This window comes from Streptomyces sp. NPDC048462 (genome assembly GCF_043200175.1).
In the GTDB taxonomy this organism is placed as follows: Bacteria; Actinomycetota; Actinomycetes; order Streptomycetales; family Streptomycetaceae; genus Streptomyces.
Map to the genome: position 1 here is coordinate 1 of NZ_JBICXG010000041.1, position 54,511 is coordinate 54,511.

The following is a 54,511-nucleotide window of genomic DNA, read 5'->3' on the forward strand; positions in this document are numbered from 1 at the left end:
CCCGCGGGCCGGCGCCCGCGCGCGTGGGGGGTCGATGGCGGGGGCGCCGCGGCCGCCGTCTTCGTGGGGGGGGGGGGGGGGCGCGGGGGGGGGGGCCCCCCCCCCCCACGGCCGTACGACGGGGCTTCGCCGTCCCGGTCAGCCGTTGACGGTGAACCAGGTGGCGCGGGACTTCTTCCACTCGTCGTGGTCGAGGTCCTTGGCCTCCGTACCGTCGCCGTACAGGTCGGCCGAGCCCGCGTCCGTGAGCAGCTGGGCGCGCGCGCCGGGCGTGTTCAGGTCGGGGACAGTGACGACGGCCTCCCAGCCGCCCGGGTCGGCGGTCGGCAGGTCGAGCCGCTTCTGGGGGGCGCGTCCCGCGATGCCGTCCCAGGAGTAGAGGGCGTACGGGTCGGAGTTGTCGTCCGCCGCCCAGGAACCGGCCACGATCAGGTACTGGTCGGCGGAGTTCTTACGGATGTCACGGATGCTGAGCCCGCCGAGGTCCAGCTCGATCGGGGTACCGATCGTCGCCTTCGCGCCGGAGCCGGCCACCTTGTCGAAGTTGGTGACGGGCACGATCAGCGCCTTGCCGCCGCCCTTCGGCGGGACGAGCGGGGCGCGGAAGCCGATGTAGGCGGTGGTCGTGGAGCCGGGGGCGAACTCCAGGCCCTCGACGTTGAAGCCGTCGATCTGCTTGGGGACCTCGCCGTCCTCGGTGCCCGCCGCGAAGCCGTAGCGGTTGCCGTTCGCCTTGTCCCAGGCGACCAGGTCGTCGCGGAGCTTCTTGTACTTGCCGCCCACCGTCAGCTGGGTGGAGGCGCCGGAGCCGCTCACCGTGGTCGTGAAGACGGTGTTGCGGTCCGACTTGTACTCGCCGTCCTTGTTGTTGCCCAGCGAACCGGTCCAGTAGATGGTGTTCCCGACCCGGGCCGCGCCCTCGATGTCGACCTCCTTGGAGACACCCAGCTTCGAGGCGACGTCCCAGCTGCGGACGGGGGCGCCGGAGGCCGAACCGTCGTAGAGGCGGAGTGTGTTGGTCTCGTCGTCGGCCACCACTAGGTACCCGCCGCCGACGTCGACCGCCGCCGAGGCGTCCGAGGAGCCGGTGAGGTAGCGGGTGTCGGCGGCGTTCTGCACGGCGGCGGACGCGGCGTAGTGCAGGGACTTGGTGGCGGTCTTCCCGCCGAGGCCGGTGACCTTGATCGTGAGGTCGGTGTAGCCCCGGGCGTGTGCGGCGACCCGGAGCTGCCGGGTGGCGCCCGTACCGCTCACCGACACATCGCCGGTCGCGGCGACGGACGACTTGGAGCTGGCCGACGCCGCCACGCCGAGGGCGGACACATCCGCGCCGCTCTGCCCGACGGTGACCGTGACCACCGGGTCGGCACTCGCGCCGACGGCGCCGGAGAGGTAGCCGGCCGACAGCGTGATCGTCGGCGTCCCGTAGCTCGCGGCGTGCGCGGGCTCGGCGAGGCCGAGGGCGGCCAGCGCCAGCGCACCTCCCGCGGCGACGACGGTCCGGCGGTGAGGGAGGACAAGCTGATGCAGCACGGTGTGCCTCTCGTCGGCGTGGTGTCGGGGATCAGGTTCCGCACCCTGCACCAACGCGCGGCGCACACCAGGGGTACGGCGGGCGAACAACGACGAACGGCCCCCGGCGCCACTGGGATTCCAGCGGTACCGGGGGCCGTTCAGGTCGTACGGGTGGGACTCAGACGTTGAAGCCCAGCGCGCGCAGCTGCTCGCGGCCGTCGTCCGTGATCTTGTCCGGGCCCCACGGCGGCATCCAGACCCAGTTGATCCGGAGCTCGTTGACGATGCCGTCGGTGGCGGACTTCGCCTGGTCCTCGATGACATCGGTCAGCGGGCAGGCCGCCGACGTCAGGGTCATGTCGAGGGTGGCGATGTTCGCGTCGTCCACGTGGATGCCGTAGATCAGGCCCAGGTTGACGACGTCGATGCCCAGCTCGGGGTCGACGACGTCGTACAGGGCCTCGCGGACCTCCTCCTCGGAGGCAGGCTTGGTGGTGAGAGTCTCGTTGTCGCTCATGCCGTCTTCCCTTCGGACAGCGCCTTCGCCGTCGCGTCCTTCCACGCCATCCAGCTCAGCAGCGCGCATTTGACCCGGGCCGGGTACTTGGAGACACCGGCGAACGCGACCGCGTCCTCCAGTACCTCCTCCATCGCGTCGTCCGGCTCCAGCTGTCCCTTGGACTGCATCAGCTCCAGGAACGCGGCCTGGATCTTCTGCGCCTCGCCCAGTTCCTTGCCTACCAGCAGCTCGTTCAGCACGGAGGCGCTGGCCTGGCTGATGGAGCAGCCCTGGCCCTCGTAACTCACATCGGCGATGGTCTCGCCGTCGTACCGTACGCGCAGCGTGATCTCGTCACCGCACGTCGGATTGACGTGATGCACCTCGGCGTCGCCGTCCCGCAGGCCACGCCCGTGGGGGTGCTTGTAGTGGTCCAGGATCACTTCCTGGTACATGGAATCAAGCTTCACCAGTCAACCCTCGCCGCTGTCTAACCGAAAAAGTTCCGGACGTGTTCCAGGCCGTCCACCAGGGCGTCGACCTCGGCGGGCGTGGAGTACAGATAGAACGACGCTCGCGTCGTCGCAGGAATTCCGTACCGCAGGCAGACCGGCCGTGCGCAGTGGTGTCCGACCCGGACCGCGATGCCCTGCTCGTCGAGCACCTGGCCCACGTCGTGCGGGTGGATGTCGCCGAGCGTGAAGGAGATCGTGGCCCCCCGGTCCTCGGCGGTGGCCGGACCGATGATCCGGAGGTCCGGGACCTCCAGGAGCCGCTTCACCGCGTACTCGGTGATCGCCTGCTCGTGGCGGTGGATGTTCTCCATGCCGATCGCCGAGAGGTAGTCCACGGCCGCGCCGAGGCCGACGGCCTGGGCGATCGGGGGCGTACCGGCCTCGAACTTGTGCGGCGCCGGGGCGTAGGTCGAGGAGTGCATCGACACGGTCTCGATCATCTCGCCGCCGCCGAGGAACGGCGGCAGGTCCTCCAGGAGCTCCTGCCGTCCCCAGAGCACGCCGATACCGGTCGGGCCTACCATCTTGTGGCCGGTGAAGGCCACGAAGTCGGCCTGCAGCGCCTGCACGTCGAGCACCATGTGCGGGGCGGCCTGCGAGGCGTCGATGCAGACCAGCGCGCCGACTTCCTGGGCGCGCCGGACGATCTGCTCGACCGGGTTGATCGTGCCCATGATGTTCGAGACCAGCGTGAAGGAGACGATCTTCGTCTTCTCGGTGATGATCTCGTTGATGTTGGACAGGTCGAGCCGGCCGTCGTCGGTGATGCCGAACCACTTCAGCTTCGCGCCGGTGCGCTGCGAGAGCAGCTGCCACGGCACGATGTTGGAGTGGTGCTCCATCTCCGTGGTGACGATCTCGGTCTCGTGGTCGACCCGGTAGGGCTCATCCGCCCAGCCGAGCATGTTGGCCACGAGGTTGAGCGACTCCGAGGCGTTCTTGGTGAAGATCACCTCGTTGCGGCTGGGTGCGTTGATGAACGCGGCGACCTTGTCACGGGCGCCTTCGTACAGCGCCGTGGCCTCTTCCGCGATCGTGTACACGCCGCGGTGCACATTGGCGTTGTGCCGCTCGTAGTACTCGTTGAGGGCATCGAGCACCTGGCGCGGCTTCTGCGAGGTCGCCGCGCTGTCCAGGTACACGATCTTCTTGCCGTCGTGGACCGTGCGGTCCAGGATCGGGAAGTCCTTGCGGATCGCCTCGGTGTCGAGGAGGCCGGAGAGCCCCTGTCGGGCGTCAGTCACGCGGAAGCGCCACCCTTCGTGTAGGCCTCGTAGCCCTCGTTCTCCAGCTTGTCGGCCAGCTCGGCGCCACCGGACGCGGCGATGCGGCCGTTGGCGAAGACGTGCACGAAGTCGGGCTTGATGTACTTGAGGATGCGCGTGTAGTGCGTGATCAGCAGCGTGCCGACCTCGCCGGACTCACGGACCCGGTTGACGCCCTCGGAAACGGTCTTCAGCGCGTCGACGTCCAGACCGGAGTCGGTCTCGTCGAGGATCGCGACCTTCGGCTTGAGGAGCTCCAGCTGAAGGATCTCGTGGCGCTTCTTCTCGCCGCCGGAGAAGCCCTCGTTGACGTTGCGCTCGGCGAAGGCGGGGTCCATCTGGAGCTCGGACATCGCCTCCTTGACCTCCTTCACCCAGGTACGCAGCTTGGGCGCCTCGCCGCGGACGGCGGTGGCGGAGGTGCGCAGGAAGTTGGAGACCGAGACACCGGGGATCTCGACCGGGTACTGCATGGCGAGGAACAGACCGGCGCGGGCGCGCTCGTCGACGGACATCTCCAGGACGTTCTCGCCGTCCAGGGTCACCGTGCCGCTGGTGACCGTGTACTTGGGGTGGCCTGCGAGGGAGTAGGCGAGGGTGGACTTGCCGGACCCGTTGGGGCCCATGATGGCGTGGGTCTCGCCCTGCTTCACGGTCAGGTCGACGCCCTTGAGGATCTCCTTCGTGGCGTTGTCGGCCTCGACGGTGACGTGCAGGTCGCGGATTTCAAGCGTTGCCATGGGTGACTCAGGTCTCCTGTGTGACGGAGACGAGCACATCGTCCCCTTGGATCTTGACGGGGTATACGGGGACGGGGCGCGTCGCGGGAAGGCCGGACGGCTTGCCGGTGCGCAGGTCGAAGCTCGATCCGTGCAGCCAGCACTCGATCATGCAGTCCTCGACCTCGCCCTCGGACAGCGAGACGTTCGCGTGCGAGCAGATGTCGTTGATCGCGAACACCTCGCCCTCGGTGCGGACGACGGACACCGGCGTGCCGTCGAGCTCCACCCGCTTGGGGGTGTCGTCCTCCAGCTCGCTCAGCGCACAGGCTTTGACGAAGGCCATCAGACCGACGCCTTCAGCTCGGTCTCGATCTTGGCGAGCAGACGGGCCTCGACGTCCGGCAGGCCGATCTGCTGCACCAGCTCGGCGAAGAAGCCGCGCACGACGAGGCGGCGGGCCTCCTCGGCGGGGATGCCTCGGGACTGGAGGTAGAACAGCTGCTCGTCGTCGAAGCGGCCGGTCGCGGAGGCGTGGCCGGCGCCGACGATCTCGCCGGTCTCGATCTCCAGGTTCGGCACCGAGTCGACCCGCGCACCGTCGGTGAGAACCAGGTTGCGGTTCATCTCGTAGGTGTCGGTGCCCTCGGCGGCGGCCTGGATCAGGACGTCACCGATCCACACGGCGTGCGCGCCGTCGCCCTGCAGCGCGCCCTTGTAGGCCACGTTGGACTTGCAGTGCGGGGTGTTGTGGTCGACCAGGAGGCGGTGCTCCTGGTGCTGGCCCTTGTCGGTGAAGTACAGGCCGAACAGCTCGGCCTCACCGCCGGGGCCCGCGTACGCGATCCGCGGGTGGATGCGGACGACGTCGCCGCCGAAGGTGACGACGATGGACTTGAACGAGGCGTCCCGGCCGACCAGCGCGTTGTGCTGGCCGACGTGGACGGCGCTCTCGTCCCAGTCCTGGACGGAGACGACGGTCAGCTTCGCACCGTCGCCCAGGACGTAGTCGACGTTGGCGGCGAGCACCGCGTCACCGGTGTGGTCGATGACGACGACGGCCTCGGCGAAGGCGCCCAGCTCGATGACCTGGTGGCCGTAGGCCACCCCGCCCTCGCCGTGCACCGTGATCCGGATCGGCTCGGTGAGCACGGCTTCCTTGTCGACGGAGACGACGGAGGCCTGCTCGAAGGACGAGTAGGCCTGTGCGGCCACCCGGTCCACCGGCGTACCGGCCTTGCCCAGGCGGGCGTCGTCGCGGCCGACGGTCTCGACCGTGACACCCGAGGGGGCCTCGATCGCGACCTTCACGCCGTCGCCGGTGGCGACGGCCGTGCCGTCGTGCAGTCCGCGCAGCCGCTCCAGCGGCGTGAACCGCCACTCCTCCTCGCGGCCGTGCGGGACCGGGAAGTCCGCGACGTCGAAGGACGGGGGCGCGCTCATGCGCGTGGCGACGGTCGACTCGGCGGCCACCGCGATGGAGCCGACGGTGCTGGAACCCGCCGGAGGGGGTCCCCCCGCTCGAGCGGAGCCGAGAGTGGGGGAGTTCTGAGCCTCAGCCATGGCTGTCGTAGTGCTCGCTTTCTCAGTCAGACAGGTGTCAGGGGGATTCGGTCGTCGGCGTACTAGCCGACGGAACCCTCCATCTGCAGCTCGATCAGCCGGTTGAGCTCAAGGGCGTACTCCATCGGGAGCTCCTTCGCGATCGGCTCCACGAAGCCGCGCACGATCATCGCCATCGCCTCGAACTCGGTCATGCCCCGGCTCATCAGGTAGAAGAGCTGGTCCTCGGAGACCTTGGAGACGGTCGCCTCGTGCCCCATCGACACGTCGTCCTCGCGGACGTCGACGTAGGGGTAGGTGTCGGAGCGCGAGATCGTGTCGACCAGCAGCGCGTCACAGAGCACGTTGGACTTCGCGCCCGGCGCGCCCTCGCCGATCTCGATGAGACCTCGGTAGGAGGTGCGGCCGCCGCCTCGTGCCACCGACTTGGAGACGATGTTGGACGAGGTGTTCGGGGCCATGTGGACCATCTTGGCGCCGGCGTCCTGGTGCTGGCCCTCGCCCGCGAAGGCGATGGACAGGGTCTCGCCCTTGGCGTGCTCGCCCATCAGGTAGATGGCCGGGTACTTCATGGTGACCTTGGAGCCGATGTTGCCGTCGACCCACTCCATGGTCGCGCCCTCGTAGGCGACGGCGCGCTTGGTCACCAGGTTGTAGACGTTGTTCGACCAGTTCTGGATCGTCGTGTAGCGGCAGCGGCCGCCCTTCTTCACGATGATCTCGACGACCGCGGAGTGCAGCGAGTCCGAGGAGTAGATCGGCGCGGTGCAGCCCTCGACGTAGTGGACGTAGGCGTCCTCGTCGACGATGATCAGCGTCCGCTCGAACTGGCCCATGTTCTCCGTGTTGATACGGAAGTAGGCCTGGAGCGGGATCTCGACGTGCACGCCCTTCGGCACGTAGATGAACGAGCCGCCGGACCACACGGCCGAGTTCAGCGAGGCGAACTTGTTGTCACCGACGGGGATGACGGTGCCGAAGTACTCCTTGAAGAGCTCCGGGTGCTCCTTCAGCGCGGTGTCGGTGTCCATGAAGATGACACCCTGCGCCTCCAGCTCCTCGTTGATCTGGTGGTAGACGACCTCGGACTCGTACTGCGCGGCGACACCGGCGACCAGGCGCTGCTTCTCCGCCTCCGGGATGCCGAGCTTGTCGTAGGTGTTCTTGATGTCCTCGGGCAGGTCCTCCCAGGACTCCGCCTGCTTCTCCGTGGAACGCACGAAGTACTTGATGTTGTCGAAGTCGATGCCCGACAGGTCCGAGCCCCAGTTCGGCATGGGCTTCTTGCCGAAGAGCTTGAGGCCCTTGAGACGCAGCTTCAGCATCCACTCGGGCTCGTTCTTCTTGTCCGAGATGTCGCGGACGACAGCCTCGGAGAGGCCGCGCTTGGCCGCCGCGCCTGCCGCGTCGGAGTCGGCCCAGCCGAATTCGTACGTGCCCAGGCCATCGAGCTCAGGGTGGGCAGTCTCCGTAGGGAGCGTCATGCGGGGTTCCTCCCGGACTTGCTGGTGGATGCTGAATCAGTGGATTGCGGGGTGGTGTGAGCGCTGCGCGGGATGTAGGTCGTACACACCCCGTCGCCGTGGGCGATCGTGGCCAGACGCTGCACATGGGTCCCCAGGAGGCTGGAGAAGATCTCCGTCTCCGCCTCGCACAGCTGCGGGTACTGCTCGGCGACGTGTGCGACCGGGCAGTGGTGCTGGCACAACTGCTCACCCTGCTGCGGGTCCGGCGCGCTGCGCGCCGTAGCAGCGTACCCGTCGGCGGACAAGGCCTTGGCCAGCGCGTCCGTACGGGTTTCGGGATCGGCGGCCTCGATCGCCGCGCGGTACGCGGCGGACTGGCCGGCCACCCTGGCACGGGCGAAGGCCATGACCGCGTCCTCCCCCGCGCTCTCGGCGATCCAGCGCAGGGCGTCCGCCGCGAGCTGGTCGTAGGACTGGTCGAAGGCGTCCCGGCCGCAGTCGGTCAGGGCGAACACCTTGGCCGGGCGGCCACGGGTCCGCGTCCCGTACACCCGCTGCTCGCGGGCCTCGACGACATCGTCGGAGACGAGGGCGTCGAGCTGGCGGCGGACGGCTGCCTGGGTGAGCCCCAGGCGCTTCGCGAGATCGGCGGCGGTGGACGGGCCGTGGTCCAGGACGGAGCGCGCGATCCGGTTGCGCGTCGAACGCTCACCGGTCGCGAGTTCCTCCTGCGGAGCCTCGCCAACGTATTTCACAACGCCATTGTTGCGTAATTCCCTCGGCCCTGACAACCACGGTCCGAAACGATCTACCGTGGAATCGATCACTTAGGGTTACCTAATCAGGCCCCCGGCCCTGATCCCCCGAGACGGCTGCCTAGACTCACTTCCTATGAATAGCCCCCCCGTTTCGCCCCTCTCCGGCCCGGCTGTCCAGGTCCGTGGCCTGGTGAAGCGGTACGGCGCGAAGACCGCGGTGGACGGCCTCGACCTGTGTATGGCGGCCGGTGCGGTCACCGCGGTCCTCGGCCCCAACGGCGCCGGCAAGACCACCACGATCGAGACATGCGAGGGATACCGCCGTCCGGACGAAGGCACGGTCCGGGTCCTCGGCCTGGACCCCGTCACCGACGCGGCGCGGCTGCGCCCCCGCATCGGCGTGATGCTCCAGTCCGGCGGCGTCTACTCCGGCGCCCGCGCCGACGAGATGCTCCGGCACATGGCGAAACTGCACGCCCACCCGCTCGACGTGGACGCCCTGATCGAACGGCTGGGCCTCGGCGGCTGCGGCCGCACCACCTACCGCCGGCTCTCCGGCGGCCAGCAGCAGCGGCTCGCCCTGGCGACGGCCGTCGTCGGCCGCCCCGAGCTGGTCTTCCTGGACGAGCCGACCGCGGGCCTCGACCCGCAGGCCCGCCGCTCCACCTGGGAACTCGTCCGGGAGCTGCGCGGCGACGGCGTGTCGGTCGTGCTCACCACCCACTTCATGGACGAGGCCGAGGAGCTCGCCGACGACGTCGCGATCATCGACGCGGGCCGGATCGTCGCCCAGGGCAGCCCGGAGATGCTCTGCCGGGGCGGCGCCGAGAACACCCTGCGCTTCACCGGCCGCCCCGGCCTCGACCTCGGCTCCCTGCTCAAGGCGCTGCCCGACGGCAGCGAGGCGGCCGAGCTCAGCACCGGCACGTACCGCATCACCGGCGACGTCGACCCGCAGCTGCTGGCCACCGTCACCTCCTGGTGCGCGCAGAACGGTGTGATGCCCTCCGGCATCGCCGTCGAGCGCCACACCCTGGAGGACGTCTTCCTGGAACTGACCGGCAAGGAGCTGCGCGCATGAGCGCCGGTACGTACACCCCCCGGCCGGGCGCCGCCCCGCTGCCCCGGATGATCGCCGCGCAGACCGCGCTGGAGACCCGGATGCTGCTGCGCAACGGCGAGCAGCTGCTGCTGACGGTGGTCATCCCGACGCTGCTGCTCGTGCTGTTCAGCGCGGTCGACATCGTGGACACCGGCTCGGGCGAGCCGGTCGACTTCCTGACGCCCGGCATCCTCGCGCTCGCCGTGATGTCCACCGCCTTCACCGGCCAGGCCATCGCCACCGGGTTCGAGCGGCGCTACGGGGTGCTCAAGCGGCTCGGCGCCTCCCCGCTCCCCCGCTGGGGGCTGATGACCGCCAAGACGCTGGCCGTGCTGGTCACCGAGGTGCTCCAGGTGGTGCTGCTGACGGTGATCGCCTTCGCGCTGGGCTGGTCGCCGCACGGCAACCCGTTCGCCGTCCTGCTGCTGCTCGTGCTCGGCACCGCCGCGTTCTCCGGTCTCGGGCTGCTGATGGCCGGGACGCTGAAGGCGGAGGCGACCCTCGCGGCGGCCAACCTGGTCTTCCTGCTGCTGCTGGTCGGCGGCGGGGTCATCGTGCCCCTCGACAAGTTCCCGGACGCGGTCCAGTCGGTGCTGGGGCTGCTGCCGATCGCGGCCCTGTCCGACGGTCTGCGCGACGTCCTGCAGCACGGTGCGGCGGTGCCGTGGGGCGACCTGGCCATCCTGGCCGTCTGGGCGGTGCTGGGGCTGGGCGCGGCGGCGCGGTTCTTCCGCTGGGAGTGAGCCGGCGGGCGCGCTCCGTAGGCGTATGAGACAACTCGTCCCCCTCGTGAAAGCTTGCACAAGCGGCCGCCTACGATGGTGCGCGTGCCCAAGCTGACCCGAGCCGAAGTCGCTCAAGCCGTGCGGAACCCGCTTCAGTACATCGCCGAACGCTGGACGCCCACTCCCCGGACGGTGCGCCGTGCCGCGATGTCGGCCGTCGTACTGGCCGTGGTGATCATCGTGGCCGGCGGTGCGGTGCGGCTGACCGGTTCCGGTCTCGGCTGCCCGACCTGGCCCAAGTGCTCCGACGAGTCGCTGACGGCCACGAGCGAGATGGGCCTGCACGGCGCCATCGAATTCGGCAACCGGATGCTCACCTACGTCCTGTGCGCCGTGGTCGGCTGGGCGATCATCACCGCCCGGTCCGCGAAGCCCTGGCGACGCAGCCTCACCCGGCTCGGCTGGGCGCAGTTCTGGGTGGTGATGGGCAACGCCGTGCTCGGCGGCGTCGTCGTGCTGGTGGGCCTCAACCCGTACACCGTCGCGGCGCACTTCCTGCTGGCCACCGCGCTGCTCACGGTCGCCCTGGTGACCTGGCAGCGGACCCGGGAGGGCGACTCGGCGCCCCGTCCGCTGGTCGGCAAGGCCGTCTCGCAGCTGACCTGGCTGCTGGTCGTCGCGGCCGGGCTGCTGATCGCCGTCGGCACGGTGGTCACCGGGGCCGGCCGGCACGCCGGGGACTCCAGCGACGTCCACCGCATCCCGATCGACTGGAAGATGATCGCGCAGCTGCACGCCGATCTCGCCTGGGTCGTGGTGGCGCTGACCGTCGCGCTCTGGTTCGTCCTGAAGGCCGTCGACGCCCCCGTCGGACCGCTGCACCGCGCCCGCGACCTCTTCCTGATCCTGATGGCGCAGGGCGTGATCGGGTACGTCCAGTACTTCACCGACACGCCGGAGATCCTGGTCGGGCTGCACATGTTCGGCTCGTGCCTGGTGTGGATCGGCGTGGTGCGCGTCCTGCTGTCGCAGCGCGAGCGGCCGGTTGACGTCGCACAGGTGCCCGGCCCGGCCGCCGAACGGCCGGAGCCCGCGACGGCCTGAGCCCATCGCCGCAACAACGCGAACGGCCCGGTCCGCACCCCCCGCTCGGGGGTGCGGACCGGGCCGTTCTCCGGTCCCGTGCGGCCTGACCCGCACGGGACCGGGGGCGGTCGCTACCCGTTGACCGAGCGCGACACGTTGTATCCCTCCACCACGAGCCGGGGCCGGGCCCGGCCCTTGGTGTCGTGGCTCCACTCCGCCTCGACCTCGCGCTGCTCGCCGGGCAGCAGCCAGAGGTAGTTGTCGTCGAAGTAGGCCGGCAGCACCCGCTCGTCGGTGCGCCGGTCGCGCAGCGAGAGCCGCACCATGGCGGCGACGGTGGCGCCGTCGTTGCGGAGAGTCGCCTTCAGTTTTCCGCCGGAATCCCGGCCGTGCCCGGAGACGTCCGACACCGAGCGCACCGTGACCCGGGTACGGGCCAGCTTGTTGAGTGCGGACAGGTCGGTGGTGGCGCGGTAGCGCCAGTAGGTGTTGCGCGACAGCAGGGTGCCGTGCGCGTCGCGGAGTTCGAGCCGCAGCAGGTGGAGTGCGGGCAGCGAGTCCCCGAACGGCACCACGTCCCCGGTCGCGGCGGCCGACGGGGCGAGGTCGACGGTGCTGTGCACCGGCTTGCCGAGGCGCTGTCCCCGCAGGTCGTACAGGGTCGCGGTGACGGTCGCCCGCTCGATGGCCCGGGTGGTGTGGTTGACCGCGCCGGTGCGCCGGTCGACCGGGTTGATCTGGACGTGCACGGGCTCGGTGCCCTTGCGGACGCCGTGGTAGAAGCCGTTGACGTCCAGGTCGTAGTCGTACGTCTGCCAGACGGTGCTGTGCCACGCGGGGTGCGACATCCACAGCAGCAGCCCGGAGGCGTTGTCCCACAGGCGCGTGTTCCACGCCTCGAACATCGCCCGGCCGTTCTCGTAGTTGATCAGCTGCGCCTTGCGGGTGAAGTCCGCCAGGCCCGTCGCCGTCCCGAGCCGCTCCTCGATCGCCGCCTGGTAGCCCTGCGGCTGCTGGTTGCCCTTGCGGGCCCAGTCGTGGGCGCCCCACACATCGCCGATGGGCCACGCCGGCTCGTCGCCGACGAGGTTCCTCATCGACTCCTCGACGGGCAGGACGGGCATCCCGATCTCGGTGTGGAACCCGAAGTCACCGGTACGGAAGTAGGAGGCGGGGTCCACCCAGTTGTACGGGCCCCGGCCCTTGACCACGCCGTCCGCCGAGCTGCCCATGTAGAGGATGCCGGGTGCCTCGGCGGCCACCAGTTCCCGTACGCCGGTGTCGATGTCGGCGGGCGGGGTGCCCTCGTTGGAGCCGCACCACACGACGATGGACGCGTGGTGGCGGTAGGCGCGGACGGTGTCCAGCGCGTTGCGCAGGTACTCGGCGTGGTCCGGCGGGTCCATCGACCAGCCGTTCCAGAAGTCGTTCCAGACCAGCAGGCCGTTCTCGTCGCAGGCCGCGAAGAACTCCTCGCGGTTGCTGCTGCCCACCCAGTTGCGGATCATCGTGAAGTTCATGTCACGGTGCATCCGCACGGTGTCCTCGGTGCGGCCGTCCAGGGCGCGGCGCAGCAGTTCGTCGTAGCCCCAGTTCCCGCCCCGGCAGAACACCCGGGTGCCGTTGACGGTGATCTGGAGCTGGCGTACCGGCGGCTGCTCGACGCTCTTGGCGTCGGTCCACTCCTTGCCGTCCGCCGAGACCTGGATGACGAACTTCTTCGCGTACGCGCTCTCCCAGTCGAGCACCACCTTGTGCACCGAGAGGTCCGAGCCGAGGTCGGCCTGGATCCACTCGCCGTCGGCGAACTCGGAGGACCAGCGGGTCGTGCGGTCGCCGTCGAAGACGCTGGAGGCGGGACCGGTGCCGTCCGAGGTGGAGGCCTCGGCCTTCGCTCCCCTGGCCAGGTCCTTGTCCGGGTCGGCGTCACCGTACACCGACATGGACCACAGGGACATGCCCCAGTCGGTCGCGCGCTCGGTACCGACCAGCCGTACGTAACGTGCCTGGTGTGCCTCGAACTCCACGGTCTGGCCGCCGTGGCCGCCGGCGAAGTCGACCGGCATGCCGTAGCTGTAGCCGAACTCCCTGATGCCGAAGCGCAGCCCGCGCCGGTCGGTCACCGTGCCGCCGGTCTCGGCCTTCAGCGCGAGGTCGTACAGGTCGGGCCTGCCGTAGCCGTTGGGCCACCAGAGCTTCGGCCGGCGCACCCGCAGGGCCGGGAACTCCTTCGGGGCGAGCACCGCGTCGACGCTCTTCCCGGCGGGCACGGTCACGGTCTTCGCGACCCGGACGTCCCCGAACGCGGCGCGCACGGTGACCCGCTTCGTGTCGGGGCCGGTGTTGCTGACCGGGACGGTGAGGGTGACCTCGGCGATGTCGAGCGCGGGCAGGCCGGGCAGCGTGGTGGTGATCTGCGGGTCGCCCAGCAGCGCGGTGCCGGTGGAGCGCAGCCGCACGTGGTTCCAGATGCCGGCGGCCCGGTCGCGGACCGGCGGCATCCAGTCCCAGCCGGAGACGGAGAGGTAGGTCGGCCCGTTGCGCATCATCATGGTGGCGCCGGCGTCGAGCCAGGACTCACCGCCTGGGCCCTTGTCCGCGGGGCTGCCCGGCAGCGGCATCGGGCTGATCCGCACGGCCAGGACGTTGTCCTGGCGGCCGTCCTGGTGGAGCGCGCCGGTGACGTCGAAGGACTCGCGGGCGAAGGGCCGGCTCATCGTGCCGATCCGGGTGCCGTTCAGCCAGATCTGCGCGGCGTGGTTGATGCCGTCGAACTCCAGCCGGACCCGGCGGCCGCGTCCGGTGTCCAGGCCGCGCGGCAGCCGGAACACCCTGCGGTACCACCAGGAGTGCCGGGACAGCGCCTCGGGGACCTTGAGGTTGTTGAGGCCGGTCACCGGGTCGGGCAGATGGCCCTGCTCGACGAGGGAGGCCAGCACGGTGCCGGGGACGGTGGCCGGGAGCCAGTGGGCGGTGTCCACGCCGGAGCCGGAGACCACCTTGCCGTCGTCGGCCGGTGCGAAGTCGTCCATGGTCAGCGCCCAGCCCGATTCGAGCGGCACGGTGCCGTCGGCCGCGACCGCCAGGGCGGGCGCGGGGGTGCGGGGCATCGACCAGTCGGTCCAGCTCTCGGCTGCGGGCCGCCCGGCCGAGGTGCGGCCGTGGACGCGGAAGCCGTTGAGGCCGAGGGGGTTGTCGTTGGAGCGCCTGGTGACGGTCAGCCGGACCCAGCGGGCGGTGGCCGGCTTGTCGAGCGTGATGGTCATGGCGCCGCCCCGGCCGTCGGTGGCCCGGTGCACGGTGGTCCACTTCCGCTCGTCCTCGGACACCTCAAGGGTGAACGCGACCGCGCAGCTGGAAAGGATCTCGCTGCCGTCCGTGCCGTCACGGGGGTTGCCGCCCGTGCCGGGGACGAAGGGCGGGTCGGAGACGGCGGCCTCGAAGACCAGCTCCACCGACTCCACGGTGCACCGGCCCTGGAGGTCCACGGCGATCCACTGCGGGTCGCCCGGCCCGGCCCGCCAGCCGGTCCCCCGGACCCCGGGCACGGCGAGGCCGTCCACGGCGAACTCCGCCGGGGTGGCCGCGTACGCGGTGGAGGAGACCTTGACCGGGCGCGCGGCGGCGAGTTCGGCCGCCGCCGCACCGGGCCGGCCCTTGCCGTCGGCGGCGGCGAGGGTGGCGGGCAGTGCGGCGCTGATGCCGAAGGCGGCCAGCAGCGTGGTGTTGGTGGCCAGGAAGCGGCGCCGGGAGACCTGGGAGCTGCTTACCGGCCCGGCGGGACCGCTCCCACCCGTTCCGTCGTTGTCCGCTGCCGACCTGAGGTCGCTGTCCAGCGGTGTGTCAGCGGGTTGTTCCGGCACTCCGGCCTCCTGGCTGAGGGAAAAGGAGAAAAGCACGAGGATGACAACGTTGTCAGACTTCAGGGGCAGGCCCTGAGGTCAAGAGGGAAGGGGGTGGGCCCGTCGGCCCGCCGGCGCCGGCCGGCCCGGTGGGGGCCGGCGGCTGCCGGACGATGAAGCTGTGGCACGGCGATTCGCGGGTGGGGACCGGGGTTTTGAGGGACCGTCCGGTACCGGCTGCGCCGTGTGCCTCATTAAAGATCGATTGCCGGGCGCTTGTAAAGAGATGGCAACGTGCGGATTACGGCGTCGTGTACAGGGGTCGGCCGGCCGCCCATTCCTCCTCCCCCGCGTCCAGCAGCGCGGCAAGACGGGCCCGGTCCGGCAGCGGGCCGTGGTCACCGGTGACCCGCAGCGCGGCGCCGGCGGTGAGGTGGCCGAGGCGCAGCGCCCGTACGGTGTCCTCGCCGCGCAGCAGCCCGGCGAGGAACCCGGCGGCGAACGCGTCGCCCGCGCCCACCGGTTCGACGACCGCGACCCTGGGCGCGGGCACGGTGTGCGCGCGGTCGCCCTCGAAGGCGGTGGCGGCCCGCCCGCCGTCCTTGACCACCAGGACGCGCGGCTGGGGCAGCAGTTCGCGTACGGCGGCCGCGTCGGTCAGCCCGGCACCCCACAGGGCCTGCGCCTCGTCGAGGCCGACGAAGGTGATGTCCGCCTGCCGGGCGAAGCCGAGCAGCACCCCGGGCGCCGTGCCGTCCGGCCACAGGGCGGGCCGGTGGTTGACGTCGAAGCTGACCGGGCGGGGCCGCTGCGCGGCGGGGACCTCCAGCAGCGCGGCGACCAGCTGCCGGCAGCCCGGGGAGAGCGCCGGGGTGATGCCGCTGAGGTGGACCAGCCCGGCGGTGCGCACCGCGTCGTCGTCCAGCACGTCCTCGGTCAGGGCCGAGGCCGCCGAGCCGCCGCGGTAGTAGTGGACCCGGGTCGCCTCGGTGCCCGGGTCCTTGACCAGGAGTCCGGTCGGGCGGTGCGGGTCGGTGCGCACCCCGCTGACGTCCACCCCTGCCGAGGCGACCTCGGCGCGGATCCGGCGGCCGAAGGGGTCGTCGCCCAGGGCGGAGACCCAGCGGGCGGGCACCGCGTGGTCGGCGAGGTAGACGGCAACGTTGGACTCGGCGCCCGCGATGCGCACGCCGAGCCGCTCGGCGCCCTCCAGCGGGGCGGCGGGGTCCGGGACCAGCGCGGCCATCGTCTCCCCGACGCAGGCCACCGGGGAGCGGGCGGGCTGTCCGGGCCAGGTACGGGACACGGCGCTCATGCGGGGCTCTCCTGCCGGTAGGCGGCGGTGGGCGGTCCCGGGACGTCGACCCGTACGGAGAACACCGCGCCGTCCAGCGGACCGGGCGCGGCGAGACCGTGCCGGGCGCTGGTGACGTACAGGGTGTCGCCGTCGAGGCAGACCCCGGCGGGCTGGGCGGCGGGGAGCCGGAGCTGCCGGTCGGGGGCACCGTCGGGGCGCAGCCGGTGGACGGTTCCGGTGCCCCAGACCGCGGTCCACAGGCCGCCCTCGGCGTCGACCGCCATGCCGTCCGGGCTGCCCCCGTCGAACACGGCGAAGGTCTCCGGCGCGCCCGGCGTCCCGCTGTCCGGGTCGACGGGGTAGCGGCGGATGACGCCCTTCGCGCTGTCCGCGAGGTACATCGCGCAGCCGTCCGCGGTGAACGCCGGGCCGTTGGGCACGGTGAGCCCGTCCAGCACCCGGTCGACCGTGCCGTCGTGGCCGACCCGGTAGAGGGAGCCGGCGCCCTCCACCGCGTCGTAGGCCATGCTCCCGGCCCAGAACCGGCCGTGCGGATCGGCGGTGGCGTCGTTCATCCGCATGGCGTGCGCCGCCCCCTCCTCGGGGCGGGCCGGCCACTCGGCGGAGCCGTCCGGGGCGATCAGGCAGATGCCGGTGCCGGCGGCGGCGATCCAGTGGCCGGGGCGTCCATGGACGGGGGCCACGGCACCGAGCGGTTCGTCGAGCCGGGCCAGCTGGGCCAGGGGTGCGGTGCGGTCGTCGGGGCCGGTCAGCAGCCTGCCGGTCAGGATGTCGACGAGGACGATGCGGCCGTCGACCGCCCGGATGCCCTCACCGAGCCCGAGCCGGTCGGGCCAGAGGGCGGCCGGTGCGGCGGCGCTCACCTTCCGGCGTCCGGCGCGCGGCGGACCGCGTCGAGGAAGGCGCGGGTGCGCTCGCGCAGCGCGTCGGTGCTGCCGCCGTCGGCCGCGTCGCCGATCAGCGGGGAGCCGACGCCCACGGCGGTGGCGCCCCGGGCGAGGTAGTCGCGGGCCGCTTCGGCGTCCACCCCGCCGACCGGGACGAACGGCAGGTCCGGGAACGGTCCGCGCAGGGCCTTCAGATAGCCGGGGCCGCCGGCCTGCGCGGCGGGGAAGAGCTTGTAGGCGTCGGCGCCGAGCCGCTGGGCGGCGACGATGTCGCTCGGGGTCATGACGCCGGCCAGCACCGGCAGTCCGAGGCGCTTGGCCTCGCCGACGCCCTCGCAGACGGCCGGGGTGACGACGAAGTCGGCTCCCGCGTCGCGTACCGCCTGTGCGTCCCGGGCGGTCAGGACGGTGCCGGCGCCGAGCGGGGCGGCGGGGCCGAGGGCGGCGCGGACCCGGCGGATGACGCCGAGCGCGTCCTGTCCGCTGAGGGAGACCTCGATGAGCGGGAGTCCCTCCTCGGCCATGGCGATGACGGTCCTGAGTGCGGCGTCCGCGTCGGCGCCGCGCACGATGGCGACGATCCGGTGGGTGCGCAGCGCGGTCAGCAGCTCCACGTGCGGGTTCCCCTTCCTATCGGTTCTGTTCTGGTGGGGTGGTGTGCGCCGTCACGGTGAGGCGCCAGCGCACCTCGCCGCCGGCCGGGACGACGGCGGCGTCGCCCTCCCCGGCGGCGGCCAGGCCGAAGACCCGGCCGAGCATCGGTTCGACGCCGACGGAGCGGTACGGGTCCCGGTCGGGGAACCCGCCGAGGTTGCGCCACAGCGCCACGGACACCGGCTGGTCCCCGGCCTCGACGGCCAGCCGCAGCACGGCCGTCCCGTCGTGGACGGACACCTGCCCGGCGCCGACGACGGCGCCGGTGGCCGTCCCGTCGTCCGGGCCGATCCGGTCCAGGCCCGAGGGCCAGGCGCAGGTGGTGTACCGGTCACCGCCGTCCGGGTAGCGGCGGACCGGGGCGCCCTCCGCGATCCTGACACGGGCGCCCGGCGCCAGGTCGAGCAGGGCGTGGGCGGCCCACAGGAAACGGTAACCGGGCTCGGCGGTGAGCCGGTACTCGGCCACCGCCCGGTCCCCCTCGGCGCGGATCCGGCGGGCGAGGCGGAAGCCGGGGCAGTCGACCGACTCGGTGCCGTCGGCCGCGCGCCGCCAGGGCCGGGACCAGGCGTCGCCGTGGTCGGGGGTGCCGCGTACCGTCGGCACGCACTCCTCCAGGCCGCCGGCGTCGGCGAACGCGTCGCCGGGCCGGACGCCGGGGCGGCGCGGCTCGGGCCGGTGCCAGAGCCATTCGCGGCCGGCCGCCCACAGGGACGTCCAGCGGCCGCCGTGCTCCGGGTCGGTCTCGATCCGTACCGGGGACGCGGCCGGGGCCGGGGCGCTCACCACTCCGCGAACGATCCGTCGTCGTGCCGCCACACCGGGTTGCGCCACGCGTGACCGGAGCGGTCGGCCGCGCGGACGGCGTTCTCGTCGACGGTGATGCCGAGCCCGGGGAGTCCGGTGCGCCGGGCGTGGCCCGCCTCGAAGCGGAAGGGCTCGGTGTCCACGACGTAGCTGAGCAGGTCGGCGTCCTTGTTGTAGTGGATGCCCCGGCTCTGCTCCTGGATGAGGAAGTTGGGGGTGGCGAAGGCGATCTGGAGGCTGGCCGCCAGTGCGATGGGGCCGAGCGGGCAGTGCGGGGCGAGCTGCACCCCGAAGGTCTCGGCCAGCGAGCCGATGCGGTGGACCTCGGAGATGCCCCCGGCGTGCGAGAGGTCCGGCTGGGCGACCGCGATCCCGGCCGTCAGCACGGGAAGGAACTCGGCCCGCCCGTAGAGCCGTTCGCCGGTGGCGATGGGGACGCAGGTGGCGGCCGTGAGGGCGGGCAGCAGGTGCCCCTGCTCGGGCAGGAGGGGTTCCTCCACGAACAGCGGGTGCAGCGGTTCGATGGCGTGCAGCACCCGGCGGGCGCCGGCCGGTCCGAACCGGCCGTGCATGTCGATGGCGACGTCGCGTCCGGGGCCGAGCACATCGCGGACGGCGGCGACCCGTTCCACCACGGCGGCGGTCTCGGCGGGGCTGGCCAGCGGTGAGGTGCGCCCGGCCGCGTTCATCTTGACGGCGGTGAAGCCGGCCTCGACCTGGGCGGTGACCTCCTCCGCGAGGCGGGCGGGCTCGTCGCCGCCGACCCAGGCGTAGACCCGGACGCGGTCGCGCACGGGGCCGCCGAGCAGGGCGTGGACGGGGGCGCCGTACGCCTTGCCGGCGATGTCCCACAGGGCCTGGTCGATTCCGGCGACGGCGCTGGAGAGCACGGGGCCGCCCCGGTAGAAGCCGCCCTTGCTGAGCACCTGCCAGTGGTCCTGGACGCGCAGCGGGTCCTGGCCGATCAGGTATTCGGCCAGGACGTCGACGGCGGCGCGGACGACCTCGGCGCGGCCCTCGACGACGGGTTCGCCCCAGCCGACGACGCCCTCGTCGGTCTCGATCCGGCAGAACAGCCAGCGCGGCGGGACGAGGAAGGTCTCGATACGGGTGATCTTCACCGGTTCACGGTCCCCTCGTCGGTGCCGGGCGTCTCCGCGGTCCCCGGGGCGGTGCCGTGCACCCGGTCGAGGTCGCGGACGGCCTGGTCGAGCAGGGCGCGCATGGCGTGTTCGGCGGCGGCCGGGTCCCGGTCGCGGACGGCGTCCAGGACGGCGCGGTGGCTGGGGACCGGGTCCTCGCCGGCCTGTGAGCTGTGCACGATCTCGTCCCGGTGGGCGAGGCCGGACTCGATGACCATCTCCATGCGTTCCAGCAGCTCGTTGTGGGTGGCCGCGAGGAGGGCGCGGTGGAAGGCGAGGTCGGCCTCGACCGCGTGGGCGGCGCCGCCCTCCTGCTCGCCCATCGCGGTGATCGCCGCTTCGAGGGTGACCAGGTCCTCCTCGGTGCGGCGCTCGGCGGCCAGCCGGACGGCGGCCGGTTCGATGATGCCGCGGACCTCTCCGAGGTTGCGCAGGAGCGCCAGGTCGGTGCCCGACTCGGTGCCGCCGGCGAACTGCCAGCGCAGTACGTCGGCGTCGAGCAGGTTCCAGTCCGCGCGGGCTCTGACGAAGGTGCCGCGCTTCTGGCGGGCGTCGACGATCCCCTTGGCCGCGAGGACCTTCAGGGACTCGCGCAAGGCGGTCAGGCTGACGTCAAGCTCGCCCTGGAGCGCCACGAGGTCGAGTGTCGCCCCTTCGGGGATCTCGCCGCTCAGGACCCGGCGCGCGAGAGTCTCCACGGTCTGGCCGTGCACTCCGCGGCGCGCGTATGGCGTCATGTCTGTGTGCCTTTCTGCTGTGCTGTGCAACGGGTGGGGCCGGGCGGCGGTCAGGCCGAGGCCTTGACGACGGACCAGCCGCCGTCCACGAGCAGGCTCGATCCGGTGATGTAGGACGCTTCGTCGGCGGCGAGGAACGCGATGGCCGCGGCCGCCTCCGCGGGGGTGCCGAACCGGCCGGCGGCGGTCTCGGCGACGCTTCTGCGGCGGTCCTCCTCGCCCACCCGGTCCCAGGCCCCGGTGAGGATGGGGCCGGGCAGTACGGCGTTGACCCGCACCTCGGGCCCGTACTCCACCGCGAGCTGTCCGCACAGCGACAGCAGCGCCCCCTTGGACGCGGCGTAGGCGGGGTGTCCGGGGATGCCCTTGTGGGCGTGGACCGAGGAGGTCAGCACGGCGGCGCCGCGCTGTGCGCGCAGGTCGGGCAGGACGGCGCGGAAGCCGAGGAAGGTGCCGGTGAGGTTGACCGCGAGCTGACGCTCCCAGGAGGCGACGGTCATCTCGTGGGCGGGGGTGACGTCGACCGTGTAGGCGTTGCTCACCAGGACCCCGACGGGTCCGAAGGTGTGCGCGGCGTCCACGGCCCGCTGCCAGTCGTCCTCCCGGGAGACGTCCGTGCGTACGAAGCGGGCCCGGCCGCCGCCGTCGCGGATGCCTTCGGCGACGCTCTCGCCGGGGCCCTGCGCGATGTCCGCGAGGATCACCGCGGCGCCCTCCGCGGCGAGCCGTTCGGCGGTGGCCGCGCCGATGCCCGAGGCGGCTCCGGTGACCACGGCCACCTTGTCTGCGAAGCGGGGGATTGCGTTCATGCTGCGGGTCGACTCCTCGGGTTCAGCGGTGCTGTCGTGACTCTAGTGACGGTGCGTCGGGCCGGCCGGACTACTGCCGCACGAGTACGACGAGTTCCGCGTCGTAGCGCGCGGTCCAGGCGAACGGCAGTCCGTAGTGCCGCAGATGGGCTCCGCTGTACACGGCTCCGCTCCGCTGGTCCGTGTAGCGGGCGGCCGGGTCCGTACCGCGCAGCCGGAGCCGGGCGGGGCGGCCCGGGACGAGCGGCGCACCGTCGAGGCGGCCGGTGTTCCAGGCGGTGACGGCGATCCGGGCGCCGCCCTCCTGCTCGTACTGGACGCCGCAGGTGGCGTCGGCCGGGGAGCCCAGGAGCCGGATCTCGCCGTGGTGCAGGAGGTCGCGGATCTCCTTGTACCGGTTGACCCAGCCGGCGGCCTCGGCGCGCTGTCCGGCGGACCAGGTGCGGATGTCGGCGCCGATGCCCAGGACTCCGGCCATCGCGAGGACGAAGCGGAAGCCGAGCGAGCGGGGTCGCGGGTCGAAGACGCCGGGCGCGTCGGTGACCCAGGAGCTCATGGTGTGCGGGGCGTGCGCGTGCAGGTATCCGTACTGGGTGGCGAGGCGGTCCAGCGGGGCGGTGTTGTCGCTGGGCCACATCACGTCGGTGCGGGCGAGGGTGGCGTGCTCGACGCGGCCGCCGCCCCCGGCACAGCCCTCGACGGTGACGTGCGGGTGGTGCGCGCGCAGGTGGTCCAGGACCCGCAGGTACCCGGCGACGTGGTCGGCGTCCAGGTCCTGTTCGTCGGGCGGTCCGCCGCCGGGCCGGCCGCGTTCGGTGGGCGGGCGGTTCATGTCCCACTTGAGGTAGCCGATGGCGTGGTCGCCGAGCAGCCGGTCGAGGGTGGCGATGACGAAGTCCTGGACGTCCTGGCGGCCGAGGTCGAGGAGCAGCTGTTCGCGCACCAGCGTGGCGGGGCGGCCGTCGATCCGGTAGACCCATTCGGGGTGTTCGGCGTACAGCCGGGACGCCGGGCTGATCGCCTCGGGTTCGACCCAGAGGCCGAAGTCCATTCCGGTGGCCCGGACTTCGTCGATGAAGGCGTCGAAGCCGTCCGGGAAGTTCGCCGGGTCGGGGTGCCAGTCGCCGAGGCCGCCCTTCTCGCCGTGCCGTCCGGTGAACCAGCCGTCGTCCACGACGAAGAGTTCGGCGCCCATGTCCGCGGCGATCCGGGCCAGTTCGAGCTGGGCGGACGCCTCGACGTCGAAGCCGGTCGCCTCCCAGGAGTTGTAGAGGACCTTGCGGGTGCGGTTCATCCGCTCACCGCTGAGCCGGCGCTCGTAGCGGTGCCAGACCCGGGCCAGGCCCTCCAGGCCCTCGGGGCTGAAGGCGCAGGCCAGCCGGGGCGTGGTGAGGGTGGCGCCGGGGGCGAGCCGGACGGCGCCCTCGTGGGGCACCCGGCCGGCCGCGACGCGTACCGCGCCGCCGGGTTCGGCGTCGGCGCTCAGGTGCCAGTTGCCGGACCACTCCAGGGCGACGCCGTAGGTCGGGGTGTCGTGCCCGTCCGGCTCGGCGGCGTCCTGGACGGCGAGCCAGGGGGCGTAGGCGTGGCCGGCGACACCCTGTGTGGAGGACATCTCGTAGCGGCCGCGGGTCAGTTCGTGCTGGGTGCGGGTGAACTCCTGGCACCACTGGCCGGTGAGGGTGGTGAGCCGGGCGCCGCCGCTGACGGGGATGCTGACGGCCGCCGAGTCGAGGCGTTCCAGGCGCAGTTCGTCCTCGCCGGTGCAGCTCAGCTCGGTCCAGCGCAGGATCACGTCGGTGCCGGGCACGGCCTCGTAGCACAGGACCGCGCGCAGCCCCTGGAGCTCGTCGGTGAAGGCGAGGCGCAGGGCCCGGTCGCCGTCGGCGGTGGCGGAGTCGAAGGTCCACCAGGTGCCTCGGTCCTGTCCGGCGCGCCGGACGACGAGTTCGGCACCGGTGAAGGGGCGCATCCCGTACGGGAGGTACTCGGCGGGGGCCGCGTCGGCGGGGGTGAGGAAGTGGGTGCGCAGCGGGCGTTCGAAGGGCGATTCGCCCGTCTCGACGCCGTGCGGGCCCCAGGCGGTGAGTTCGGCCCAGCGGCCCTCGCCGGCGATCCGTACCGCGTAGGTGGTGTTCTCGGTGCGCAGCAGCCACCGGTCGTGCGGGGTCACTTCACTGCTCCCAGGTTGAGGCCGGCCACGAAGTGGCGCTGGAACTTGAGGAAGACGATGACGGTCGGGGCCGCCGCGATGACGGAGCCGGCCGCGATGACGTTCCACATGGAGACGTACTGGCCCTGGAGTCCGATGAGGGACGCGGTGATGGGCATCTGGGTGTCGGTGCGCAGCACGGTGATGGCCCACAGCAGATCGTTGAAGATCCAGGTGAAGGACAGGGCGCTGAGCGCGGCCATGGCGGGCTTGGCGAGCGGCAGGATGATCCGGGTGTAGATCTGCCAGGGTCCGGCGCCGTCGATGACTGCGGCCTGCTGGATCTCCGGCGGGATGGACCGCATGAAGCCGTGCAGGACGAAGACGTAGAAGCCGATGCCGAAGCCGACCTGGACGCCGATGAGCGCGTAGAGCGAGTCGTACAGGCCCAGCATCTCGCTGAGTTTGGAGACCGGGACCAGCAGGATCTGCGGGGGCAGCAGGTTGCCGCCGAGCATCAGCAGCAGGAGGGTGCGGCGCAGCGGTACGTCGTAGCGGCTGAGCGCGAACGCGGCCGTCGAGGCGAGGAGCAGCGACAGCAGCACGGTCGGGATGGTGACCAGGAGGCTGTTGATCAGTGCGCGCTGCTGACCGCCGTCGACCCAGGCCTGGCGGAATCCGTCCAGGGTGAAGGAGTGCGGCAGGCTGCCGACCCCGTGGGCGGCGACGTCGTCGAAGGACCGGACGCTGGTGACCAGGACCAGGGCGATGGGCAGCAGCCAGAGCACGGAGAGCAGTCCGGCACTGGCGTGGAAGCCTGCGGTGCCCAGCTTCCGGCGCCGTCCGGTGCGGGGGCGCGGGGCGGGGGTGTGGGTGGCGGTCATGCGTCGGCCTCCCGGAAGGCGCGGACGAGGTAGGACGCGATCACGCCGAAGGCGAGTACGAAGATCACGACCGCGAGGGCGGAGCCGTAGCCCAGCCGCAGGGACTGGAAGGCGGTGGAGTACATGTAGGTGCTGAGGAGTTCGGAGGAGTGGTACGGGCCACCGCGGGTGAGCGCCCACACGACGTCGAAGGAGCGCAGCGAGTCGATGACGATGACCGAGATGACGACGGCGTTGACGCTGCTGAGCTGCGGCAGGGTGATGTGGCGGAACTGCTGCCAGCGGGTGGCGCCGTCGACCTTGGCGGCCTCGTAGAGCACCGGGTCGATGCCCTTGAGCCCGGCCAGGTACAGCACCATCACGTAGCCGATCTGGCGCCACAGGGCGGGCACGATCACGGCGTACAGGGCGGTGTCCTGGTCGGCGAGCCAGGCGTGGGTGAGGCCGGAGAGGCCGACCGCTTCGAGCGCCTTGTTGATCAGCCCGTCGGGCTGGTACATCGCCTGCCAGACCAGCGCGGTGGCGACGAGCGAGAAGACCACGGGCAGGAAGAGCGCGGCCCGGTAGAAGCCGACGCCCCGGCGCTCCTGCTGGAGCAGCAGCGCCGCGCCGAGGCCGAGTGCGGCGGACAGGCCGCCGAACAGCAGCAGCCAGATGACGGTGTCCAGGGCGGCGGTCCGGAAGACGGCGTCGCCGAACATCTCGCGGAAGTTGCCCAGTCCGATGAACTGCGGTGCGGAGACCCCGTCCCATTTGGTGAAGGCGAGGTAGAAGCCCTGTAGGGCCGGCCAGAACACCCAGAAGGCCTCGGCGAGCAGCGGCACCAGCACGAAGGCCAGGACGACGGGCGGGACCCGGGTCGCCCGCTTACGGGCCGGGGGCCTGCCCTCGGTGCGCTTGCGGGTCTCCTTCCGGGGCGCGGTCAGTACCGCCATGTCACTGGCTCCAGATCTTCTGCGCGTCCCGCTGCCACGTGGTGAGGATCGAGCCGATCTCCTTGGGCTTGGACAGGAAGTGCGTGAGGGCGGTGTCGGCGGTGGGGGCGAGGGCGTCGCTGGAGTCGCGGTTGAAGAACTGCGTGATGTCCGCGGCGTTCTCGATGAGTTCGCGGCCCTTGACGACCAGCGGGGTCCCGCTGTCCTTGGCGTCGGGGTGGGTGGGCAGCGAGGTGCCGGAGGAGCCCTTGAGGTAGATCTCCTGGGCCTCGGCGGAGGCGAGGTAGCGGAGCATCTCCTTGGTCTCGTCCTTGCGTCCGGTCCGGGCGCTGGCGAAGTAGCCGTCGGTCGGGGCCTCTTCGGCGAGCGGGACCTTCGGGTCGATGACGGGGAACCGGAAGAAGTCGATGTCGTCGAGCTGGTCCTTGGGCGCGGCGTCCGCGAAGAAGGTGCCGATGAGCATCATTCCGGTGCGGCCCTGGAGCAGCGCGGTGGTGGCGTCCTGGAAGGGCAGCGCGGTCGAGTTGGGGTCGAAGAAGGGCAGCGCCTCGCTCCACCGGTCGAAGACCTTGCGGACCTCGGGGTCGTCGAAGCGGTGCTTTCCGGCGAGCAGGTCGCGGTGGTACTTCGCGCCGTTGATCCGGATGTTGAGGTAGTCGAACCAGGAGGAGGCGACCCAGGGGGTGCCGCCGCCGGCGCCGAGGCCGATCGGGGCGACGCCCTTGCTCTTGAGCTTGTCGCACAGGTCGAGGAACTCGTCCCAGGTCTTGGGCTCCTTGACGCCCCACTTGGCGAAGTTGGACTTCCGGTAGAAGACGCCCCACCAGTAGTAGGTGGTGGGTACGAAGACCTTCTTGCCGGCCGAGTCGGTGCAGAGCGTCTTCAGCGCGTCGGAGTAGCCGGCGAGTTCGGGCTCGGCCCAGATGTCGCTGACATCGAGCAGCAGGTTCTTCTTGGCGTACGACTCCGCCACGGATCCGGGGTACCAGGTGTAGAGGTCCGGCGGGGTGGCCGAGGTGAGGTAGGTCGGCAGCTGGGTGCGGAAGGTCTCCGAGGCGACGGTGTTCAGCGAACCCTTCGCGCCGCCGCGCTTGTTGAAGGCGTCGACGACCTCCTGCATCGCGGACTTGGCCTGCGGTGCGGAGAGGTTGGACTGGAGGGTGACCGCACCACCCGAGCTCCCCTTCCCGCCGCTGGAGGACGAGGCGACGCAGCCGCTCGTCAACGCGGTGGCGCCGACGGCCGCGGCACCGGCGAGGAAGGTACGGCGGCTCTGTGCTGAGGTGTTCATGGGACTCCCTATGCGCCCACGGAACGGGGCCCGGCCCTCTGACGGCCGGGCCCTCGTTCGGCTGATACAGAGTGACGGTGCGAGTGATCCACCGTCAAGATTAATTACTAATTTATTTTTTGTTAGGCCTGGCGGATGACCCCGGCCACCCCTCGGAAGGCCGTCAGGACTCCGCCGCCGGGCCCCGCCACGGCGGCGAGTTCGCCGTCGAAGGAGCCGCTGGGGAAGTTCTTCTCCTGGGACCAGTCGCTCCAGGTCCCGGCCGCGAGGGTGCGCTGCCACAAGGTGTAGTCACCGGCGCGGACGTAGAGCCGCACCTGTCCCCCGGTGGCAAGGAGCGTGGGACTGCCGCTCACGGTGCCGCCCAGCGAGGACCAGTCCGACCAGCTGCCGGAGGCCTCCCGGACCCGCAGGCGCAGCGAGTCGTCGGCGGCGCGCACCACCAGCTGGGTACGCCCGGCCGCGTCGGTGACCGCAAAGGGCCGCCCGTACAGTCCGATGCCGTCCGGTCCCTGGAGCGTGCTCCAGCCGCTCGTCGCGCCTCGGGTACGGAGGTGGCCGTCCTTGCCCCGGGCGTAGAGCGTCCAGTGACCCGAAGGGTCGTACGCGACTGCCGGGGTGTCGGCGATATCCCCGCCGAGCTTCTGCCAGTGGCCCCAGCGGCCGCCGGCGTACGAGAGCCGGTAGGCGGCGTCATCGGTGCCCCGGGCGAACACGTCGATCCGGCCGTGCCCGGCCGCGTAGGCGGCGGGCGCCCCCACGATCCGGCCGTGCGTCGGACCGCCGAGGCCGGTGGCCCGCCCGCTCCAGTGACCGTCGCGCGCCTGGCGCTGCCGCAGCGAGCCGTCGGCGCCCCTGCTGAAGACGCTCAGCCGGTCACCGTCGCGCACCAGCGCGGGGCTCGCGTCCGAACGGGTGGGCAGCTCGGTGCCCGGCGCCTCGTCCCGGCCGCTGAGACCGAGGAAGGCGGTGCCGTGCGCCGGCACCTTCACGGTGTACGAACCGGAGTGCGTGCCCGCGCCCTTCCTGGCCCGCAGGTCCCGCACGCCGACCGGGCCCGACAGCCCCGCGTCGGCGAAGTCCACCGTGCGCTCGGCGGCCTGCTCCGAGCGGTTGAGGAGCACCACGGCCCGCTTGCCGGAGCCCTTGAGGACCTTGCTGTAGACGTCCCCGGCGGCATCGGAGGCGACGCGCACACCCTGGATCGCCAGGGGGTCCTGGTCGACCGCGAGGATCTCCGGGTTGCGCAGGGTGTCGAGCATCCGCTTCGGCAGGGTGCGCGGGTCCGAGCCGATGACCAGCGGGGAGCTCATCTCGGCCCACAGCACCAGCTGGCTGGTGGACTCCTCCTCGGTCAGCTCCAGCGAGCCGTCATCGAGCTTGCGCATCGGGATGAGGTAGTCGGGGTCGTTGTAGCGCCCCGGCGCCTGCGCCTCCGGGTGTCCGGCGTTGGCGTCCGCGCTGCGCAGGATGTTGGGCCACTGGCCCGCGGTGGGGGTACCCCAGGCGATGTCGGTGCCGGTGCGCCAGGAGTCCCCGGCGGTGGGGCCGTAGACGTAGGCGTTGTGGGCGTCCTGGGCCGGGGTGTGCGGCAGGCCCCAGTCGTCGGTCAGCGGGTTGCAGAGGTTGAGCAGCATCCGCCGGCCGGACTTGGCGACGGCGTCGCTGAACTCCTTGAACGCGGGGCCCGGGTCGGTCTTCTCGGTGATCCCGCAGAGGAAGTCGACCTTGATCGCGTCGACCTTCCAGCCGGCGAACCGGTCGGCGTCCTCCTGGTAGTGGCCCCGGCTGCCGAGGCCGCAGGTCTTGCCGCCGTCGTAGGTCCCCGCGTCGGTGTAGATGCCGGCGCGCAGGCCGCGCTTGTGGAGGTAGTCCACCAGGGCGGGGATGCCGGAGGGGAACCGGTCCGGGTGCGCGACCAGCCGCCCCTCGGCGTCCCTCGGCGTGTCGGCCTGCCAGCCGCCGTCCAGCCAGACGATGTCGTAGCCGCTGCCCTTGAGGCCGCTGCTGACCAGATGGTCGGCGACGCCCCTGACCTGGTCCTCCGTCGGGGCGCCGAGACCGTAGTAGGTGTTCCAGCCCATGTACGGGGTCGGCGCGAGGCCGCTGTCGTAGTACGGCGGAGCCGCCTCGGCGGGCCGCTGTCCGGCGTCCGCCACCGGGGCCGACACCGCCACCAGGACGGCGGCGCCCAGCACGGCTGCTCCACGCCGGGCAGGCGTCATCCTTGCACCTTGCGAAATCAACTGATTCTCCCAGGAGTTGGGGATGTCAGGCGCCCTCCTCCGGAGATCACGGGGCGGCGCCACGCACAGGACTGTGACGGTTCACCCGACCCTCCGTCAAGATTAATTACTAATTAAGTGAAACTCGGTTCGACAATGGCCGGACACACGAACGGCGGGGGGGGGGGGGGGGGGGGGGCCCCCCGCCCCCCCCGCGCCGGGGGGGGCGCCGCCCCCCCCCCCCCCCCCCCCCCCCCGCCGCTCTGTCGTTCCGCAGGCCTCAGGGCTTGTTGGCCGGGCCGCCGATCTGCATGCCGGCCATCCGCGTCCACTCGTACGGACCGGTGCGCACCTTGGCGGCGAACTCGCCGTCGAAGGACTCGTGCATGGTGATCCCGGACTTCCGCGCGGCGCTCTCCGCGACCGCGTACGACGGGGCGACCAGATCGCCCCAGCCGCCGTCCTCGCCGACCAGGACGATGCGGGTGCCCATCTGCCCGATGTAGGCGAGCTGCCCCTCGGCGCCGCCGTGGGCCTTCGCGAACGCGCCGATCTGCTTGGCCAGCCGCGCGGCCCTGCGCTCGGCGCGCGCCGCCTGCCTGCCGTCCGCCTGCTTGCCGTCCACCTGCTGGGTCTGCGCCGTCTCTGCCATGAACAGGATGCTACCGACGGGTAGCTCAAACGGCGACGGGCGGGGCGCGTGGCGTGGGCCACGTACCCCGCCCGTCGGCGGAAGTCGAAGCGGACTACCTCAGGAAGGGGTCCACCGCGACGGCGACGAACAGCAGCGAGACATAGGTGATCGACCAGTGGAACAGCCGCATCTCCTTGAGCTTGGCCCCGGCCGCTCCGGCCTTGGCGCGGCTCTGCAGACCGTGCGCCTCCCAGAGCCAGAAGCCGCCGGTGAGCAACGCCACCACCGTATAGAACCAGCCGGTGTAGCCCAGCGGGGTCAACAGCAGCGAGACGATGACCATGACCCAGCTGTAGAGCACGATCTGGCGGGCGACCACCCGGTTGGAGGCAACGACCGGAAGCATCGGGACGCCGACCCGCGCGTAGTCGTCCTTCACCTTCATGGACAGCGGCCAGTAGTGCGGCGGCGTCCAGAAGAAGATGACGGCGAACAGGATCACCGCGGCCCAGGACATCGAGTTCGTCACGGCCGACCAGCCGATGAGGACCGGCATGCAGCCCGCGATGCCGCCCCAGACGATGTTCTGCGAGGTCCGGCGCTTCAGCAGCATCGTGTAGACGACGACGTAGAAGAGCAGGGCGCCCAGCGACAGCGCCGCCGACAGCCAGTTCACCAGCAGCCCGAACCAGACCGTCGAGATCACCGCGAGGGCGATACCGAAGGCCAGGCACTCGCGCGGGCTCACCATGCCGGTGACCAGCGGTCGCTGCGACGTACGGTCCATCAACGCGTCGATATCGCGGTCGATGTACATGTTCAGTGCATTGGCACCGCCGGCGGAAAGGTAACCGCCGATGGTGGTAGTGAGCACGAGCCACAGGTCGGGTACACCCTGAGCGGCCAGGAACATCACCGGAACAGTGGTGATCAGCAACAGCTCGATGATCCGAGGCTTGGTCAGTGCCACGAATGCCTTGACACGGGCCCCGAATGGGCGATGGCCCCCTGGGCTCGGAGTCAAGGCGACCCCTGCGGGTCGGGACTCGACGGCCGTCACGCACACCCCTGACAGAGAAATCCCAGCAAGCTCCGGGTCTGAGGGCCCGGTAGAGACTTGCGCGAACCAGACCACTGTAGACGTTGGGGACATGCCGTTCTTCGCGGGGGTGGGGTCGTGTTGATGTGGCGTGCGGCGCCTTTGCGGCAGCTGCGCGCAGGGGCCCGCTCATCCGGGTGACACGCCGGGTTTCCCGGGGTCTTCCCGGATGCGCTCAGGAGGGTCCCGGCACGCTCTTCGGAGTGCCTCAGGAGTGGGCCCGCGCGCTCATCGGAGTGGCGCATCGGTGAGCCCGCGCGCTCATACGGGAGGCGAATCCGGCGGGCCGCCCGCACCCTGGGATTAGCCGGAAATAGCGGGTGGCGACGGGGGTAGGCTCGACAACGCCCGGTGCGGTCACAGCCACCGGTTTACAACAGTGGAGAGGAGCCCTGACTCAGGGTGAGCACCAAGCCGACCACCACAGACCTCCAGTGGACCGAATTGGACCAGCGGGCCGTGGACACTGTCCGCGTTCTCGCCGCGGACGCCGTACAGAAGGTCGGAAACGGCCACCCGGGTACGGCCATGAGCCTGGCTCCCGCCGCCTACACCCTCTTCCAGAAGGTGATGCGGCACGACCCCGCCGACGCGGAGTGGACCGGCCGCGACCGGTTCGTCCTCTCGGTGGGCCACAGCAGCCTGACCCTCTACATCCAGCTCTACCTGGCCGGGTACGGCCTGGAGCTGGCGGACCTCGAAGCGTTCCGGACCTGGGGCTCGAAGACCCCGGGCCACCCGGAGTACGGCCACACCACCGGCGTGGAGACGACCACCGGCCCGCTGGGCCAGGGTGTCGCCAACGCGGTGGGCATGGCCATGGCCTCCCGCTACGAGCGCGGCCTGTTCGACCCGGACGCGGCCCCCGGCACCTCGCCGTTCGACCACATGATCTGGGCCGTCGCCGGTGACGGCTGCCTCCAGGAGGGCATCTCCGCGGAGGCGTCCTCGCTGGCCGGGCACCAGAAGCTGGGCAACCTGGTCCTCCTGTGGGACGACAACCACATCTCCATCGAGGGCGACACGGAGACCGCGGTCTCCGAGGACACCCTCAAGCGTTACGAGGCGTACGGCTGGCACGTCCAGCGTGTCGCGCAGCTGCCCAGCGGTGACCTGGACCCGGCGGGTCTGTACAAGGCGCTCCTGGCCGCCAAGGCCGAGACCACGCGCCCGTCGTTCATCGCGGCCCGCTCGATCATCGCCTGGCCCGCCCCGAACGCCCAGAACACCGAGGCCGCGCACGGCTCGGCGCTCGGCGCCGACGAGGTCGCCGCGACCAAGAGTGTCCTCGGCTTCGACCCGGAGAAGTCCTTCCAGGTCGCCGACGAGGTCATCGCGCACACCCGCGAGGCGCTGGACCGCGGCCGTGAGACCAGGGGCGAGTGGGAGAAGACCTTCGCCGCCTGGCGCACGGCCAACCCCGAGCGCGCCGCCGAGTTCGACCGCGTCCGCGCGGGCGAGCTGCCCAAGGGCTGGGAGGACAAGCTCCCGGTCTTCGAGACCGGCAAGGCCGTCGCCACCCGCGCCGCCTCCGGCAAGGTGCTCCAGGCACTCGGCGAGATCGTCCCCGAGCTGTGGGGCGGCTCCGCCGACCTCGCGGGCTCGAACAACACCACGATCGACAAGACGTCGTCCTTCCTCCCGGCCGGCAACCCGCTGCCGGGCGCGGACCCGTACGGACGCACGGTCCACTTCGGTATCCGTGAGCACGCCATGGCCGCTGCCATGAACGGCATCGCGCTGCACGGCAACACCCGCATCTACGGCGGCACCTTCCTGGTGTTCTCCGACTACATGCGCAACGCCGTACGGCTGTCCGCGCTGATGCACGCACCGGTGACCTACGTGTGGACGCACGACTCCATCGGTCTCGGCGAGGACGGCCCGACCCACCAGCCGGTGGAGCACCTGGCCTCGCTGCGCGCGATCCCGGGCCTCAACGTCGTCCGCCCGGCGGACGCCAACGAGACCACGATCGCCTGGCGCGAGGTCCTGCGCCGCTACACCAAGGTGTTCGGCAAGGGCGGCCCGCACGGCCTGGCGCTGACCCGTCAGGGCGTGCCGACGTACGAGGCGAACGAGAACGCGGCCAAGGGCGGCTACGTCCTGTTCGAGGCCGAGACGCCCGACGGGCACAGCGCGGCGCCCGAGGTCATCCTCATCGGCACCGGTTCCGAGGTCCAGCTCGCCGTCGGCGCACGCGAGGAGCTGCAGGCGGCCGGCGTACCGACCCGGGTGGTCTCGATGCCGTGTGTCGAGTGGTTCGAGGAGCAGGACCAGGCGTACAAGGACAGCGTGCTGACGCCGTCGGTGAAGGCACGCGTGGCCGTCGAGGCGGGCATCGCGCTGACCTGGTACCGGTACGTCGGGGACGCGGGCCGGATCGTCTCGCTGGAGCACTTCGGTGCCTCGGCCGACGCGAAGGTCCTGTTCCGCGAGTTCGGCTTCACCGCCGAGCACGTCGCCGCCGCCGCCCGGGAATCTCTCGCGGCCGCCGCGCGCTGACGCCGTTATACGACTAGTAGGAGATGCAATTCTCATGACAGACGCACTCAAGCGCCTCTCCGACGAGGGCGTGGCGATCTGGCTCGATGACCTGTCCCGCAAGCGGATCACCTCGGGCAACCTGGCCGAGCTGATCGACCAGAGCCACGTCGTGGGTGTCACGACCAACCCGTCGATCTTCCAGAAGGCGATCTCCTCGGGCGACGGTTACGAGCAGCAGCTCACCGACCTCGCGGCCCGCAAGGTGACCGTCGAGGAAGCCATCCGCATGATCACGACGGCCGACGTCCGCGACGCCGCCGACATCCTGCGCCCGGTCTTCGACGCGACGGACGGCCAGGACGGCCGGGTCTCCATCGAGGTCGACCCGCGCCTGGCGCACAACACCCTGGCCACGGTCGCCGAGGCCAAGCAGCTCGCGTGGCTGGTGGACCGGCCGAACACGCTCATCAAGATCCCGGCGACCAAGGCCGGTCTGCCGGCGATCACCGAGACGATCGGCCGGGGCATCAGCGTCAACGTCACGCTGATCTTCTCGCTGGAGCGCTACCGCGAGGTCATGGACGCCTACCTGGCGGGCCTGGAGAAGGCGAAGGCCGCGGGCCTGGACCTCTCCAAGATCCACTCGGTGGCCTCCTTCTTCGTGTCCCGCGTGGACACCGAGATCGACAAGCGGCTCGACGCGATCGGCGGCGACGCGGCCAAGGCCGCCAAGGGCAAGTCCGCCCTGGCCAACGCGCGCCTGGCCTACGAGGCGTACGAGGCGGTCTTTGCCAGTGAGCGCTGGGCCGCCCTGGACAAGGCGCACGCCAACAAGCAGCGCCCGCTGTGGGCCTCCACCGGCGTCAAGGACCCGTCCCTCAAGGACACCCTGTACGTCGACGACCTCGTCGCGCCGAACACCGTCAACACCATGCCGGAGGCGACTCTGGACGCGGTGGCCGACCACGGCGACATCACCGGCGACACCGTCACCGGTGGCTACGACCAGGGCCGTGCCGACCTCGAAGCGATCAAGGAGCTCGGGGTCAGCTACGACGACGTCGTCCAGCTCCTGGAGGACGAGGGCGTCCAGAAGTTCGAGTCCGCCTGGACCGACCTGCTCAACTCGACCGAGGCGGAACTCAAGCGCCTCGCCCCTTCGGAGGGCTGACCACTTTGTCTGGTGTTCCCGGAGCCAACCCGCTCCGTGACGCCCAGGACCGACGGCTCCCGCGCATCGCGGGGCCGTCGGGCCTGGTCATCTTTGGCGTCACGGGCGATTTGTCCCGTAAAAAGCTGATGCCCGCCGTCTACGACCTGGCCAATCGCGGCCTGCTGCCGCCGGGCTTCTCGCTCATCGGTTTCGCGCGCCGCGAATGGCAGGACGAGGACTTCGCCCAGGAGGTCCACGACGCCGTCAAGCAGCACGCCCGTACCCCGTTCCGTGAAGAGGTCTGGCAGCAGCTCATCCAGGGGATGCGCTTCGTCCAGGGCAACTTCGACGACGACGACGCCTTCGAGACCCTGAAGGCGACCATCCAGGAGCTCGACAAGGCACAGGGGACGGGCGGCAACTTCGCCTTCTACCTCTCCGTGCCGCCGAAGTTCTTCCCCAAGGTCGTCCAGCAGCTCAAGAAGCACGGGCTGGCCGACCAGAAGGAGGGTTCCTGGCGGCGTGCCGTCATCGAGAAGCCCTTCGGCCACGACCTCAAGAGCGCGCAGGAGCTCAACCAGCTCGTGCACGACGTGTTCCCGCCCAACGAGGTCTTCCGGATCGACCACTACCTGGGCAAGGAGACGGTCCAGAACATCCTGGCGCTGCGGTTCGCCAACACGATGTTCGAGCCGATCTGGAACCGGTCCTACGTGGACCACGTCCAGATCACGATGGCCGAGGACATCGGCATCGGCGGCCGGGCCGGCTACTACGACGGCATCGGCGCCGCCCGTGACGTCATCCAGAACCACCTGCTCCAGCTGCTGGCGCTGACCGCGATGGAGGAGCCCGGCTCCTTCCACCCGAAGGCCCTGGTCGCCGAGAAGCTCAAGGTCCTCACAGCGGTCGAGCTGCCCGAGGACCTCGGCAAGCACACCGTGCGCGGCCAGTACGCGCACGCGTGGCAGGGCGGCGAGGAAGTCCTCGGCTATCTGGAGGAGGACGGTATCGACCCCAAGTCGAAGACCGACACCTTCGCCGCGATCAAGCTGACGATCAACAACCGCCGCTGGGCGGGTGTGCCGTTCTACCTGCGTACCGGCAAGCGGCTCGGCCGCCGGGTCACGGAGATCGCGATCGTCTTCAAGCGCGCCCCGTACCTTCCGTTCGAGTCCGGGGCCACCGAGGAGCTGGGCAGCAACGCCCTGGTCATCCGGGTGCAGCCGGACGAGGGCGTCACCGTGCGGTTCGGCTCCAAGGTGCCCGGCACCTCGATGGAGGTCCGGGACGTCACGATGGACTTCGCCTACGGCGAGTCCTTCACGGAGTCCAGCCCGGAGGCGTACGAGCGGCTCATCCTCGATGTGCTGCTCGGCGACGCCAACCTCTTCCCCCGCCACCAGGAGGTCGAACTCTCCTGGGACATCCTCGACCCGATCGAGGAGTACTGGGACAAGCACGGCAAGCCCGCGCAGTACCCGTCGGGCACCTGGGGGCCGGACGAGGCGGACGAGATGCTCGCACGAGACGGACGGAGCTGGCGCCGGCCATGAAGATCGATCTCACGGAAACCACTTCCAGCAAGATCAACCAGGCGCTGGTGTCGGCCCGCCGTGCCATCGGCACCCCGGCGATCGGCATGGTCCTCACGCTGGTCATCGTCACCGACGAGGAGAACGCGTACGACGCGCTCAAGTCGGCCGGCGACGCCTCCCGCGAGCACCCCTCGCGGATCATCGCGGTGATCAAGCGGGTCAGCCGTTCGCCGCGCAGCAGGCGCGACGCCCGGCTGGACGCCGAGGTCCGGGTCGGCTCCGACGCGGGCACCGGCGAGACCGTGGTGCTGCGGCTCCACGGCGAACTGGCCAACCACGCGCAGTCGGTGGTCCTGCCGCTGCTGCTGCCGGACGCGCCGGTCGTGGTCTGGTGGCCGGAGGACGCACCCACCGATGCGGCGAAGGACCCGCTGGGCGCGCTCGCCCAGCGCCGGATCACGGACGCGTACTCGGCGGAGCACCCGATCGCCGAGCTGGAGGTGCGCGCGAAGTCGTACACCCCCGGCGACACCGATCTGGCCTGGACCCGCATCACGCCCTGGCGTTCGATGCTGGCCGCCTCGCTCGACCAGCAGACCGTGGACGTCGTCTCGGCCTCGGTCGAGGGCGAGTCCGAGAACCCGAGCTGCGAACTGCTGGCCATGTGGCTGGCGGACCGGCTTCAGGTCCCGGTGGAGCGCACCACCTCCGGCGGCCCGGGTCTGACGGCCGTCCGGATGGAGACCAAGAACGGCACGATCGTGCTGGACCGGGCCGACGGTTCGCTCGCCACGCTCTCCATGGTGGGGCAGCCGGACCGCGCGGTGGCGCTCAAGCGCCGGGAGACCGCGGAGCTGCTGGCCGAGGAGCTGCGCAGGCTCGACCCGGACAACACCTACGAGTCCGCGGTGAAGTTCGGCGTGGACCGGCTCGGGGAAGCGGCGGCTCCCAAGGCCGCCGCCAAGGAGCCGGGCGCCTCCTCGCCCGCTCCGGCGGCCAAGAAGACGGCGGCCGCGAAGAAGGCGGCGGCCAAGTGACCGTCGTCCCCCAGCTCGTCGTGCACCGCGACAAGGAGCTGATGGCGCAGGCCGCGGCGGCCCGGCTGATCACGAAGATCGTGGACGCCCAGGCCGCACGCGGTCACGCCTCGGTGGTGCTCACCGGCGGGCGCAACGGCAACGGCCTGCTGGCCGCGCTCGCCGGGGCGCCCGCGCGGGACGCGGTCGACTGGTCGCGGCTCGACCTGTGGTGGGGCGACGAGCGGTTCCTGCCCGAGGGCGATCCGGAGCGCAATGTCACGCAGGCCCGCGAGGCCCTGCTCGACTCGGTGCCACTGGACCCCGCCCGGGTGCACGCGATGCCCGCGTCGGACGGCCCGCGCGGCGGGGACGTCGAGGCCGCGGCGGCCGCGTACGCCGCCGAGCTGGCCGCGGCGGCCGGACCGGAGGACCACGGTCCGGTGCCGGTGTTCGACGTGCTGATGCTGGGCGTCGGCCCGGACACGCATGTCGCCTCGCTCTTCCCCGAGCTGCCCGCGGTACGGGAGACCGAGCGCACCGTCGTCGGTGTGCACGGGGCGCCCAAGCCGCCACCCGTCCGGATCACGCTCACGCTGCCCGCCATCCGGGCGGCCCGCGAGGTGTGGCTGCTCGCGGCGGGCGAGGACAAGGCGGAGGCCGCGGCCATCGCGCTGTCGGGCGCCGGGGAGATCCAGGCCCCGGCGGCGGGCGCGTACGGACGCGGCCGCACCCTGTGGCTGCTGGACGCGGCGGCAGCGTCCCAGCTGCCGCGCGCCCTGTATCCGCCGGCATCCGCCTGACCGGCTCCCGGCGGCACCGCCCGCAGGCCCGGCCCGCTCCTCGGAGCGGGCCGGGCCTGCGGGCGTTCGGGGCCCGGTCGCGCGCCGGGCTCACTCCCCCGCCGGGACCCGCTCCAGGAAGGGTTCCAGCAGCCCCTGGACGGCCTCGGACGCGAACTCCAGGCCCTCGGCCTCGTCCGCGTCGTACACCGTGTACGCACCCGCTCCGGCGGCCGTGGTGGCGGTGATGTTCAGTAGCCCGGCCCGTCGCTGGAAGTACGTCTGGCGCACCGTCCAGCCGATCACCCCGGACCGCTCCAGCGCCGCGGTGGAGCGGCGCAGCGCACCCGACCGGGTCACCAGGTACCCGCCGCTGAGAGCGTGGCCGAGTCCTCGGTAGGCGTCCCGGGCCAGCACCACCCCGGCGGGCAGCCCCACGGCCGCGCAGCCGAGCGCGACCCAGAGCAGGACGGGTGTCAGCAGGGCGCCGAGGAGCGCGAGAACAAGGACAGGGGCCAGGACCGTCCACAGCACCCGGCGCAGCCGCCGGCCCCGGGCGCTGGGGGGATGCGTGGTCAGCACGGCGCCGGTCGGGGAGGTGGTCTCGCGCAGCACGGCGGCGGCGACGGTGTCGGCGACCGGCCGGGGCGCGGCGGGCAGCAGCGTGTTGTGGTCGCCGTGCTGTTCCTCGTCGTCCTTGGCCAGCCCGGTGGTGATGGCGTCGACCCGGGCGGCGCCCAGCAGCCGGACGCCGAGCGGCTCGACGAGGTCGACACCGCGCAGCCGCCGCTCCTCGATGGAGACGGAGCGGGAGGTGAGCAGTCCGCGCCGGATGCGCAGGGTGCCGCCGGGCTCGCGTTCGAGGCGGTAGTTCCACCACATCTCGACCCAGAGGCCCAGTGCGCCGACGACCCCGGCGAGGACCCCGGCGGCGGCGAGGAGCACGATCAAGGAGAGCAGCGAGGTGTCCCGGTAGCGGTCGCCGACCCATTCGATCACCTGGCCCTGCGCGCCGAACCAGTCGCTGACCTGCAACACGGCCCCGGCCGCCGCCCCGCCGAGCGCGGGCGCGACGAAGGAGACGGGTGCGTAGCGCATCCAGCGCGGGTCGAGGGTGACGAGCTCCCCCTCGACATGGCTGCCCGAGACAGCGGTGAGGCCCCGCTCCAGCAGGGCGCGGCGCAGCCGTTCGCCCTCGGCCCGCAGGACCGGGTCGAGCTCCAGGGTCGACTCGCCGCCGGTGTGCTCGCCGGTGCCGATGCGGACCGTGACGAGCCCGAGGACCCGCTGGAGGAGGTGGGCGGTGACGTCGACGCTGCGGATGCGTTCGCGTGCCAGCGAGCGCTTCTTGACGAGCAGCAGACCGGTGTGGAGTTCGACGCGGTCGGCGCCCACCCGGTAGCGGGTGCGGCGCCACCGTACGTAGTCGGTGCCGGCGCCGAAGGCGATCAGGAGGGCGGCGCCCGTCAGCACCCAGGCGATGGCGGGGCCGTATCCCAGGCGCCCGGACAGCCCGAGCGTGGTCGGCACGGCGGCACCGGCGGCCACGCCCGCGGTGACGAGGGCGGCGAGCAGGACCGCCCGCCGGTCGAGCCGCCGCCACTCGGCCGGGGCGGACCGGGCGGGGCCCGCCGGGCCTTTCGCATCCGCTGTGTCCGGCGCGTCCGCTGTGCCGGGTGTGTCCGCCGTGTCGGGTGTGTCCGCCGTGCTCATGTGGCGTCCCCGGGGGTGTCCTGGGTGATCCGGGTCAGCCGCTCCACGAGTTCGGCGGCCAGCTCGTGGTCGAGGCCCTCGATGCGGACCGCGCCCTTGGCCGAGGCGGTGGTGACGGTGACCGTGGCGAGCCGGCAGAGCTGTTCGAGCGGCCCGCGCACCGTGTCCACGGTCTGGATCCGGGACATCGGCGCGATCCGCCACTCCTGCCACAGCGCCCCCGTGCGGACGTACACCGCCTCGTCGGTGACCTCCCAGCGGTGGGTGCGGAACCACCAGAGGGGGAGCAGGACGGCGCAGGCGGCGCCCAGGACCGCCAAGGCCACGGCGCAGAGCAGCAGCCAGAACCGGGCCGACGCCAGGAACGCGCCCAGCACGGCCGGAACGGCCACCGGCCCGGCGGTCAGCAGCAGCCACCGGGCCCGCCACCAGCCGACGACCCTGGGGTCCAGCGTGTTGGCCGGCGGCCGCAGCCGTACCGTCCCCTCCCCCGTGGGCACGGGGTCAGCGCCCCCTGCGCTCGCGGTACGCGGCGACGAGCGCGGCGGTCGAGCTGTCCAACTGCCCGGCGCCCTCACCCTCCGTCAGCACCGGCTCGATCTTCTTGGCGAGGACCTTGCCCAGTTCGACGCCCCACTGGTCGAAGGAGTCGATGTTCCAGACGGCGCCCTGGACGAAGACCTTGTGCTCGTACAGCGCGATCAGCTGGCCGAGCACCGACGGCGTCAGCCGGTCGGCGAGGATCGTCGTCGTCGGGTGGTTGCCGAGGAACGTCTTGTGCGGCACCAGTTCCTCGGGCACACCCTCGGCGCGCACCTCGTCCGGCGTCTTGCCGAAGGCCAGCGCCTGGGTCTGGGCGAAGAAGTTGGCCATCAGCAGATCGTGCTGGGCGACCAGGCCGGGCAGCAGCCCCTCGACCGGTTCGGCGAAGCCGATGAAGTCCGCGGGGATCAGCTTCGTGCCCTGGTGGATCAACTGGTAGTACGCGTGCTGCCCGTTGGTGCCGGGCGTGCCCCAGACGACCGGTCCGGTCTGCCAGTCCACCGGATGGCCGTCCCGGTCGACCGACTTGCCGTTGGACTCCATGTCGAGCTGCTGGAGGTACGCGGTGAACTTGGACAGGTAGTGGCTGTAGGGCAGCACCGCGTGCGACTGGGCATCGTGGAAGTTTCCGTACCAGACGCCCAACAGGCCCATCAGGAGCGGGACGTTGTCCTCGGCGGGCGCGGTGCGGAAGTGCTCGTCGACCAGGTGGAAGCCGTCGAGCATCTCCCGGAAGCGGTCCGGGCCGATGGCGATCATCAGCGAGAGGCCGATGGCGGAGTCGTACGAGTAGCGGCCGCCGACCCAGTCCCAGAACTCGAACATGTTCGCGGTGTCGATACCGAAGTCCGCGACCTTCTCGCCGTTCGTCGACAGCGCCACGAAGTGCTTGGCCACCGCGTCCTGACCGGCACTCAGCCCGGTCAGCAGCCAGTCGCGGGCCGAGGTGGCGTTGGTGATCGTCTCGATCGTGGTGAAGGTCTTCGACGCGATGACGAAGAGCGTCTCGGCCGGGTCGAGGCCGTGCACGGCCTCGTGGAGGTCGGCGCCGTCGACGTTCGACACGAAGCGGACGGTGATCGAGCGGTCCGTGAAGGAGCGCAGCGCCTCGTACGCCATCGCGGGGCCGAGGTCGGAGCCGCCGATGCCGACGTTGACGATGTTCTTGATCGGCTTGCCGGTGTGACCGGTCCACTCGCCGGACCTGACGCGCTCCGAGAAGGCGGCCATCTTGTCGAGCACCGCGTGCACGGCGGGCACCACGTTCTCGCCGTCGACCTCGACCACGGCATCGCGCGGGGCGCGCAGCGCGGTGTGCAGGACGGCGCGGTCCTCAGTGGTGTTGATCTTGTCGCCGCGGAACATGGCGTCCCGCAGGGCGGCCACCCCGGTGGCCGCCGCGAGCTCACGGAGCAGCCGGAGCGTCTCGTCGGTGACCAGGTGCTTCGAGTAATCGACGTACAGGTCACCGACGCGCAGCGTGTATCCGGTGCCGCGCTCCGGATCGTCCGCGAACAGCTCGCGCAGGTGGGTCGTCCCGAGCTGCTCACGGTGCTTTCCCAGCGCGGTCCATTCCGGCGTCTGGTTGAGCCTGGTTCGGCTTTGTGCGTTCATCCCGGACATCAGCCCATCTCTCCTTGTCACCGCAGTTCCCCGCTGCCCCTCCAACTTAATTGATCAGCGGGGAGGACGGGACGGCGGCGGGGCTGCGGCGCGACGGAAGCAACTCGGCCGGGCACCCCGTGGGTGCCCGGCCTGATCCGAACGAAGGACCCTAGATCTCGCCGCGGAGTTTCGCGAGGGCCTCGGCCAGGATGGCCTCGCCGTCCTCGTCGCTGCGCCGCTCGCGCACGTACGCGAGGTGCGTCTTGTACGGCTCGGTGCGGGGCGGGTCCGGCGGGCTGTCACGGTCCTGGCCGGCCGGGAAACCGCAGCGCGGGCAGTCCCAGGTCTCCGGTACCTGCGCGTCATGGGCGAAGCTCGGCTGCGTCTCGTGCCCGTTCGAGCACCAGAAGGAGATGCGGGCCCGTGGCGCGGACTCGCCGCGCTCGGCCTCCCCCATCGGCCCCGCTCCGACCCGGCTTCCCCGGATCGCGTTGCCACTTGCCACGGTCGTAACTCCCTGCGTGATGGTGCTCGAAGATGCCCCAGTCTACGTAAGGCCCAACGCGCGTCCAGTGAAAGGAGTTACACCCTCACAGGAATCGCGTACGACGGGTCAGTTGTCCAGCTTGATGAGCAGACCGAGCACCACGATGCATGCGAACCAGCCGAGACCGACCACGACGGTGATCCGGTCGAGGTTGCGCTCGGCGACCGAGGAGCCACCGACGGACGACTGCATGCCGCCACCGAACATGTCGGAGAGACCGCCGCCCTTTCCCTTGTGCATCAGCACCAGCAGCATCATCAGCAGGCTGAAGACGATCAGGGCGATCTCGAACGCCAAAATCACGGCTGGTCCCTACTTTCCGGAAATTCCTGGACTGCTATGCGAACAACGGGGGCCGGGAGGCTCAGCCTCCTCGGCCCCCGCAAGGGTACGACGGATCCGCGCTACCGCATACTCACTGGTCGCGGAAGCGGACGATCTTGACGAACTCGTCGGCGTCCAGGGCTGCGCCGCCGATCAGCGCGCCGTCCACGTCGGGCTGCGCCATGATCGCGGCCACGTTGCCGGACTTGACCGAGCCGCCGTACTGGATGCGGACCGCGTCGGCCAGCTCCTGCGAGTACAGCTCGGCGAGGCGGCCGCGGATCGCACCGCAGACCTCCTGCGCGTCCTCGGGGGTGGCGACCTCGCCGGTGCCGATGGCCCAGACCGGCTCGTAGGCGATCACGATGGACTCGGCCTGCTCGGCCGGGACGTCCTTGAGGGCGCCGTCCAGCTGGGCGAGCGTGTAGGAGACCTGCTCGCCGGCCTTGCGGATGTCCAGGCCCTCGCCGACACAGAGGATCGGGGTCAGGCCGTGCTGGTACGCGGCCTTCACCTTGGCGTTGCAGACCTCGTCGGCCTCGGCGTGGTACTGACGGCGCTCGCTGTGCCCGACGGCGACGTAGGTGCACTTCAGCTTGGCGAGCATGGGGCCGGAGATCTCACCGGTGTACGCGCCGGAGTCGTGCGCCGAGATGTCCTGGGCGCCGTACTTGATCTTCAGCTTGTCTCCGTCGACCAGCGTCTGCACGGAGCGCAGGTCGGTGAAGGGCGGCAGGACGGCGACCTCTACGGCGTCGTAGTCCTTGTCGGCCAGGGCGAAGGAGAGCTTCTGGACGTGCGCGATGGCCTCGAGGTGGTTGAGGTTCATCTTCCAGTTGCCCGCCATCAGCGGGGTGCGGGTGGTCATGAAAGGTCAGTCCTCCAGTGCGGCGAGGCCGGGAAGCGTCTTGCCCTCGAGGTATTCGAGGCTGGCGCCGCCACCGGTCGAGATGTGTCCGAACGCGTTCTCGTCGAAGCCCAGGATGCGGACCGCGGCGGCGGAGTCGCCACCGCCGACCACGCTGAAGCCGGACGAGTCGACGAGGGCCTGGGCGACCGCCCGGGTGCCCTCGGCGAAATCGGGGTGCTCGAAGACGCCCATCGGGCCGTTCCAGAAGACGGTGGCCGCGTCGGCGAGCTTCGATGCGTAGAGCTTGTTGGTCTCCGGCCCGTTGTCCAGACCCATCTGGCCGGCCGGCATGGCGTCGGCGGCGACGGTGGCGGGGTCGGCCGGGGCCTTGGTCTTGAGGTCGGGGAACGCCGGGGCGACCACGACGTCGACGGGGAGCACGAACTCCACGCCCTTCTCCTCGGCGCGCTTGAGGTACTCGAGCACCACCGGGATCTGGTCCTCCTGGAGCAGCGAGCTGCCGACCTCGTGGCCCTGGGCCTTGAGGAAGGTGTACGCCATGCCGCCACCGATGAGGATGCGGTCGGCCCGCTCCAGGAGGTGGTCGATGACGCCCAGCTTGTCGGAGACCTTGGCGCCGCCGAGGACGACCGCGTAGGGCCGCTGGACGTCGTCGGTGAGCTTCTTCAGGACGCCGACCTCGGTGGCGATCAGGTCGCCCGCGGCGTGCGGCAGCCGGGCCGGGAGGTCGAAGACGGAGGCGTGCTTGCGGTGCACGGCGCCGAAGCCGTCGCCCACGTACACGTCGGCGAGCTCGGCCAGCTGGTCGGCGAAGGCGCCGCGCTCGGCGTCGTCCTTCGACGTCTCGCCGGCGTTGAAGCGGAGGTTCTCGATGACGGCGACCTGGCCGTCGGTGAGGGCGGCGACCGTGGCGCGGGCGGAGTCGCCGACCGTGTCGGTGGCGAAGGCCACGCCGGTCCCGAGCAGCTCACCGAGCCGGGTGGCCGCGGGGGCCAGCGAGAACGCCGGGTCCGGGGCGCCCTTGGGGCGGCCCAGGTGCGAGGCGACGACGACCCGGGCGCCGGCCGCTGCCAGCTTCTCCACGGTGGGCTGGACGGCGCGGATGCGGCCGTCGTCGGTGATGGTGGTGCCGCTGAGGGGCACGTTGAGGTCGGCGCGGACGAATACGCGCTTGCCGGTGACCCCTTCGGCGAGAAGTTCGTCGATGGTCTTCATCTGCTGGACTCCTTGGAAGGACGAGAGAGCATGCAACGGGGCTCGAACGGCGCTTCGTTGCGCTGTTCGAGCCCCGTGCTCACATCGAGGTGCCTGCCGGTTCGACGGTCAGAACTGGCTGCCGACGAAGACGGTCAGGTCGACGAGGCGGTTGGAGTAGCCCCACTCGTTGTCGTACCAGCCGAGGATCTTCACCGTGTTGCCCTCCTGGACCATGGTCAGGGAGGAGTCGAAGGTGCAGGACGACGGGTCGCCGACGATGTCCGAGGACACGATCGGGTCCTCGGTGTACGTCAGGAAGCCCTTGAGGTCGCCGTCGTCGGACGCCTTCTTGAACGCGGCGTTGACCTCGTCCTTGGTGACCTCTCGCCCCAGGGTCACGACGAGGTCGGTGGCGGAACCGGTCGGGACCGGGACGCGCATCGCGATGCCGTCGAGCTTGCCCTTGAGCTGCGGGAGGACCAGAGCGGTCGCCTTGGCGGCGCCGGTCGTGGTGGGGATGATGTTCTCGGCGGCGGCGCGGGCGCGACGCAGGTCCGAGTGCGGGAAGTCCAGGATCCGCTGGTCGTTCGTGTACGCGTGGACCGTCGTCATCAGGCCCTTGACGATGCCGAAGTTCTCGTCGAGAACCTTGGCCATCGGCGCCACACAGTTGGTGGTGCAGGAGGCGTTGGAGATGACGTGGTGGTTGGCCGCGTCGTACTTGTCCTGGTTGACGCCCATCACGATGGTGATGTCCTCGTCCTTGGCCGGAGCCGAGATGAGGACCTTCTTCGCGCCGCCCGCGATGTGCTTGGCGGCGTCGGCCTTCTTGGTGAAGATGCCGGTCGACTCGATGACGATGTCGACGCCCAGCTCACCCCAGGGGATGTCCGCCGGGTTGCGCTCCGAGAGCACCTTGATGGTGTGACCGTCGACGGTGATGGTGTCGGCGGTGTGGCTGACCTCTGCCTTGAGACGACCCAGAATGGTGTCGTACTTCAGCAGGTGAGCCGTGGTCGCAGTGTCACCCAGGTCGTTGACAGCCACGATCTCGATGTCCGCACCCTGCTCCAGCAGCGCGCGGAAGTAGTTACGACCGATGCGGCCAAAGCCGTTGATGCCTACGCGGATCGTCACGAACCGATCTCCTCGTTAGGTACGCCGGTTTTCGACGCCGGCGAGTTGTATGGGATGTCCCCGACCGCCTACGACACTACCCCTCCGAGGCGCCGGGAGTGACATCGAGCAGGGCGGGAGGAACGGCGGAGGCCCGTACTCCCCAGTAGGAGTACGGGCCTCCGGTTGTCCTCGCCCGCCCGCTGCGACGATTACGCAGTGTCAACGCCCCCGGGAACGTGGCGCGTTCCCGCTCGGCCCGGCGGGCGGGGCCCGGAGCCGGCCGGGATCAGCCGACCAGCCCGTCGGCCAGCTCTTCGCTGAGGGTGGATTCCGTGCTCGGGATGCCCAGGTCCTGGGCCCGCTTGTCGGCCATCGCCAGGAGCCGGCGGATGCGGCCCGCGACGGCGTCCTTGGTCAGCGGCGGGTCGGCGAGCGCGCCCAGCTCCTCCAGGGAGGCCTGCTTGTGCTCCATGCGCAGCCGTCCGGCCGCCGCCAGGTGCTCGGGCACCTCTTCGCCGAGGATCTCCAGGGCGCGCCCCACCCGGGCGCCCGCGGCCACGGCGGCCCTGGCGGACCGGCGCAGGTTCGCGTCGTCGAAGTTGGCGAGGCGGTTGGCGGTGGCGCGGACCTCGCGCCGCATCCGGCGCTCCTCCCAGGCCAGCACCGACTCATGGGCGCCCAGCCGGGTGAGCAGGGCGCCGATCGCGTCGCCGTCGCGGACGACGACCCGGTCCACACCGCGCACCTCGCGGGCCTTCGCCGCGATGGAGAGCCGGCGGGCGGCGCCGACCAGCGCGAGGGCCGCCTCCGGCCCCGGGCAGGTCACCTCCAGCGAGGACGAGCGCCCCGGCTCGGTGAGCGAGCCGTGGGCCAGGAACGCCCCGCGCCAGGCGGCCTCGGCGTCGCAGGTGGCCCCCGAGACCACCTGCGGGGGAAGCCCGCGGATGGGACGGCCGCGGCCGTCCACCAGACCCGTCTGGCGTGCCAGCTGGTCGCCGCCGGCCACCACCCGTACGACGTAGCGGGAGCCGCGCCGCAGCCCGCCGGGGGCCATCACGATCAGCTCCGAGCTGTGCCCGAAGATCTCGAGGATGTCCCGCTTCAGCCGGCGCGCCGCCATCGCGGTGTCCAGCTCCGCCTCGATCACAATCCGGCCGCTCACCAGGTGCAGCCCACCCGCGAACCGAAGAATCGCCGAGACTTCTGCCTTCCTGCAGCAGGTCCGGGTTACGGGAAGCCGAGAGATTTCGTCCTTCACCGCTGGCGTCATCGCCATGGGCCGATCCTTCCATGCATCCGAAAAATACGGTCGTACGCGGCGGCCAACAGCTCCGGATCATGAATCGGAACGCCGTCGGGTGAGGCCACCGGCGCCAGCTCGACCGCGGCACCGAGCCGTTTTGCGGCATCGGCGAGGGACTCGCGGTCGGGCACGGCGGCCTCGTCGGCCAGCACCACGTCCAAGGCGAGTTTAGGGGCGTGTCGTCCCAAAACCTCCAAATGACGCTGCGGAGAGAAGCCATCTGTTTCACCGGGTTGCGGCGCGAGGTTCAGTGAGAGGACCTTGCGGGCCTTCGTTTCGATCAGCGCGTCCAGCAGATCGGGGACGAGCAGATGCGGAATGACCGAGGAGAACCAGGACCCGGGACCGAGCACCACCCAGTCCGCGTCCAGGACCGCCGCGACCGCTTCCGGGACGGCCGGCGGGTCGGCCGGGACCACGTGCACGGACTGGACCTCACCCGGGGTGAGCGCCACAGTGGCCTGGCCGCGCACGGTGTCCACCTCGTCCGGGCGCTCCGGGTCGTGTCCCCGTACCAGCGCCTGGAGCTCCAGGGGCACGGCGGACATCGGGAGCACCCGGCCGTGCGCCCCGAGGAGCTTGCCGACCAGGTCCAGGGCCTGGACGTGGTCGCCGAGCTGCTCCCACAGGGCGACGATCAGCAGATTGCCGACGGCGTGCTCGTGCAGATCGCCCTTGGACTGGAAGCGGTGCTGGATGACCTGGGCCCAGGTCTGGCCCCAGTCGTCGTCGCCGCACAGGGCGGCCAGCGCCTTGCGCAGATCGCCCGGCGGCAGCACGCCCAGCTCCTCGCGGAGCCGGCCGCTGGATCCGCCGTCGTCCGCGACGGTGACCACGGCGGTCAGATCACCGGTGATCCGCCGCAGCGCCGTCAGCGACGCGGACAGCCCCATGCCGCCGCCGAGGGCGACGACCTTCGGCTGGGCGCCGCGCTTGCGGCCGGACAGCGCGGAGGTCGCCCTGCTCAGCCGGCGCAGGCGCAGGTTGCGACTGGTCACTCGCGCCCCATGTCCCGGTGTACGAGCACGGTCTCGATCCCCTCCGTGGCGAGCCGGGCCGCCAGCTTCTCCGACATGGCGACGGAGCGGTGCTTGCCGCCGGTGCAGCCCACGGCGATGGTCACGTAACGCTTGCCCTCGCGGCGGTATCCGGCGGCGATGAGCTGGAGCAGCTCCGTGTACTGGTTGAGGAACTCCTTGGCGCCCGGCTGGTCGAAGACGTACGCGGAGACCTCCTCGTTGAGCCCGGTGAAGGGGCGCAGCTCGGGGACCCAGTGCGGGTTGGGCAGGAAGCGGCAGTCCACCACCAGGTCGGCGTCGACCGGCAGCCCGTACTTGTAGCCGAAGGACATCACCGTGGCGCGGAGCTCCGGCTCCTCCTCACCGGCGAACTGGGCGTCCATCTTGGCGCGCAGCTCGTGCACGTTGAGGCTGGAGGTGTCGATCACCAGGTCGGCGTCGCCGCGCAGCTCGCGCAGCAGGTCGCGCTCGGCGGCGATGCCGTCGACGATGCGGCCGTCGCCCTGGAGGGGGTGCGGGCGGCGGACCGACTCGAAGCGGCGGACCAGCGCGTCGTCGGAGGACTCCAGGAAGACGATCCGCCTGGTGACGCCCTTGGCCTCCAGGTCCGCGAGGGACTCCCGGAGGTTGTCGAAGAAGCGGCGGCCGCGCACGTCGACGACGACGGCGATCCGGGCGACGTTGCCCTGGGACCTGGCGCCGAGCTCCACCATGGTGGGGATCAGCGCGGGCGGCAGGTTGTCCACGACGAACCAGCCGAGGTCCTCCAGACACTTGGCCGCGGTGCTGCGCCCGGCGCCCGACATACCGGAGATGATCACCAGCTCGGGGATGGCGGCCGTGCTGTCGGCCGTCTCGGCCGGGGTGCCCGTACTCACGTGTCCTGCTCCGTCTGCTCGGTCTGTGCGGTCATGCCCTTGTTCATCTTCGCGCTCAGTCATGTCGTGCTGCCCCCGTCGTCCTCTTCAATGATCTCTCCTGTGGCCGTGTTCACGGCGGGCGCGGCCGGGGTGGTCGAGGCGAGCGCGACGGCCACTGATTCCGCCGTTCTGCGGCCTATCCCCGGAACCTCGCAGATCTCGTCGATTGTCGCCTGCCGCAGCTTCTTCACGGAGCCGAAATGCTTGATCAGCGCCTGCTTCCGGGTCTCGCCGAGACCGGCCACGTCGTCCAGGGGGCTGGAGCGGACGCGTTTGGCCCGTTTGGCGCGCTGGTAGGTGATCGCGAACCGGTGCGCCTCGTCACGGATGCGCTGGAGGAGGTAGAGGCCCTCGCTGGAGCGGGGCAGGACCACCGGGTCGTCGTCATCGGGCAGCCAGACCTCTTCGAGGCGCTTGGCGAGGCCGCAGACGGCGATGTCGTCGATCCCCAGTTCGTCCAGCGCCCGCTTGGCCGCCGCGACCTGCGGCTGTCCGCCGTCGACCACGAGGAGCTGCGGCGGGTAGGCGAACCGCTTGGGCCGGCCGTCGTCCTCGCGGGGCTCGGCGCCCCCGTCCGGTGCGGGCCCGGCCGGGACCGGGCCGGAGGGTGCGGGGGCCGCCGGGGCGGGGCCGGACTCCGCGGGGGTCTCCTCCCACTCCCCCGTGCGCTCCTTCTCGTGCAGGTAGCGGCGGAAGCGGCGGCCGATCACCTCGTGCATCGAGCGGACGTCGTCCTGTCCCTCGAAGGTCTTGATCTGGAAGCGGCGGTACTCCCCCTTGCGGGCGAGCCCGTCCTCGAAGACCACCATGGACGCCACGACGTCGTCGCCCTGGAGGTGCGAGATGTCGAAGCACTCGATGCGCAGCGGAGCCGTGTCCAGGCCGAGCGCCTCGGAGATCTCCTCCAGGGCGCGGGAGCGGGTGGTCAGGTCGGAGGCGCGCTTGGTCTTGTGCAGCCCGAGGGCCTGCTGGGCGTTGCGCTGGACCGTGACCATCAGGTCCTTCTTGTCGCCGCGCTGCGGGATGCGCAGGCTGACCTGGGAGCCCCGGCGGTCCGCCAGCCACTGGGAGACCGCGTCCGGGTCCTCGGGGAGGGCCGGGACGAGGACCTCCTTGGGGACGGCGTCCCCGGCCTCCTCGCCGTACAACTGCTGGAGCGCGTGCTCGACCAGTCCGGAGGTGTCGACGTTCTCCACCTTGTCGGTGACCCAGCCGCGCTGGCCGCGCACCCGGCCGCCCCGGACGTGGAAGATCTGGACGGCGGCCTCCAGCTCGTCCTCGGCGACCGCGATGAGGTCGGCGTCGGTGGCGTCGGCGAGCACGACCGCGCTCTTCTCCATGGCGCGCCTGAGCGCCTCGGCGTCGTCGCGGAGCCGGGCCGCCCGCTCGTACTCCATCTCCTCGGCCGCCGCCGCCATGTCCTTCTCCAGGCGGCGGATGTACGAGCCGGTGCGGCCGGCCATGAAGTCGCAGAACTCGTCGGCCAGTTCGCGGTGCTCCTCGGGGGTGACGCGGCCGACGCAGGGGGCCGAGCACTTGCCGATGTAACCGAGGAGGCAGGGGCGGCCGGTCCTGACGGCGTTCTTGAAGACACCGGCGGAGCAGGTGCGTACGGGGAAGACCCGCAGCATCAGATCGACCGTCTCGCGGATCGCCCAGGCGTGGCCGTACGGACCGAAGTAGCGCACGCCCTTCTTCTTCGCCCCGCGCATGACCTGCACGCGCGGGAACTCCTCGTTGAGTGTGACGGCGAGGTACGGATAGCTCTTGTCGTCGCGGTACTTGACGTTGAACCTGGGGTCGTACTCCTTGATCCAGGAGTACTCCAGCTGGAGCGCCTCGACCTCCGTGGAGACGACGGTCCACTCCACGGACGCGGCGGTGGTCACCATCGTGCGCGTACGCGGGTGGAGGCCCGCGAGGTCCTGGAAGTAGTTGGCCAGGCGCTGGCGCAGGTTCTTCGCCTTCCCGACGTAGATCACCCGGCGGTGTTCGTCGCGGAATTTGTAGACCCCCGGGGAGTCGGGGATCTGTCCCGGCTTGGGGCGGTAGCTGGAGGGGTCTGCCATGTCTCCCACCCTACTTGCGGGCAGTGACAGCGCGGTGTGCTCGTGGACGGCGCCGTGCTCCGGAGCGCGCGTCGGGGGTACGCGTCCCGGAGCACGGGGTCATCGGGCGCGGCCGCTCCGTGCCCGGCCGCGCCGTACGTCGCCGGTGCGGTCAGCGGGTCCGGCGGCGGTGGCGGCGCAGGGCCGTCGCACCGCAGAGGCCGAGCACGATCAGGGCGCCCGCGGCGGCGGCACCGGACGTCGCGGTCAGCGCGGTGTCCGTACCCGTGTCCGCCGCGATGGCGGGTCCGGGGCGGGCCGGCCCGGACCCCGGCCGTCCCGCGGTGTCCGGTTCCGCCCCGGCGGGCCCGTAGCCGCCCGCGCGGCCCGATCGGGCGTATCCGGAGCCGGGGAGCTTGTCCGCGTAGGCGGCCCGTACCCGGGTGCGGTAGGCGGCCAGGGTGGTGCCGCCCGCGCCGACCGCGTTCACCGCGTCCCGGTCGAGCGGGAGCACCCGGCTGCCCCTGTGGACGTACCAGGCGTCGATCTGCGGCTCCCGGAAGACGGTGCCGCCGGGCAGCTTCCGGACGCCCGCGGCGGTGTAGCGGGCCTCGTCGTCACCGGTGGCGATGTTCACCACCTGCCAGTGCCCGTCCTTGCCCGGCTCGGGCAGCGTCCACAGGGAGGCCTTCTGCCCGTCGGAGGAGACGGCGGTACTGGCCAGGTAGTCGAGTTCGGTGACCTCGGCCCCCGGTTCACCGGCGACGAAGCCCGCGGCCAGGGTGCGTACGGGCACGGCCGCGCCCTCGATCCGGGGAGCGGCAGCGGCCCTGGTGACCGCGCCCTCCCGGGCGAAGAACCGGGACAGCGTGTCCAGGGTGGTGGCGTCCGTGGCGGCCTCGTGGGCCGCCGCCAGGGTCGCCGGGGTGGCGGCGGGTCCGGTGGCGGCGGACGCCTGCGGGGCGCCGACGGTGAGCAGGGCGGAGCCGGCCAGCACCCCGGCCGAGGCGAGGGCGGCCGCGGCGGAGCGCACGGTACGTGAGGTGCCTGCGGTCCGTGCGGTGCCCAGGGTGCCCGCGGTCCGTGCGGCGGGGTGGGCCGGGGTTCGTCTGCTGGTCATGCCGTCACGCCCCGATCCGGTAGAGCGAATGGGTCCAGGAGAACTCGGCGTTGTTCACGTACCACGCGTGCGAGGCCCAGTTGTAGCGGTTGTTGGAGGGCCAGGGATCGCCCCAGTAGACCCAGCTGTTCGCGTCGTCGTAGCCGTACAGGACGTGCATGTGGCCGCCGCCCGATGACCACTGGATGCGGGTCTCCACCGGCCTCCCGGCGCCGATCTCGGCCTGCACGGTCGGGTAGCGCAGCCAGCCGGTGACGTACGAACCGGGGCTGACGCCCGCCCAGGACAGCCCGTCCTGGACGTTGCCGAGCGAGGCCTGCGAGTTGGGGCACTCGTAGCCCTGGGCGCGGCCGAACGCGGCGTTGCAGAACTCGTTCTGGGTGTGCCCTCGGCCGAACCACGTGGCGACGGTGTTGCCCGAGGCGGCCCAGCACCAGTTGGTCTTCTGCTGGGCCTGCATGGTGATGTTCAGCCGCTGGGCGGCGGCGAGGGTGCCGGCGGCGGCCGGTGCGGGGCGGTTCAGGTCCGCGGCGGTGGCGGTCGCCGCCGGAACGGCGAGCAGCAGGGCGGCGAACAGGGCTGTGACCGACAGCCGTCGGGGCCTGACTCTTCGGTTGCGCATGGTGGTCCTCCCGGGGCGGGGGATGGGGGTTCCAAGGAGCGCGTCCGGACGCTGTGGTGGAGCATCAACCGTTGTCGGGAACGGGTCAACACGCTTCAATGCGGGGGAACATCGCGGTGTGAACGCCTGGGGCGGCTGCGTGAACGCGTCCCCCTGGCCACCTGCGGACCGGCATCCACCGGCGCGGCCCCGCCCCCGCGCGACGTGAACGTTCACCTGGAGGACCCATGCAGCACACCGAGGCCGAACTGGCGCAGGTGCTGCACACCGGCCCGTTCCATCTGGCGCTGCGCACCGCGCTGTCGGTGCGCGGGCTGCCGCTCCAGCGGGTGCAGCACCATCTGGCGCACCGCGGGGTGAAGGTCGGTGTGACCAGCCTGAGTTACTGGCAGCAGGGCGCCAGGCGTCCGCAGCGTCCGGAGTCCCTGCGGGCCGTGAAGGCGCTGGAGGAGGTGCTGGAGCTGCCGGGGAACTCGCTGCTCGCGCTGCTGGGGGCCGGGGAGTCCCGCCCGGAGGCCGACCGCCCGCCGGCCCGCTCGTACCGTTCCCTGGTGGACGCGTCCGGTGCGGTCGAGCGGCTGCTCGGCGCGATGGAGTCACCCTCGGACGGCGGGCTGCACACGGTGGGGCACCAGGAGCGGGTACGGATCGGGCCGGACCGCCGGATGCAGCGCCGCAACTCCCAGCACGTGGTGCGCGCCCACCGCGACGGAACCGACCGCTATCTCGCCGTGTACCGGGGCGATCCGGGCTGCGATCCGGCCCGGGTCGGGGTGAGCGCGCGGGAGAACTGCCGGACGGGGCGCGTCCGCTGGGACGAGGCGGCGGGGGTGCTGGTCGCGGAGCTGCTCTTCGACACCCGGCTGCGGGCGGGCGAGACGTACCTGTTCGGCTACGGCTTCGAGGACGGTACGGGTGGGCCGTGCGACGAGTACGTACGCGGCTTCAGCTTCGGCGGCGGGCAGTACGTGCTCCAGGTCGGCTTCGACGAGGAGGCGCTGCCGGTCCGGTGCCGGCGCTTCGCTCAGGTGTCCACGGGTGCGCCGCGCGGCGCCCGGACGGACCTCACGCTCACCGGCCGCCACCGGACGGTCCACCTGGTGGAGCAGGGGGTACGGCCCGGTCTGGTCGGCATCGACTGGGACTGGGAGTGAGCCGGGCCGGGGCCTGAGCCCGCCGGGGCGCTGGGCCTGGGCCGGTGCCGGGCGCCGGGCCGGCCGGGCCCCGGGCGTGGTTCAGGCGTCGGGCGTGGTTCAGGCGTCGGGGCCAGCGACCAGCCGGCCGCCCTCGACCCTGACCGGGACGGAGGGCAGCGGCACGGTCGCCGGACCGTGCACGGCCTTGCCGGTGGTGGTGTCGAAGCGGCTGCCGTGGCAGGGGCAGTGCCCCTCGTTCTTCTCGACCCTGTCCAGCAGGCAGCCGGCGTGGGTGCACTGGGCACTGAACGCCTTGTACTGCCCCTTGGCCGGGCAGGTGACGATGACGCGCTGCTCGCGGTAGAGCTTGGACTCGCCCACCGGGACCTCGTCCGGGGCACCGAGCTCGACGGGCGCGGTGGGGGTCGGCGTCTCGGCGTGCCCGAGCTTCGAGTCCGTCGAGCAGGCGGCCGCGCCCAGCCCGGCGACGCCCACGAGGGCGGCACCCTTCAGCACGGTACGGCGGGCGGCGGGCTGGCCGGACATGCGGTCTCCACTGGTCTGAGGGATTCGGTGCGGTGCCAGAGGTGCCTGGGACAGCAGCGCAGCGGAGGCATCGGTGACGTAACCGACGATACCGGCGGAGACGGACGCTCCGGCGCGCGGGTCCGGTGCGGCAGGTCGTGCCGGGACCCGCGCCGTACATACGGCGAGGCGGGGGGGGGCGGGGGCCGGGGGGGCCCCCCCCCCCCGGCCCCCGGGGGGGGGGCGGGGGGGGGGCCCGCGGGGGCGCGGGGGGGGGGCGCGGGGGGGTTTAGG

The 54,511-nt window shown here is 71.5% G+C and carries 48 protein-coding genes; 9 read left to right on the forward strand and 39 right to left on the reverse strand.

Going from position 1 to position 54,511, the window contains the following annotated elements; all coding sequences use genetic code 11:
- Positions 1-138: 138 nt before the first annotated feature.
- The 9 genes from ACGFU6_RS36830 to ACGFU6_RS36870 form a co-directional block, all read right to left on the reverse strand.
- Positions 139-1,533 carry a DUF3616 domain-containing protein gene (locus ACGFU6_RS36830; protein ID WP_393616925.1) on the reverse strand — a complete coding sequence of 465 codons (1,395 nt, stop codon included), beginning with the start codon at positions 1,531-1,533 and terminating at the stop codon, positions 139-141.
- Between the two features lie 160 nt (positions 1,534-1,693).
- On the reverse strand, positions 1,694-2,032 hold the full coding sequence (locus ACGFU6_RS36835; protein ID WP_056783575.1) for a metal-sulfur cluster assembly factor: 339 nt from the start codon (positions 2,030-2,032) through the stop codon (positions 1,694-1,696).
- Complete coding sequence (sufU, locus tag ACGFU6_RS36840; RefSeq protein ID WP_024492621.1) at positions 2,029-2,484, reverse strand: Fe-S cluster assembly sulfur transfer protein SufU; 456 nt, start codon at positions 2,482-2,484, stop codon at positions 2,029-2,031. The genes ACGFU6_RS36835 and sufU overlap by 4 nt, the downstream gene beginning before the upstream one ends.
- 20 nt (positions 2,485-2,504) lie before the next feature.
- Complete coding sequence (locus ACGFU6_RS36845; protein WP_073735372.1) at positions 2,505-3,773, reverse strand: cysteine desulfurase; 1,269 nt, start codon at positions 3,771-3,773, stop codon at positions 2,505-2,507.
- On the reverse strand, positions 3,770-4,534 hold the full coding sequence (gene sufC, locus ACGFU6_RS36850) for a Fe-S cluster assembly ATPase SufC (protein WP_393616926.1): 765 nt from the start codon (positions 4,532-4,534) through the stop codon (positions 3,770-3,772). Before sufC ends, ACGFU6_RS36845 begins: the two co-directional genes overlap by 4 nt.
- 7 nt (positions 4,535-4,541) lie before the next feature.
- Positions 4,542-4,859 (reverse strand): bifunctional 3-phenylpropionate/cinnamic acid dioxygenase ferredoxin subunit, encoded by a 318-nt coding sequence (locus ACGFU6_RS36855; protein ID WP_024492618.1) that lies wholly within the window; start codon positions 4,857-4,859, stop codon positions 4,542-4,544.
- Positions 4,859-6,076 (reverse strand): Fe-S cluster assembly protein SufD, encoded by a 1,218-nt coding sequence (sufD, locus tag ACGFU6_RS36860; RefSeq protein WP_393616927.1) that lies wholly within the window; start codon positions 6,074-6,076, stop codon positions 4,859-4,861. Before sufD ends, ACGFU6_RS36855 begins: the two co-directional genes overlap by 1 nt.
- Before the next feature lie 62 nt (positions 6,077-6,138).
- A complete protein-coding gene (gene sufB / locus ACGFU6_RS36865; protein ID WP_073735375.1) occupies positions 6,139-7,560 on the reverse strand; it encodes a Fe-S cluster assembly protein SufB in 1,422 nt (473 codons plus the stop codon).
- Positions 7,557-8,297, reverse strand: a complete 741-nt coding sequence (locus ACGFU6_RS36870; RefSeq protein ID WP_393616928.1) for a helix-turn-helix transcriptional regulator — start codon at positions 8,295-8,297, stop codon at positions 7,557-7,559. The genes sufB and ACGFU6_RS36870 overlap by 4 nt, the downstream gene beginning before the upstream one ends.
- A 136-nt stretch (positions 8,298-8,433) precedes the next feature.
- On the opposite strand from ACGFU6_RS36870, the gene ACGFU6_RS36875 reads away from it, so the two are divergent.
- The 3 genes from ACGFU6_RS36875 to ACGFU6_RS36885 all read left to right on the forward strand — a co-directional run bounded on the left by ACGFU6_RS36875 (position 8,434) and on the right by ACGFU6_RS36885 (position 11,231).
- Positions 8,434-9,381, forward strand: a complete 948-nt coding sequence (locus ACGFU6_RS36875; RefSeq protein WP_393616929.1) for an ABC transporter ATP-binding protein — start codon at positions 8,434-8,436, stop codon at positions 9,379-9,381.
- Positions 9,378-10,145: an ABC transporter permease gene (locus ACGFU6_RS36880; protein ID WP_393616930.1), complete on the forward strand. Its 768-nt coding sequence runs from the start codon at positions 9,378-9,380 to the stop codon at positions 10,143-10,145. Before ACGFU6_RS36875 ends, ACGFU6_RS36880 begins: the two co-directional genes overlap by 4 nt.
- Positions 10,146-10,220: 75 nt before the next feature.
- Complete coding sequence (locus ACGFU6_RS36885) at positions 10,221-11,231, forward strand: heme A synthase (protein WP_393616931.1); 1,011 nt, start codon at positions 10,221-10,223, stop codon at positions 11,229-11,231.
- Between the two features lie 113 nt (positions 11,232-11,344).
- Here ACGFU6_RS36885 and ACGFU6_RS36890 read toward each other — a convergent pair whose 3' ends face one another.
- The 15 genes from ACGFU6_RS36890 to ACGFU6_RS36960 form a co-directional block, all read right to left on the reverse strand.
- Positions 11,345-14,950, reverse strand: a complete 3,606-nt coding sequence (locus ACGFU6_RS36890) for a discoidin domain-containing protein (protein ID WP_393616962.1) — start codon at positions 14,948-14,950, stop codon at positions 11,345-11,347.
- Positions 14,951-15,356: 406 nt separating this feature from the next.
- Complete coding sequence (locus ACGFU6_RS36895) at positions 15,357-16,370, reverse strand: sugar kinase (RefSeq protein ID WP_393616932.1); 1,014 nt, start codon at positions 16,368-16,370, stop codon at positions 15,357-15,359.
- Positions 16,367-17,236: an SMP-30/gluconolactonase/LRE family protein gene (locus ACGFU6_RS36900; protein ID WP_393616933.1), complete on the reverse strand. Its 870-nt coding sequence runs from the start codon at positions 17,234-17,236 to the stop codon at positions 16,367-16,369. The genes ACGFU6_RS36895 and ACGFU6_RS36900 overlap by 4 nt, the downstream gene beginning before the upstream one ends.
- Positions 17,233-17,874 (reverse strand): bifunctional 4-hydroxy-2-oxoglutarate aldolase/2-dehydro-3-deoxy-phosphogluconate aldolase, encoded by a 642-nt coding sequence (locus ACGFU6_RS36905; protein ID WP_393616934.1) that lies wholly within the window; start codon positions 17,872-17,874, stop codon positions 17,233-17,235. Before ACGFU6_RS36905 ends, ACGFU6_RS36900 begins: the two co-directional genes overlap by 4 nt.
- Positions 17,875-17,890: 16 nt before the next feature.
- Positions 17,891-18,703, reverse strand: coding sequence for a hypothetical protein (locus tag ACGFU6_RS36910; RefSeq protein WP_393616935.1), 813 nt, complete (start codon positions 18,701-18,703; stop codon positions 17,891-17,893).
- Positions 18,697-19,842, reverse strand: a complete 1,146-nt coding sequence (dgoD, locus tag ACGFU6_RS36915; protein WP_393616936.1) for a galactonate dehydratase — start codon at positions 19,840-19,842, stop codon at positions 18,697-18,699. The genes ACGFU6_RS36910 and dgoD overlap by 7 nt, the downstream gene beginning before the upstream one ends.
- Positions 19,839-20,600 (reverse strand): FadR/GntR family transcriptional regulator, encoded by a 762-nt coding sequence (locus ACGFU6_RS36920; RefSeq protein WP_393616937.1) that lies wholly within the window; start codon positions 20,598-20,600, stop codon positions 19,839-19,841. Before ACGFU6_RS36920 ends, dgoD begins: the two co-directional genes overlap by 4 nt.
- Positions 20,601-20,650: 50 nt before the next feature.
- Positions 20,651-21,409, reverse strand: a complete 759-nt coding sequence (locus tag ACGFU6_RS36925) for an SDR family NAD(P)-dependent oxidoreductase (protein ID WP_393616938.1) — start codon at positions 21,407-21,409, stop codon at positions 20,651-20,653.
- A gap of 70 nt (positions 21,410-21,479) precedes the next feature.
- Positions 21,480-23,582: an alpha-galactosidase gene (locus ACGFU6_RS36930; RefSeq protein WP_393616939.1), complete on the reverse strand. Its 2,103-nt coding sequence runs from the start codon at positions 23,580-23,582 to the stop codon at positions 21,480-21,482.
- On the reverse strand, positions 23,579-24,445 hold the full coding sequence (locus tag ACGFU6_RS36935) for a carbohydrate ABC transporter permease (RefSeq protein ID WP_393616940.1): 867 nt from the start codon (positions 24,443-24,445) through the stop codon (positions 23,579-23,581). Before ACGFU6_RS36935 ends, ACGFU6_RS36930 begins: the two co-directional genes overlap by 4 nt.
- Complete coding sequence (locus tag ACGFU6_RS36940; protein ID WP_393616941.1) at positions 24,442-25,380, reverse strand: carbohydrate ABC transporter permease; 939 nt, start codon at positions 25,378-25,380, stop codon at positions 24,442-24,444. Before ACGFU6_RS36940 ends, ACGFU6_RS36935 begins: the two co-directional genes overlap by 4 nt.
- Before the next feature lies 1 nt (position 25,381).
- Entirely contained in the window at positions 25,382-26,671 is a 1,290-nt protein-coding gene (locus ACGFU6_RS36945; protein WP_393616942.1) for an ABC transporter substrate-binding protein, read from the reverse strand.
- A gap of 122 nt (positions 26,672-26,793) precedes the next feature.
- Positions 26,794-28,896, reverse strand: a complete 2,103-nt coding sequence (locus ACGFU6_RS36950; protein WP_393616943.1) for a glycoside hydrolase family 27 protein — start codon at positions 28,894-28,896, stop codon at positions 26,794-26,796.
- Positions 28,897-29,176: 280 nt separating this feature from the next.
- Positions 29,177-29,548 carry a hypothetical protein gene (locus tag ACGFU6_RS36955; RefSeq protein ID WP_393616944.1) on the reverse strand — a complete coding sequence of 124 codons (372 nt, stop codon included), beginning with the start codon at positions 29,546-29,548 and terminating at the stop codon, positions 29,177-29,179.
- Between the two features lie 94 nt (positions 29,549-29,642).
- Positions 29,643-30,596, reverse strand: coding sequence for a heme o synthase (locus ACGFU6_RS36960; RefSeq protein WP_393616945.1), 954 nt, complete (start codon positions 30,594-30,596; stop codon positions 29,643-29,645).
- Positions 30,597-31,031: 435 nt separating this feature from the next.
- Here ACGFU6_RS36960 and tkt point away from each other — a divergent pair, with 435 nt between their 5' ends.
- The 5 genes from tkt to pgl are packed head-to-tail and all read left to right on the forward strand — an operon-like array spanning position 31,032 to position 37,626.
- Complete coding sequence (gene tkt / locus ACGFU6_RS36965; RefSeq protein ID WP_393616946.1) at positions 31,032-33,134, forward strand: transketolase; 2,103 nt, start codon at positions 31,032-31,034, stop codon at positions 33,132-33,134.
- Positions 33,135-33,168: 34 nt separating this feature from the next.
- Positions 33,169-34,287: a transaldolase gene (gene tal / locus ACGFU6_RS36970; protein WP_393616947.1), complete on the forward strand. Its 1,119-nt coding sequence runs from the start codon at positions 33,169-33,171 to the stop codon at positions 34,285-34,287.
- 5 nt (positions 34,288-34,292) lie between these two features.
- Positions 34,293-35,825, forward strand: coding sequence for a glucose-6-phosphate dehydrogenase (gene zwf, locus ACGFU6_RS36975; protein WP_393616948.1), 1,533 nt, complete (start codon positions 34,293-34,295; stop codon positions 35,823-35,825).
- Positions 35,822-36,844: a glucose-6-phosphate dehydrogenase assembly protein OpcA gene (gene opcA / locus ACGFU6_RS36980; RefSeq protein ID WP_393616949.1), complete on the forward strand. Its 1,023-nt coding sequence runs from the start codon at positions 35,822-35,824 to the stop codon at positions 36,842-36,844. Before zwf ends, opcA begins: the two co-directional genes overlap by 4 nt.
- Positions 36,841-37,626, forward strand: a complete 786-nt coding sequence (pgl, locus tag ACGFU6_RS36985; protein ID WP_393616950.1) for a 6-phosphogluconolactonase — start codon at positions 36,841-36,843, stop codon at positions 37,624-37,626. The genes opcA and pgl overlap by 4 nt, the downstream gene beginning before the upstream one ends.
- A gap of 90 nt (positions 37,627-37,716) precedes the next feature.
- Here pgl and ACGFU6_RS36990 read toward each other — a convergent pair whose 3' ends face one another.
- The 14 genes from ACGFU6_RS36990 to ACGFU6_RS37055 all read right to left on the reverse strand — a co-directional run bounded on the left by ACGFU6_RS36990 (position 37,717) and on the right by ACGFU6_RS37055 (position 52,556).
- Entirely contained in the window at positions 37,717-39,318 is a 1,602-nt protein-coding gene (locus tag ACGFU6_RS36990) for a PH domain-containing protein (protein WP_393616951.1), read from the reverse strand.
- The gene (locus tag ACGFU6_RS36995) at positions 39,315-39,818 is read right to left on the reverse strand and encodes a PH domain-containing protein (RefSeq protein WP_393616952.1); all 504 of its coding nucleotides are present in this window, start codon (positions 39,816-39,818) and stop codon (positions 39,315-39,317) included. The genes ACGFU6_RS36990 and ACGFU6_RS36995 overlap by 4 nt, the downstream gene beginning before the upstream one ends.
- Positions 39,819-39,822: 4 nt before the next feature.
- Positions 39,823-41,475: a glucose-6-phosphate isomerase gene (gene pgi / locus ACGFU6_RS37000; protein ID WP_393616953.1), complete on the reverse strand. Its 1,653-nt coding sequence runs from the start codon at positions 41,473-41,475 to the stop codon at positions 39,823-39,825.
- A gap of 160 nt (positions 41,476-41,635) precedes the next feature.
- Positions 41,636-41,971 carry an RNA polymerase-binding protein RbpA gene (locus ACGFU6_RS37005; protein ID WP_078617917.1) on the reverse strand — a complete coding sequence of 112 codons (336 nt, stop codon included), beginning with the start codon at positions 41,969-41,971 and terminating at the stop codon, positions 41,636-41,638.
- A gap of 108 nt (positions 41,972-42,079) precedes the next feature.
- Positions 42,080-42,316 carry a preprotein translocase subunit SecG gene (secG, locus tag ACGFU6_RS37010; RefSeq protein ID WP_123526733.1) on the reverse strand — a complete coding sequence of 79 codons (237 nt, stop codon included), beginning with the start codon at positions 42,314-42,316 and terminating at the stop codon, positions 42,080-42,082.
- Positions 42,317-42,428: 112 nt separating this feature from the next.
- Entirely contained in the window at positions 42,429-43,205 is a 777-nt protein-coding gene (gene tpiA, locus ACGFU6_RS37015; RefSeq protein ID WP_393616954.1) for a triose-phosphate isomerase, read from the reverse strand.
- A gap of 6 nt (positions 43,206-43,211) precedes the next feature.
- The gene (locus ACGFU6_RS37020) at positions 43,212-44,423 is read right to left on the reverse strand and encodes a phosphoglycerate kinase (protein WP_393616955.1); all 1,212 of its coding nucleotides are present in this window, start codon (positions 44,421-44,423) and stop codon (positions 43,212-43,214) included.
- 108 nt (positions 44,424-44,531) lie between these two features.
- A complete protein-coding gene (gap, locus tag ACGFU6_RS37025) occupies positions 44,532-45,542 on the reverse strand; it encodes a type I glyceraldehyde-3-phosphate dehydrogenase (RefSeq protein ID WP_393616956.1) in 1,011 nt (336 codons plus the stop codon).
- A gap of 268 nt (positions 45,543-45,810) precedes the next feature.
- Positions 45,811-46,800, reverse strand: coding sequence for a DNA-binding protein WhiA (gene whiA, locus ACGFU6_RS37030; RefSeq protein ID WP_024494235.1), 990 nt, complete (start codon positions 46,798-46,800; stop codon positions 45,811-45,813).
- Complete coding sequence (gene yvcK / locus ACGFU6_RS37035; protein WP_393616957.1) at positions 46,791-47,825, reverse strand: uridine diphosphate-N-acetylglucosamine-binding protein YvcK; 1,035 nt, start codon at positions 47,823-47,825, stop codon at positions 46,791-46,793. The genes whiA and yvcK overlap by 10 nt, the downstream gene beginning before the upstream one ends.
- The gene (gene rapZ / locus ACGFU6_RS37040; RefSeq protein WP_393616958.1) at positions 47,822-48,787 is read right to left on the reverse strand and encodes an RNase adapter RapZ; all 966 of its coding nucleotides are present in this window, start codon (positions 48,785-48,787) and stop codon (positions 47,822-47,824) included. Before rapZ ends, yvcK begins: the two co-directional genes overlap by 4 nt.
- Entirely contained in the window at positions 48,784-50,835 is a 2,052-nt protein-coding gene (uvrC, locus tag ACGFU6_RS37045) for an excinuclease ABC subunit UvrC (RefSeq protein ID WP_393616959.1), read from the reverse strand. The genes rapZ and uvrC overlap by 4 nt, the downstream gene beginning before the upstream one ends.
- 151 nt (positions 50,836-50,986) lie before the next feature.
- The gene (locus tag ACGFU6_RS37050; RefSeq protein ID WP_393616963.1) at positions 50,987-51,847 is read right to left on the reverse strand and encodes a hypothetical protein; all 861 of its coding nucleotides are present in this window, start codon (positions 51,845-51,847) and stop codon (positions 50,987-50,989) included.
- Between the two features lie 91 nt (positions 51,848-51,938).
- Entirely contained in the window at positions 51,939-52,556 is a 618-nt protein-coding gene (locus tag ACGFU6_RS37055) for a papain-like cysteine protease family protein (RefSeq protein WP_393616960.1), read from the reverse strand.
- A gap of 227 nt (positions 52,557-52,783) precedes the next feature.
- On the opposite strand from ACGFU6_RS37055, the gene ACGFU6_RS37060 reads away from it, so the two are divergent.
- The gene (locus ACGFU6_RS37060) at positions 52,784-53,710 is read left to right on the forward strand and encodes a hypothetical protein (protein ID WP_393616961.1); all 927 of its coding nucleotides are present in this window, start codon (positions 52,784-52,786) and stop codon (positions 53,708-53,710) included.
- Positions 53,711-53,809: 99 nt separating this feature from the next.
- Here ACGFU6_RS37060 and ACGFU6_RS37065 read toward each other — a convergent pair whose 3' ends face one another.
- Positions 53,810-54,238 carry a Rieske (2Fe-2S) protein gene (locus tag ACGFU6_RS37065; RefSeq protein WP_123526724.1) on the reverse strand — a complete coding sequence of 143 codons (429 nt, stop codon included), beginning with the start codon at positions 54,236-54,238 and terminating at the stop codon, positions 53,810-53,812.
- Positions 54,239-54,511: the final 273 nt, after the last annotated feature.

Bases quoted from the DNA above. Each gene is read 5' to 3' on its own strand.
- pgi (WP_393616953.1), bottom strand. From the start codon at position 41,475: ATGAACGCACAAAGCCGAACCAGGCTCAACCAGACGCCGGAATGGACC.
- ACGFU6_RS37020 (WP_393616955.1), bottom strand. From the start codon at position 44,423: ATGAAGACCATCGACGAACTTCTCGCCGAAGGGGTCACCGGCAAGCGC.
- ACGFU6_RS36990 (WP_393616951.1), bottom strand. From the start codon at position 39,318: ATGAGCACGGCGGACACACCCGACACGGCGGACACACCCGGCACAGCG.
- ACGFU6_RS36950 (WP_393616943.1), bottom strand. From the start codon at position 28,896: ATGACGCCTGCCCGGCGTGGAGCAGCCGTGCTGGGCGCCGCCGTCCTG.
- ACGFU6_RS36855 (WP_024492618.1), bottom strand. From the start codon at position 4,859: ATGGCCTTCGTCAAAGCCTGTGCGCTGAGCGAGCTGGAGGACGACACC.
- ACGFU6_RS36935 (WP_393616940.1), bottom strand. From the start codon at position 24,445: ATGACCGCCACCCACACCCCCGCCCCGCGCCCCCGCACCGGACGGCGC.
- ACGFU6_RS36835 (WP_056783575.1), bottom strand. From the start codon at position 2,032: ATGAGCGACAACGAGACTCTCACCACCAAGCCTGCCTCCGAGGAGGAG.
- ACGFU6_RS36925 (WP_393616938.1), bottom strand. From the start codon at position 21,409: ATGAACGCAATCCCCCGCTTCGCAGACAAGGTGGCCGTGGTCACCGGA.
- ACGFU6_RS36920 (WP_393616937.1), bottom strand. From the start codon at position 20,600: ATGACGCCATACGCGCGCCGCGGAGTGCACGGCCAGACCGTGGAGACT.
- ACGFU6_RS36945 (WP_393616942.1), bottom strand. From the start codon at position 26,671: ATGAACACCTCAGCACAGAGCCGCCGTACCTTCCTCGCCGGTGCCGCG.
- ACGFU6_RS36875 (WP_393616929.1), top strand. From the start codon at position 8,434: ATGAATAGCCCCCCCGTTTCGCCCCTCTCCGGCCCGGCTGTCCAGGTC.
- ACGFU6_RS36955 (WP_393616944.1), bottom strand. From the start codon at position 29,548: ATGGCAGAGACGGCGCAGACCCAGCAGGTGGACGGCAAGCAGGCGGAC.
- uvrC (WP_393616959.1), bottom strand. From the start codon at position 50,835: ATGGCAGACCCCTCCAGCTACCGCCCCAAGCCGGGACAGATCCCCGAC.
- ACGFU6_RS36940 (WP_393616941.1), bottom strand. From the start codon at position 25,380: ATGGCGGTACTGACCGCGCCCCGGAAGGAGACCCGCAAGCGCACCGAG.
- tal (WP_393616947.1), top strand. From the start codon at position 33,169: ATGACAGACGCACTCAAGCGCCTCTCCGACGAGGGCGTGGCGATCTGG.
- tpiA (WP_393616954.1), bottom strand. From the start codon at position 43,205: ATGACCACCCGCACCCCGCTGATGGCGGGCAACTGGAAGATGAACCTC.
- ACGFU6_RS37060 (WP_393616961.1), top strand. From the start codon at position 52,784: ATGCAGCACACCGAGGCCGAACTGGCGCAGGTGCTGCACACCGGCCCG.
- ACGFU6_RS36885 (WP_393616931.1), top strand. From the start codon at position 10,221: ATGGTGCGCGTGCCCAAGCTGACCCGAGCCGAAGTCGCTCAAGCCGTG.
- ACGFU6_RS36880 (WP_393616930.1), top strand. From the start codon at position 9,378: ATGAGCGCCGGTACGTACACCCCCCGGCCGGGCGCCGCCCCGCTGCCC.
- sufD (WP_393616927.1), bottom strand. From the start codon at position 6,076: ATGGCTGAGGCTCAGAACTCCCCCACTCTCGGCTCCGCTCGAGCGGGG.
- sufB (WP_073735375.1), bottom strand. From the start codon at position 7,560: ATGACGCTCCCTACGGAGACTGCCCACCCTGAGCTCGATGGCCTGGGC.
- opcA (WP_393616949.1), top strand. From the start codon at position 35,822: ATGAAGATCGATCTCACGGAAACCACTTCCAGCAAGATCAACCAGGCG.
- whiA (WP_024494235.1), bottom strand. From the start codon at position 46,800: ATGGCGATGACGCCAGCGGTGAAGGACGAAATCTCTCGGCTTCCCGTA.
- ACGFU6_RS36895 (WP_393616932.1), bottom strand. From the start codon at position 16,370: ATGAGCGCCGTGTCCCGTACCTGGCCCGGACAGCCCGCCCGCTCCCCG.
- ACGFU6_RS37055 (WP_393616960.1), bottom strand. From the start codon at position 52,556: ATGCGCAACCGAAGAGTCAGGCCCCGACGGCTGTCGGTCACAGCCCTG.
- rapZ (WP_393616958.1), bottom strand. From the start codon at position 48,787: ATGACTGAGCGCGAAGATGAACAAGGGCATGACCGCACAGACCGAGCA.
- sufC (WP_393616926.1), bottom strand. From the start codon at position 4,534: ATGGCAACGCTTGAAATCCGCGACCTGCACGTCACCGTCGAGGCCGAC.
- ACGFU6_RS37065 (WP_123526724.1), bottom strand. From the start codon at position 54,238: ATGTCCGGCCAGCCCGCCGCCCGCCGTACCGTGCTGAAGGGTGCCGCC.